The following is a 43,094-nucleotide window of genomic DNA, read 5'->3' as shown; positions in this document are numbered from 1 at the left end:
CACCACCAAGTCCTCGAAGGCCAGGGCCACGACGCCTCCCCCGAAGCCCTCGCCACCGCCATCACCGACTTCTTCACCACCCGCTGACCTGGCGTCGATTTCCTCGCATCCCCCGTCAAGGCCTTTCCCGGCCCTCGGCGGGGGATGTTCTCTTTTTCGGCTTTCTTTTGAATTGCGCAATTGGTCGGGCAATCTCAGAGATGCAGGCCATTCGTCCGGCCGAGACGATATGACCAGAATCCGAATACAGGTCGGCAGACGACAGATCTGCGCACGCCTCATGGACATTCGTCTGGCAAATGGAGGGCATCGGATGACTGGCAACCTTCCCACCGAGCACAGTTTCTCCGCGATTGAGGAGAAAGTCACGGAGATCTGGAAGCACGTACTCGATGTGCCGAACGGGATGGAGGATGCCACGTTCTTCGACCTGGAGGGCGAGTCGATTTCCGCGGTCCGGCTTGTCTCGCGGATCGAGGAGCAGCTCGGCATCTCGGTTGATGTGGGGGACATCTTCGAGGAGGACCCGAACCTGGAGGCCCTCATCCGAAGGGTGGCCGCCAAGGCGGAGATCTCGTCCCTCGCGTAAGCGGCTTCCGCCGTACATGGCTTTCGCCGTATATGGCTTCCGCCGTGAAACCGGCGGCTCTCGCGTAACCGGCCGCGCACGGCGGCCGCGGGTCACTCCCCAGGAGGAAAACGATGTTGACGACCGACGTGGCGACGCGGGAAGAGCTCGTTCGCCGCGCATCCGAGCTCGTGCCGACATTGCGGAAGAACGCGGCCTGGTCAGAAGAGAACCGGCGCATTCACGACGAGTCGATCGAGGCCCTGGCCGACGCCGGGATATTCAAGATGCGGGTGCCCGCCCGCTACGGCGGCTACGAGTCCGACACCCGCACCCTCGTCGATGTGGCCGCCCAGCTCGGGCGGGCCGACGGCTCGACCGCGTGGACGGCGTCCGTCTACTGGATCCCGACCTGGATGACGTGCCTCTTCCCGGACGAGGTCCAGGACGAGGTGTTCTCGACCCCGGACGTGCGGGTGTGCGGGACGCTCAGCCCGACCGCCATGGCCGCCCCGGTCAGCGGCGGCGTCGTGGTGAACGGCAAGTGGGGGTTCGTCAGCGGCGCCTGGCACGCCCACTGGCAGGAGATCGTCGCCATCCAGGTGTCGCCCGAAGGCGAGCCGATGCCGATCATGGCGCTCGTCCCGCGCTCGGAGCTGGAGATCATCGACGACTGGCACACGTCGGGCCTGCGGGGCACCGGCAGCGTCACCACCGTTGCGCAGGACCTGTTCGTCCCGGCCGAGCGGGTGCTCCCGCTGCCCGCGGTCCTCACCGAGCAGTACGCGTCGAAGATCAACGCCGCCTCCCCGATCTACCGGGCGCCGCTGCTCCCCGTGGCCTCCGCGTCCTCGGTCGGGACCGTGATCGGCATGGCGGACGCCGCACAAGAGGCGTTCTTCGAGCGGCTCCCCGGACGCAAGATCACCTACACGAACTACGCGAGCCAGAGCGAGGCCCCCCTCACCCACCTGCAGGTCGCCGACGCCACCATGAAGATCGATGAGGCCCGGTTCCACGCCGAGCGCCTCGCGGGCACGGTCGACACCAAGGGCGAGCAGGGCGAGCCGTGGACGCTTGAGGAGCGGGCCAGGGTTCGCGCCGACATGGGCGCCGTGTGCCGGCTCGGCAAGGAGGCCGTGGACATCTTCGCGCTGGCGAGCGGCGGATCGTCGATCTACACCGACGTGCCGATCCAGCGCATCGCCCGCGACATCCAGAGCGTCAACCTGCACGCTCTCATGCACCCGAACACGAATGCCGAGCTGTACGGCAGGATCCTCTGCGGCCTCGAGCCCAACACGTTCTACATCTAGAAGTCGCCCGCGTTGCCGTACCGATCGCGGACCCTTCGCGGGCGACGCGAAGGTACGGCAACGCGTGGACGACCCCGATGGGCAGAGAGATCCAGGCGACACGACCGAGAACCGAGCCGTTGGGACACGTGCGATGACCGAAGCTCCCCGTTGGAAACTGGTCGTGGACCAGCGGCTCTGCCACTCCTCCGGCATCTGCGTCGCGATGGCGGACGGCCGGTTCGAGCTCACGGCCACCGGGTCCCGCCCGGTCTCGGAAGAGATCGCTCCGGACGAGGACGTGATCGACGCCGCCGAGTGCTGTCCCGTGCAGGCCATCCAGGTCCTGGACGCCGCGACCGGCGTTCCCATTGTCCCCGAACCCTTGTGACGTCCCCGAACCCTGTGACGTCCCCCGAATCCCTGTGACGACGCCCCCATGGCCGCCGAGCGGCGCGGGTCACCCCTGCGCCGCCGGCGGCCGGCCCATGTTCGGCTCCTGGCCCGCCGCATCTCGGCCGCTGACCACCGGCCGCTGGCCGCTGACCGCCGCTGACCGCCGGCCACTGACCGCTGGCCGCCGGCCTACCCCGGCTTTCAGGCCGCGAGTTGCGCGTCGTGGGTCGCCGCGTCCGCCTGGGCCGGCGCGCTCGACTGGTCCGTGTGGAGGATGAGGGCGCGGCCGCGATTGCCTCTGATGAGCAGGTCGGCGAGCACGTCGGAGACGCCGTGGCCAGGACTCCGCAGGGCGGCCGCGGCCGCGGACAGGTCCCGGATCACCGCGTCGAGCACCGCGGCGACCGAATCGGCGTTCTGCCGGAGAATGTCGGACCAGAGGCCGGGGGCGCCGCTCGCAACCCGCGTCACGTCCTGCAGCCCCCGGCCCACCAGCGAGAGCGTGGTCTCGTCCGCGCCCGCGAACCGGGCCGCGACGGCCGCCGACACGAGATGCGGCGCGTGCGAGACCATGGCGACGGCCCGGTCGTGGACGTCGGGCTGGACCAGCGTGTGCCGTGCCCCGCACAGCGCCGCCAGCTCTGCCACCAGCATGACCCGGCCCGGCGGGGTCGCCGGGTGCGGGCACAGCACCCACCGCCGGTCGGCGAACAGATCCGCCTGGGCGGCGCCGGGACCTGAGAGCTCTCGGCCGGCCATCGGATGTCCCGGCACGTAGCTCGTGAAATCACATCCGGCCGACTCGGCGTCGGCGAGGATCCCCGCCTTCGTGCTGGCGACATCGGTGTACACGGTGCCAAGCCCGCGGGCCTGCGCATCGCGCAGCACGCCGACCACCGTGGAGGGCGGAGTGGCGATGACCACCACGTCGGCGGGAGGGTCGTCAGACGTCAACGCGACCCCCGCCTCCATCCGTACGGCTTTCGCCACCGAGTCCGCGTCCCGGTCCGACAGCCGCACATGCACGCCGGCTTTCCGGAGCGCGAGCGCGATCGACGTTCCGATCAGGCCGCAGCCGAGCACCGAGACGTGGCGAATCGTCGTCGCAGTCATCAAACCCTCCCGAGGGGCATTCCTTCAGGTGCGATACTCCGCATTTCACAGTCCGGGAACCAGGGAAATCGGCATCAGTAAGATGCCGATGCGGAACAACTTCCTGCCATCGCCTGCCCACGACGGCTCCAGGCTATTCACGAGGTGGCTCGGCGGATAAAAGGCTGTAGAAAAGATGGGCCCATTTCCCAAGGGCAGTACGATCTGCTCATGCCCTACCGCGACCTGCTGACCCGTCCGTCCAGGTCTCCGGACTCGGTCATCCGCTACGGCGAGCACCCCGACCAGATCATCGATGTGCGGTCCGATGGGGGCGAGCCGGACGCGCCCGTCGTCATCCTGCTGCACGGCGGCTTCTGGCGGGTCCGGGTCGACCGCATGCACACCCGTCCCATGGCGGACGGCCTGGCCGCCGCGGGATACACCGTGTGCTCCGTCGAATACCGGCGGACCGGCGGGGAGGGCGGCGGCTATCCGGGCACGTTCGACGACGTCGCCACGGCGGTCGACGCGATCCTGGCCGCGCCGCCGACCGGGGGAGGGGTCGTCCTCGTCGGGCACTCGGCGGGCGGGCAGCTCGCGCTCTGGTCGGCCCTGCGTCAGCGGCTTCCCGTCACGTCCCCGTGGCACGAGACGCTGAAGATCGACGGAGTGGTGGCGCTCGCCGCCGTGTCCGACCTCGGCGGCTCCTTCGAGACCGGCCTGGGCAAAGGAGCGGTCTCCGACCTGCTGGGCGGCCGCCTTGAGCTGCTCGGTGAGACGGACCCGCTCCGGCTGCTGCCGTACGGTCACGATCGTCTTGTCCTGCTGCACGGAACCGAGGACGATGTCGTTCCCATCGCGCTCAGCCGCCGCTTCGCCGAGCGGGAGAAGTCGGCCATGCTGTTGGAGTTGGAAGGCGTCGAACACTTCGGGTTGATCGACCCGCTCTCGGACGCCTGGCCGTACGTGCTGGAAGCCATCAGGTCGATCGTCGGAGACCCTTTGGCCTGACCGGCCTGATCCCAAGCCCAGGAGGCCCGATCGCGCCGCGTGCGGCGTGCGGCCGGGGAGACGGCTGACCCCGCCAGGGAGGCCGGCCGCCGTGCGGGGGCGGGCCGGCGGGCCTGGAAACGCGAAAGGCTCCGGCGGAGTTCCGCCGGAGCCCTTGAACCGCACGTCCTGGGAGATGCGGGGCCGTTTCGGGTGCGGCCTCGGCCTCCTCATCGCATCAGTCGTCGCAGTCGTCGTTCCGCTCGTCGGCGCAGTCGGCGCGGTCGTCGGCGCAGTCGTCGCCGGAGTCCTTGGCCCAGCTGTCGCACTCCTGGATCCAGTTGTTGTCGTCGCAGTCGCTCCGGCAGTCGTTGTTGTTGCAGGCGTTGTTCCTCTTGAAGGTGATGCCCTTGCCGAGGCCGTTTCCGCCGCCGAAGCCACCCAAGCCGCCGCCGAAACCGCCGCAGTTGGCGCCGATGCCGTTTCCGCAGTTGCCGAAGCCGTTTCCGCCGCCGAAGCAGAAATTCTTGCTGCAGCAGGAGGCCTCGCAGCCGTTGTTGCAGTTGTTACAGTTATTGCAGTTGCTGTTGCAATTGTTCGAGTTGTTGCAATTGTTGTTGCAGTTGTTGTTCGAACCGTTGTTGTTGCAGCCGTTGTTGTTGCCGGGGCTACAGCCCCAGCTCCCGTTGGCCGGAAGCGTGGTGGCACTCGCGGCCGTGGCGCTCATAGCGAGGGCGCCGCCGGCGAGGGCGGTGCTGAGCGCCATCCCGGCGAGAATTTGCTTGAACATGGGCGGTCCTCCTTAATGGATTCGATTGCCCAGAATTCTTCTGGTTCTTTCCCGAGTGGGAAGAAATGCGCCGTCGCCCTCAAATGGGCTGTCTTCCGGCGCTGTCTTGATTTCCAGGCGTGACGTGCCACAAACGAGGACTCGGCGCTTTGAATCTCTTATTATCAATTTATATACTGCTTAAGACTGCTAATGACGGCTTTGTGTCGAAATATCCGATTCGATGGCTACGGGGGCCTGGCGAGCCGTACCGCGCCTCGATGGCGCGGTCTCGGCAGGCGATCAGCGCGGCGACGGCCGTGGACCGTGACCGCGGCGCTCGTGATATGAAGATCTTGCTTTCCGCGGTCCTGATGGTCTTCGAAACGAGCAGCGGGGGAACGGTGGGTGTCATGGAGTTGTTCGCGGCCATGCCGTTGGCCGAGTGGCAGGACACCAAGGCCACGCTGCACCGGTTCGCCCAGGTGGTGGGCAAGATCCGGCTCGCCTCCGGAGTCCGGCGCAACCACTGGTGGCACGCGCCGTTCCATCTCACCGGGCGAGGTCTCACCACCCGGCCGATGGGGCAGGCCGACGGCAACCCGATCTTCACGATCGACTTCGACTTCGTCGGCCACCGGCTGCTCGTCACCACCGTGGACGGCCGGATGGTGTCTTTCGCCCTTTACGGCCAGTCGGTGGCGTCCTTCTACCGCGACACCATGCGGGCGCTGGAGGACCTCGGGGTGCGGGTGCGCATCGACATCCCCCGGCCGTACGACCTGCCCGACTCCGACCGGCCGTTCGCCGACGACACCGAGCACGCCGCGTACGACCCCCTCCTGGTGACCCGTTACTGGCAGGTCCTCAGCCAGGTCAACCTGGTGCTGGAGGAGTTCGCCGCGGGCTACTCCGGCAAGATCAGCCCGGTGCACCACTTCTGGCACACGTTCGACATCGCGTGCACGAGGTTCTCCGACCGGATGGTCGACCAGCCGCCGCAGGTCGATCCGGTGACCCGGGAGGCCTACTCCCGGGAGGTGATCAGCTCGGGCTTCTGGTTCGGCGACGACAACTTCCCCGAGCCGGCGTTCTACTCCTACACCGCCCCTGAGCCCGAGGGTCTCGACGCCGAGGCACTGCTGCCTGAGACCGCGCAATGGATCAGTCAGCGAGGCGGCCATCTGGCCGTGCTGCGCTACGCCGACGCGCGGTCCGCGCCCGACCCGCGCGCCGCCGTACTGGCCTTCTACGAGAGCGCGTATCGGGCCGGAGCCCGGCGCGCGGGCTGGGACATCGTGGGCCTCGCCTGCCCCGGCGGAATCACCGACCCGCAGCTCACCGCCCCGGCGTGATCGCCCCACGCCGCATGGGAAGTACGGCAGCGCGGGGGTTCCGATCTCCGAAGGGGTGGATGTGGGTCGTTCCTACGTAGTCACAGGAGGCGGCCGGGGCATCGGCCGCGCGATCGTCGAGCGACTGCTCCGGAACGCGGACACCGTCGTCGTGATCGAGCTCGATCCGGCGGCGCTCGCCTGGACGGCCGGCCACCCGGCCGGCGCACGCGTGGTCGCGGTGGCCGGCGACGCCGCGGACGAGGCGGTCACCGAGCGAGCCGCCGATCTGGCGGAGGCCGCGGGGCCGCTCACAGGCTGGGTGAACAACGCCGCGGTCTTCCGGGACGCCTCCTTACACGAGGTGCCGGCGCGCGAGGTTGTCGACCTGATCGCGATGAACCTCAGCCTCGCCGTGGTCGGGTGTGCCACCGCCATCCGTCGTTTCCTCGCGGCCGGGGCAGGCGGTGCGATCGTCAACGTCTCCTCGCATCAGGCCCAACGGGCCGTCCGCGGGGCCCTGCCGTATGCGACGGCCAAGGCGGCGGCCGAAGGGCTGACCCGCGCGCTGGCGGTCGACTACGGGCCCCGGGGGGTCCGGGTCAACGCCGTCGCGCTGGGTTCGATCAGCACAGAGCGCTATGCGGCCTTTCTCGATCAGCAGGAGCCCGCCGCGGCCGGCCGGATCGAGAACGAGATGCGGCTACTGCATCCGCTGGGCAGGGTAGGACGCCCCGAAGAGGTGGCGGCCGCCGTGGCGTACCTGCTGTCGGACGAGGCGAGCTTCATCAACGGGGCGATCGTCCCGGTCGACGGCGGCCGCTCGGTGCTCGGACGCGACCCCGAGGAGACATGACGGGGATCGGGCACGGGCCGCGGTCCCGGAGCCGGGTCAAGCCCAGGCCCGAGCTGGGAACCCATGCCGGGAGCCGGGTCGGGACCATGTTGGAGCTCCTTCTAAGCTGGCGGAGGTTTGTCGCCGTCCGAGGCGAACGTACTGAAGGAAAGACAGGTCACGGTGTCCGAAGAACTCCCCGAAGAGCGACTGGCTGCCCTCAAGAGCGAATTCGAAGCGATCGACCGCGACGGCGACGGCTACATCACCGAAGCGGAGCTGATCGAGTATTTCCCACAGCTGCCCGCCGAGGCGATCGGCTCGCTGGACCTGGACGGCGACGTCGACGGGGACGGCCGGTTCTCGCTGGAGGAGTTCATCCGGCTCACGGCCTGGGAATGAGCCTGGGAATGAGCCCCTCGCCAGTCCTCTGACGCTCAGGCTTCTTCCGTACGGTCCACACCGAAAATGGGTGGCGCCGTGCAGCCAGGCCACCTTGTCGTAAAGGTCGGTGGGGGAGTAGGAGGACAGCATGTCGTTCCTCGCCCGCGCCTCGATGCCGGCCGGGTGGTAGAGCCGCCTGCCCATCTCACGTGAGACGAACTGCGTTCTGGCCGTGCGATGGCGGCGCTCGGCGTTGTACTTCTCGAAGCGCTGCGGGAAATCGTCCGCCAGACAGTCGAGCAGGTCGCCAAGGAGCACTGCGTCCTCAAGCTGTAGACCGCGAGGCCGCGTACCTCGTCGCCCACCCCCAGACGGTCGAGGGCGTGGACCGCGTTCGGCGCGAGTTGGATGCCCGCTCCGAGTTCGGTGAAGGCGTCGCGGCGTTCGAGGACGGTCTCGTGGCAATGGACTGCGCGTGAGTGGCCGGCCGCCGACGCCGTCGACGTCGCCGGTCAAGGTGCGAATAGGACCGTTCAGGAACGCGGGCACGTGCTCTTGCGGGGCCAGGGACCAGGGGCCCGGGGCCCGGCGCCCCCGTGAAGCGCCGGGCGAGGGCAGGTCAGGCCGTGACTACTCCGCCGTCAGGCTGTGACTCCGCGTCAGGCTGTGACTCCGCCGTCGGCGACGAGGTCGTGCCCGACGACGAAGGCGGACTCGTCCGAGGCGAGCCAGAGCACGGCCGCGACGACCTCGGCGGTCTGCCCGACCCTCCCGAGGGGAACCGCGGTGGCCAGCCGGGCGGCGCGGTCGGCCTCGGTTTCCCCCGGCCGCAGCGACATGGCGGTGTCGGTGGCGCCGGGGCTCACGGCGTTGATCCGCACGCCGTCCTTGATGTGGTCGAGCGCCGCCACCCGTGTCAGCGCGCTCACGGCGGTCTTCGACGCGGCGTAGGCGGCCATGCCGGGGCGGCGGCCGTGGTAGCCGATGTTGGACGCCATGTTGACGATCACGCCGCCGCCGTGGTCACGCATGTGGCCGATCTCGTACTTCATCGAGAGCAGGATTCCGGTCAGATTGACGGCCAGGGTGGCGTTCCACGCATCCAGATCGAGATCGGCGACCGGGGCGGGCTTGGGGAAGACACCGGCGTTGTTGTGGGCGATGTGCAGGCCGCCGTGACGCTCGACGGCCGTCTCGACGAGCCGGGCGACGTCGTCGGGGCGGGAGACGTCGGCCACCACGGAACTGGCCTTGCCGCCCTCTTCCGCGATCAACCGCACCGTCTCGTCGATCGGTTCCGGCCGGCTCCCCGCCGCGACCACGGTGGCGCCTTCGCGAGCGAACGCCAGTGCGCTGGCGCGGCCGATGCCCGATCCGGCTCCGGTCACCAGGGCGACCTTGCCCTCAAATCGTGCGGTCATTTCCTAACTCCTCGATTTCGTCGTGCTTAGTAGTACTTGGTCGTGCTTGGCCGTGCGACGTGTCCAGGTGGTGCTCCTCCGCCGCATTCTGTTGCCGAACGCCGGCAGCCGGCGGTCCTTTCCTTCCAACGGCCTCTTTCCTACTTACGGGGACCTGGTCGCAGCAGGCGCGCCGCTCCGAACGCGGCGATGGCGAAGACGACGGCAGCGATCACCAGCCCGAAACCGAACCCTCCGGTCAGCGCCGACGCCGGGGCGGCGCCCGCGTCGCTGAGGGCGCTCGTGCGGGCGGAGGCCAGCGTGACCAGTACGGCGAGGCCCAGCGTGGGCCCGGCCTCCAGGGCGGTGTTCACCACCGCGCCGGCCAGCCCGGCCTGCCGCGCCGGCACGTCGATCGTCGCCGAGACGGTTGCCCCGGCGAAGACGCAGCCCACTCCGACAGGGAAGAGCAGCAGGCCGCCCAGGACGACGCCCAGGTATGGCGTGTCCACGCCCATCCGGCTCAGCAGCGCGAGTCCTGCCGCGGCGACCAGCAGGCCACCCGAGGTCACCGCTCGGGCGCCGAAGCGATGGACCAGCCTGGCGACGGACAACCCGGTGGCCACCAGAGCGACCCCGAAAGGAAGAAACGCCGCCGACGCCTCGATCGGCGAGAATCCTCTGACCTGCTGGAGATACAGGGAGAGCATGAAGAAGATGGTGGTGATGCCGGCGGAGCCGAGGAACACCGCGACGAGCGCGACGGCCTTGCGCGGCGAGGCCAGGAACGAGAGCGGCAGCAGCGGCTGTGCCGTACGAGACTCGGTCCGGACGAACAGCAGCAGCAGGAGCGCGCCGATGACCAGAGAGCTCAGCGTGATGGACGACGTCCACCCCCGTTGGGGCGCCTCCACGAGTCCGTAGCCGAGCACGGAGATTCCCGCCGTCGCGAGGACCGCCCCGAGGATGTCCAGTTGCGACCTTTCCGGAGGCGGTCCCGCCGGAACCACGCGCGGGGCCGCCACGACCGCCGCCACGACCGCCACCACGACCGCCGCCACGACAGGCGGCACGAACGCCCAGCGCGGCGCAGGGAGGCGAACACCTGCGAATAGAGCTCGGTTGTCACATCGTCGGACGCGCCGCCGCCGTGCTGTAAGTTCCGCGGACGCGTAGGGCGCTCTCCCATCGACTCCCCCTTGTTGATTGAGACCGCTGCATCTGGCACATACAGACACCTGTAAACCGTGTCTGAGTGCCCTTGGGGACTTCCAGGTGGCCCAGGGCACCCATCTGAGACCTCGCGCGGTACATCGGTTCACCATCAGAGGCCTTAGCTGATCGAGTCGTCACAGGGCCGTACGGCACGGGCGGTGCCCGGGTCACAGATTTCTTCGGTATTGCTCCCAGCGGGCGGGCCACGGCCTGGCCGCGACCTGGCCGGGCGACGCGATGGGAGGCGAGATGCGCGAGCGCTCTACGCGACCCGACGAGACGCCCGGACGAGAGGTGACGGATGAGGCCTCCCGCCGAGGATCCCGCAGGTGTCCGGCCGTTGATCGGCGCGGGATAGTATCGTCACTACCAGGGCATATGCGGGTCGCGTGCCCGTGAGAGCCCTCTGCGGGGCGGGCGGTTCCCGGATCGCCACGCCATCTGAGTGGTGGATCACCATGACTGCCCAGGACGAGCTCACTCGAGATCACCAGCCGGCCGAGGCCTCCAGTTTCATCGGGCGTAAGAAAGAGATGTCCGATGTCAGGCGGCTGCTGCCCAAAACGCGGCTGCTGACCTTGACCGGCGCCGGCGGAGTCGGCAAAACCCGGCTGGCGCGGCGGATCGCCCCATCCGTGCGGGGGTGGTTCCCGGACGGGGTGGAGTTCGTCGAACTGGCCACTTTGGAAGACGGTGAGCTGCTGGAGCCCGCCGTAGCCGCATCCCTGGGGCTCAGCGACACCCGACGGCACGCGGTGCCGGGCCTGACGGCCTATCTGATGGACAAGCGGATGCTCCTCGTCCTGGACAACTGCGAGCATCTGCTGCAGGAGTGCGCCGACCTCGTTGACGGGCTGCTTCGCGCGGCCCCGCGGCTGCGGATCCTCGCCACGAGCAGGCAGGCGCTCGGGGTGGCCGGAGAGCAGATCCTCAAGGTGCCGTCGCTGCCCGTCCCTGACCTGGCCGACACCGTTCGCGGCATCGCCCGGTGCGACGCGGTGCGGCTGTTCGTCGAAAGAGCCGTGCACGTACGGCCCGGCTTCGGGATCGACGCGGCCAACGCCCTGACCGTCGCCCACGTGGCCCAGCGCCTGGACGGGATCCCGCTGGCCATCGAACTGGCGGCGGGACGCCTCCGTGTGGTGCCGGTGGACCAGCTCGTCCGTGAGCTGGACGAGCGCTTCCAGGTGCTGGCCAACGGCGATCACGCCCTGTTGCCGCGCCACCAGACCCTGCGGGCGACCATTGACTGGAGCTTCGCCCTGTGCTCACCGGATGAGCGGCGGCTGTGGGCCCGGCTCTCCATGTTCCCCGCCGGCGTGGACCTGGAGACGATCGAAGCGGTCTGCGCGGGTGACGGGATCGCCCGTGACGACGTGTACGAGCTGGTGGCGGGGCTCGCGGACAAGTCCATCCTGACCGTCGAACACCGGGAGCCGGAGGTCCACTACCGGATGCTGGAGACTCTCCGCGCCTACGGCCATGAGCACATGACCGCTGCGGAGGAGCAGGTGTTGTCCCGGCGCTATCGGGATCACTACTGGCGTCTGACCGAGCGCAACCGGATCGGCCGACTGGTTCCCGACCAGTTCGAACGGTACTGGACCCTACAGCGTGAACTTCCGAACGTGCGCGTCGCACTCGACCTCTGCTTCTGCCGGCCCCGCGATGCGCCGATGGGGTTGGAGATCGCGTCCTCGCTGTGGGATTACTGGATCGTCTCGGGCTCCCTCACCGAGGGCAGGCACTGGCTCGAAAGAGGGCTGGCTCTCGTGCCCGAAGCGAGTACGGCACGGCTGACCGCCTTGGCGTCCGACAGTGAACTCGCCATCCATCAGGGCGATCTCGCCGCGGCGACGCCGCGGCTGGAGGAATACCGCCGCCTCGCACAGCAAATCGGGGACGAGGCGGCCATCGCGCTCGCCGTACAGATCGAGGGCCTTGCCGCGTTGGCCTCCGGGGAATACCGGCGCGGGCTGGCGCTCATGGAGGACGCCCTCGCCCGTCATCGGGCGGCCGGCGACAACAACGCTCTCGGCCGCACTCTCTTCCAGGCCGCCGCGTTCAGCTCAGCCGAGGACTCCGACCTTGCCGAAGCGCTCGGTGAACAGCTTCTCGCACTGTGCGACGCCTATGGCGCGCCCCTTTTCCGGGCGTACGCGCTGCTCGCGATCGGCATCTCCACATGGAGGCAGGGCGACTGGCGCCGTACCGAGGCCATGATGCGGGAAGCGGTTCCCCTCCTGCGGGTCGTGAACGACCAGTGGTGCCTCACCCATTGCCTGGAGGTCCTCGCCTGGACGGCCGGCGCGCGCGGCCTGCACGAACGCGCCGCCCGGCTGCTGGGCGCCGCCGACACGCTCTGGCAGGGCATCGATTCCTCGCCGGACGACTTGCGGTACACGATGAGCTCGCACCAGCACTGTCACGAGGACGCCCAGCAGGCGCTTGCGCCCCAGGCGTTCACCAGGGCCTTCCGCAGCGGGACGAAGATGAGGCTCGACCGCGCGGTCGACTACGCCCTCCAGGACCAGGAGCGCTGACGCGCTGCCTGTCGAGCGCTGCGCCGTCCCCAAGCTCCTTAGCGCCGTTCAGGCGAACCGCATCGGTCTCCGCAGCTTCTTTTCAGATTCGCCGTACCGTCACGATCGGTCGGCACGTTATCGGATGGCGGGGCGATCGGTTCGCGGAAGCTCCGTGCCCGCTCGCCATGCGCCTTCTTCCCGCCGTCGCGCTTTTACGGGTTCCGCGCGACCCCCACGAATGGAAAGAGCCACCGATGATCGAAATTCGTACGGCCGCCATGGGTATGGTCCTCGCCGGGGCGGACGTCGCGGCCTTCACGGGTTCGGCGCTCGCCGACCCGGGCGCCTCCCCGAACCCCCGGCGCCACGACAGCTTCGACCTGCAGGCCCACCGGGGCGGGCTCGGACTGGTGGTGGAGAGCACCCTCGACTCCTTCGCCAACGGTCTTCGGGTTGGCGTGAGCACGCTGGAACTGGACATCTAGATCACCAAGGACGGCAGGGCCGTGGTCACCCACGACCGCAAGGTGGACGGCAGGAAGTGCCAGGACACCGGCCCCGTGACGCCTGGCGACCCCCTCCTACCCCTACGTCGGCAAGTACATCAACACGCTCACTCTCGCTCAGGTCAGGACCCTGGACTGCGGCTCGAAGACGTTGCCGGAGTTTCCGGGGCAACGGCCGGCCCCCGGTGCCCGCATGCCGCTGCTAAGCGAGGTGTTCCAGCTGGTCAAGAGCTATCGCGCGAACGACGTCAAGATCAACCTTGAGACCAAGGTGGAGGCGGGAGCGCCGAGCGAGACCGCGCCTCGGGAGCAGTTCGTCCAGGAGGCCGTCAAGGAGATCCGGGCCGCCCACATTCTGCGCCAGGTGACGATCCAGAGCTTCGACTGGGGGTCGTTGATCCGCATGCGCGAGGTCGAGCCGCGGCTGCCGCTGGTCGCCCTCACCAACTACGACTTCCTCCAGACTGGGCAGTCCGGCGCGTCGCCGTGGCTGGGCGGGATCGACATCGACGACTTCGGAGGCGACCCGCTGAAGGCGATCAAGTCGTTCGGCGCCGCTGCGTTCTCGCCTGTGCACGGTTTCCCGCAGGACGGCAAGGTCACCGACCCGGGCTACCGCCCGTACGTCACCAAGGCGATGGTCGACGAGGCGCACAGCCTCTGCATCAAGGTGATCCCGTGGACCGTCGACGACGAGCCCACCCTGAACAAGCTCATCGACGACGGCGTGGACGGAATCATCACCGACTACCCCGACCGCCTGCGCAAGGTGCTCGCCGAGCGCGGCTACCGCCTCCCCAGACAGTACGACGCCCTCAGCACTGACGCCCCACCACCTCGCGCGGGCGCCTCACGGGACCGCCCGCACGGGGTGGCGCGGATATCCGTAAGGCGAGGCAGGATTTAGGCGCTGTCATTTCAAGCGCTTGCACGAATCTCTAGCGGCAGCCCTGGCCTTGGGTATAGAAACGCAAGTTGTGATCATGCCGTTGAGTGACGACCTGGACAGCCGCTTACGGGCGGCAGCCATGGCATGGCTTCGTCAGCGTTGCACGCCCGAGAATCCTGTCGTTCGGCGTGACGAGTTGCTCGGCTTTCAGTTTGAGGGGCGGACCTTCCCGCTCATAGACCCCCAGCTAGGTATCCGGAAACCACGGGGGATGACCGCCGCGCTGTCGATTCTGACGACCTACACCTCCGACGGTGCCCGCGCGCCGTACGAGGACGCCGTGGGCTCCGATGGGCTGCTGCGGTACAAGTTCCAGGGCAATCCCCAGCACTACACCAACGTTGGGCTGCAGGCGGCCTTCGAGTTGGGGGTTCCGCTGATGTGGTTCTTCGGCATCAAGCAGGGGCTGTACCTACCATTTTCCCCTGTATGGATCGTCGCGGTCGAGACGGAGCAGTCCCAAGTTGCCGTCGCGTTGGATGAGGCGCAACGGCACATCTCGGTCGACGGCCCAGTGAGCGCAATTGAACGCCGTTATTCCGAACGGATCACGAGGCAGCGTCTCCACCAGCCGGTGTTCCGGCAGCGGGTGATCTAGGCCTACGAGACGAGCTGCGCGATGTGCCGCCTGCGATACCGCTCACTACTGGATGCCGCCCACATCATTCCCGATCGTGACGCCCGAGGCGTCCCGGCAGTCTCCAACGGCCTGGCTCTTTGCAAAATTCACCACGCGGCATACGACGAGAACATCCTCGGTGTCCGGCCGGACTACGTCATCGAAGTGCGCGCTGACATCTTGGAGGAGATCGATGGACCGATGCTGAAGCACGGACTCCAAGAGATGCACCACCTCCCGCTTGTGCTCCCCCCGCGACGCGCTGACCGCCCAGACCACGACCTTCTTGAAGAGCGCTACGAACGGTTCCGCACCGAGGCGTGAGTCCCTGCAACCACGTCTGTTCATCGTCGGATGCCGCGACACCGATCTGCGGTTGCCTACGGATGCATCTGACTGCTCTGGTAGTTGGCGCAAGGTCATCTGGCTTTCATGGCATGGCCTGCACGAACGCGTACGTAGCCTGTGCTGCGTACGATTACCTCTCATGTGTCCCAGACCTTCAGCGTCGAGGGAGCACCCTCATACGATGTGCCGCCCCGAGATAAAGAAGGGGCGATACGACCTATATAGCCAGTACGTTCCTTAATGTCCCCTTTCGCCTGTGTGTGTGCGTGATGCCGTTTACCGCACCCATGCATCTCTGGCGTAGGTTTGTCTGGCATGATCGAGGAAGGCAGAAAGGGGAGCTCGGTGCAGATCGATCTTCGGTTTCTTGGGGACGAGACTGATCAGGAACTGAAGTCGCTTTACGACTGGCTGCTTAGTGATCCAGATGTTCGCCACCATGCGGATGTCTCGCTGGTCCCTAAGGCTCCTGACCGCGGTGCCATGGGTGACGCGCTCGATCTCATCTCGCTCGTGATAGCCAGCGGTCTGCAGCTCCCAGGTCTGGCGGCCACCATCGCGGCGTGGCGACAAACTCGCCGGGAGCGCCCGCCGATGACTATTGAGAGCGGCGACATCAGAGTGGTCCTCCCCGAGGGGGATGCGGAAATCGCAGTGAAAATCGTGAAGGCACTGCAAGGTCATGAGTGAGTTATTTGAACTGCAAAACTCATATGCCGTGCTTATTGGCACAAGCGAGTACACGACACTAGCTCAGCTTCCGGCTGTAGAAAACAATCTCTCGCGCCTGCGAGAGCTTTTTCTGGACGACTATTTCTGTGGAATCCCAGCCGCCAATTGCGCCGTAGTGCATAATCCGAGAAGCAATTCTGAGATGCTGGATCCAGTACGAGATGCGGCCGCTAAAGCGACTGACGCTCTTATCGTTTATTTCGCCGGACATGGGCAGATTCACTCCACCGGAAATGACTTCTATCTGACCCTAGTTGGGTCGGATGGGCTAAGTATGTATAAGTCTACTGCCTATAATTACCTCAGGGATGAACTAAAACAGAGTCGGGCGAAGCGGCGTATAGTTATCCTCGATTGCTGCTATAGCGGACGCGCCTTCGGTGAGATGGGCTATGCTGATGAATCTACGATAAGTTTGGTGAATAATGCGGCAGCGGTCGGTACTTTCCTTATAGCATCTACTGCGGAAAATAAGCCGTCTTTAGCGCTGTCGGGAGAGAAGTATACGGTTTTCACAGGAGAATTGATCAACCTTATCCAGGGCGGTATTCCCGGTGAGCCGACCATATTAACAGTGGGAACATTATTTGAACACGTACGGACGGCGCTCCTTGAGAAGAGGATGCCGATTCCTCAGCGACGTGACGGTGGGTTGAGCGAGGAAATTCCACTATTTCGAAACCGTGCTAGTCATGAACCGCCTGGAGGCGCGCGCTACGGTGCGATTCCAGGAATCGACGAAGACGCGCTATTCGAGAGCCGACGCGATCTTCATAACGCTAAGATTCATCGCCCCTTACAGGCGGGCATCTGTGGAACTGCCGAGCGTGGTGGAGCAGAATCGATCGTAGTGTCCGGCGGGTATCGTGACGATAAAGACTACGGCACCTTTATCTTTTACACTGGGCATGGTGGGCGCGATCCTAATACGGGTGTACAGATACGGGACCAGTCGCTTGAGGATTCCGGTAACGCGGCATTGCTCGAAAGTATTATGACAGGCCTACCTGTACGCGTCGTGCGTGGAGCAGGAGGGGATCCGCAATTTTCGCCATCAGCTGGCTATAGCTACGACGGCCTATTCTTAGTGACAGACTACTGGACCCGGCCTAGCGCTGATGGGCCCATTATCTTGCAATTTCGTCTTGAGAAGATTTCGAATACAGGTCGCCGTCCAGGCAAGAGCTACACCTACCAGCCTGGAGGTCGCCGTAGTATGCGTACAGCTATAGGCAGGTATGCGGACACGAAAAGCGCTATCGAAATTAAGAGACTTTATGGCTATATGTGCCAGGTGTGTGATATCACGTTGGATGTGGCTGGCGGGCTTCGGATCGCCTCTATTGTCTATATACGAAAGCTGGAACTTCCGCATGGTGGCCCGGACGTAAAAGCGAACATGCTGTGTCTTTGCCCGAACCATTGCGACCTATTTTCCTATGGCGCAATCATCATTGATGACGACTATAAGATAATTGATCAGAATGGTGAGACTATTGGTGACCTCACTGTAAAACACAAAATCGATTTAGCCTACATTCGGTACCATCGCGAGCACCATAGAATCGGTGCCCAGCAACGCCAGTAAAACCTGTGGCGTTCCGCCTCCGTCGAGGTCTTCGCACGTCGAGCCGTTACCCCAGCATGTCGTCACCACCCAGCCCAGCGGCCAGTGCTGCGGCAACCAGTCCGGGTAAGTGCCCTGCCGCATTCGGGGACGCTGCGCTCCATCACCGCTGGACCATCTCGCGGATCGCCGCCCGCAGTATGTCCGGGCCTCGGCCGGGGTTCTCGTCAGTAAACCGTTGAACTGTTATGAACGGGCAGACACCGTCTATCCACCATGCCTGGTGATGCCGGACGCAAGTACGGTACGGGATCGAGGTCAGACGAGAGGATATTGAGACATGGGCGAGGTGACCGGCGAGCAGGCGGACGGGCAGATGGCCGGGGGTATTGGCCGACTGGTGAAGGTCGAGGTGCTGGACGCCGTCCACGCCATGGCGTTGGCTGATGAGGTCGGCGCCGTCTACCAGGCGGCGTTCGGGGCGCCGCCCAACAGCGAAGGACCCGAGCAGTTCGCTCACCAGCAAGCCACCTATCAGACGCTGCTGGGCCGCCGGGGTTTTCGGCTGGCGATCGCCCGGCGGGCGGAGCGGCTGGTCGGCTTCGGTTACGGTGCGTTCCTTCAGCCGGACACCGCCTGGTGGGACGGGATGCTGGAGCCGCTGGAGCCGGATTTCATCGCCGAGACGGGCGACCGCACGTTTGCGCTCATTGATATGGGAGTTCTCCCCGACGCGCGCCGTCAGGGCATCGGGCGGGCGCTTCATGACGCCGTGCTGTCCGGGTGCGGGGCGCGGCGGGCGACGCTGGCAGTCGAGCCACGCCTCGAAGCCAACCAGAGGCTCTACCGGTCCTGGGGGTGGCAGTGCGCAGGCCGGTTGACCGGTGCACCCGGCGACATCGCGGATGCGTACGACATCTACGTTCGGGATCTGCCGGTCCCCAGGCCATAGCTGCGCAGTTGCTCATCCAGCGCAACCACGGCGCCGGTTCGATTCCATGGCGACAGGGCCTGGCGGGCTCCGGTCACCACGGTGACCACACGCTGAGAGCGGTTGCGTCCGGTCAGTCTGGCGACCTGAACGAGCTCGGCGCAGGCCTCGGCGATCTCGCGTTTTTGGGTGTATGCCCTGCTGAGATACAGGTGCCCAAACGCCCGGTTTCGCGGAAACTGGCCGCCCATCGCGGCCATGGCCGCTCGGGCGTCGGCGATCGCCTGATCGGGTTCGCCCATGTCCAGTTGGCATAGGGCGCTGGTTAGGGTGAGCATATTCGGCTCGAAGAAGTACGCCAGCGCCCGGCCTGGATCGTCGGGACCTGAGGCGGCGAGCCCCGCACGGGCCGCAGTCATCGCGGTCCGGCACCGTACATAGTCTTTGCCTTGAGCGCGGGCACGTTCGCGGCGCAGGACGCCCGCGTATGCGCGGGCGCCCACGTCTTGGGCATAGGCCACCAGGATGTTGCTTCCGCCCCGCTGGGCCCACACAAGCGCGCCCAAGGCGTGCTCGACGCCCTGACGGGGATCGCCGGTCCAGGTGGCCAGGTGGGATCGCTGGGCCAGCACATAGCTGGACATCAGGTCGTCGTCGGCCTCGTGGGCGGCGCGCAATGCCTGCCCGTAGTAGTAGTCGGCACCGGCGAAGTCTCCCGAATTGAACAGCAGCCATCCCATGAACCGGGAGGTGTCGGCGAACAGCGTCATCAGCCGCTGCCGAAGCCCCTCGTTGGCGGTCGCTGGCAGCAGCCGTTGGACCAGACCCTGCTGGGCGAGCACGGTTTCCATGACGGCTTGGGGACCCAGGATGTCTTCTTGTCGAATGACGTGGCGCAAGATCGCCGCCACATGGTCGACCGCTGTCGCGTCGACCCGGGATGGCGCTTTCGCTGTCAGGGCCAATCGCTGTAGCTCCTCTTCGCCCAGGTGAGCCAGCAGCGGAGAGGCATGCGCGGCGGCTGCCGCGGCCGCGATCACCCCGAGCAGGTCCCGACGCTTCATGACGTCGGCCCACTGGGTGAGGGCCGAGACCAGATAGCCGAACTCTTGCTCGCGCAGCCGGGCCGTGGCCGGCGCCCGTAGGTCGTGAGCGTCGGCCACGCCAGCAGCAGCGAGGTCGGTGGGCAGACCGTCCAGGAAAGAGGCGACATCGGATGGGCTGAGTGAGCGACGACCGGCGGGCTGCCGATCGGCGCCCGAAACGGGCGTGTGCTGAGTGGAGCCGTGCTGGTCGGCATGACCGTGGTCGTCACCACCAACCAGGTCTCCGGCTCGGCATTGATAGATGTGGGCCAGTCGTTCGAGACCGGCGAGGGGCGGCTCGTTGCCCGTTATCGATGGCCAGGCTTCCCAGGCTCCAAGCTTGCGTTCGCTGAGCGTGTCTTCGGGCCAGCGCGCGTTCCATAGGCGGACCACCTTGGCTTGGGTATATCGGTGCGCCTCGCGAAAGGCCCGCAACGGGTTGAGCTTGAACCGGACTTGGTAGTCCGCCGCGATTTCTCGCCACGAAAAGCCGCGTCCGCGCAGTTCGGCCGTTAACACGTCCATCTGCTGCTTGAGGCTGCGCGACTTTTGTGGCATCGCACGCACCTTCCCGGTGACCGCCCCGAGGCTTGCTGTCGGAACAACGCTACGACCTCACCGACCACCTCAGGTGTGGTCGGACAGGAATCGGCGATCTGGCCGCCGATTCCTGTCACGTGCAGCTCCTTGATTTCCGCAAATCGCTCGAACGGGTCCCCAAGACTGAGGTCTGGCCGTGGTCTTGAGCCACGCAGGAAGGAGCATGGTGGTGGCAGACCGTTGAGCCGTCAGGAAAGCCGGTCGAATTACACGCGATCCATTGCACGCGATCCACCGCCAGGGCGAGATTCACTGTCCAGGCGTGCCCACCACAGGACGGCCACGATTCAAATGGCCACGATCCGGGAGCATGGATGGACCCCCATGGTGACTCGCAGACGTACGCCGAACCAGCACAGATCGTCGTGGACGACGGCCTGATCCGGGTCATGGCCTGGCCGTTGATGCGGGAGCACGGTCCGCAACAGGTTCGCCGTCTCCTGCGTCCGCAGGTCATCGAGTATTTGCACGGTCAGGCACTCGAAGATGCGGAAGTGGTGGTCAGCGAACTGGCGACCAACGCCTTCGTCCACACCGACGGAGCCTGCGAGATGCGGATCGTCCGCCACGCAGGGTTTCCCATCGCCTGCGAGATCGTTGACGCCGGTGGCCAGGGGGACCTCATCGCCAAACGGCTCGCCGAGGCGGCTACCCCCATCATGCCCACGGCTATGGCGGCCGATCCCGATGGTGTCGCCTATCTGGACGAAGGCGGTTTCGGCCTGACCATCGTTGCGAGCTTGACCAAGGGGCAGTGCGGGGTTCACCCGACCCGGCTCAGTCACAGCGGACAACTGGGGAAGGGCGTCTGGTTCGCCGTCCCTGCGTTGTTCGGCGCCCACCGTGAGACCCCTCGCCCGCTACTGGAACTGATCCGATTTCCGCCAAACATCAAGGGACACCCACATGGATGAGAACGCGAAACACGCCGTGCGACTGCTCGCGGCGCGCCTGCCGTCCTGGATCGTCTGGTACGGCCAGCACACCGGTCATTTCTGGGCTCTGCCAAGGACATGCGACCTCGCCGCCGCGCCGCACATCGAGTCGCGGACACCGGCGCAACTGGAGCGCCAGGCTCAGGAGATCGAGCGGAATTTCAGAGCACGGGGTGTTTCGCCGCCTGCCACGCCCGCTTCGGGGCCATCGCGCAGCCGTGCAGCGGAGGCGCGGTCATGATCCAAGATGAGGCCTTCGCGGATCTGCGGCGGGAGCTGACTGCCCTTGAGGTCCCTGCCGAGGATCGCGACGTTCTGTATTTGAGCGCGGGCGACCCGGCGCTCAGCCTGGCTCCGACGCTCGTCGTCTGGGTGAGTCTCCAGCACGGGTTCCGCTGGGTGGGCCCTGACTGGCGCTGGGAGTCGCACCCGCTCCACGATGCGCCCGGCGCCGCTCGGCTGATCGCCCCGCTCTACCTTCAACGCGTCCGGACCGTCGACGAGGCAGGGCTCCTTCGAGAAGAGGCTCCCTAAACGGGCGCGACGGTGTGACGGAATCACGGAGTCCCGTCGTCCCATCCACCTCGGCAAGAGCAGTGATCGGTTCCGGGATCGATCACAGGGCTCACGCGCACGCGTGACCGGCTTGTCGGGAGCGCACGGCAGGAGCAGAAGGGCTCCTGCCGTGCGCCTCTTCCGCCCGCATTGCGATCCGCGGGTTCAACATCAGCGTGCGATAGTTCAGCCACGTCGCCACCGGTTTCCTCGCACAGCGCGGTGAGCGCCCGTCCGCCCGCTACGGGGTGCCCACGCACAGGATGTGCAGGTCAGCGAAGGCTGCTACCTCGTCGTAAGCGGTGGTGAAGCGAAGCGTTCCCGCCGTGGTGTGATCGGCGATAGCCTCGGCCAGGCCGGGCTCGTCAAGCAGAGCGCAGCCCGCAGACAGGGTGCACACGGTGGTCGGGGCGACGTCCAGACCGAGGCCCTCGTTGCCCGCGATCGCCATTCCGGCAGCGTAGGGGGCGCCGAGACGGCCGCATCCGATGATGCTGAGTTCACTGAGCACCTCCAGGAGAAGGGACGGCCGGAACGTGCGGATGACGATGATCGGGTGTGGCCATCTGGGAGCCACTCACGCGGCCTCGATGGCGGAGATCGGTCATGACGTTCTGGGGGTGGATATCGACGAAGCGAAGATCGCTACCTTGCGGTCTGGACGGGCGTGGTTCCACGAGCCCGAGTTGGACGAGATGCTGGCCCGGCACGTCGCCTCCGGGCGGTTGCGGTTCACCACCGACTTCGCCGATGCCGGCGAGTTCGGCGACGTGCACTTCATCGGCGTGGCCACGCCGGGAGTGCCCGGCCGGGGTGACTACGACCTCAGCCAGCTTTACGCGGCGGTCGAGGCTCTGGCCCCGCACCTGCACCGCGAGTGCCTGATCGTCGGCAAGTCCACGGTGTCGGTCGGGACGACTGCCGCCGTCCAGGAGCTCGTGCGGGATCTGGCCCCGGCAGGCGACCGGGTCGGGGTGGCGTGGAACCCCGAGTTCCTGCGGGAGGGCCACGCCGTAGCCGATACGCTCCGCCCGGATCGGATCGTCGCCGGCGTCTCCTCCATGGAGGCTGAGCGATTGATCCGCGAGGCGTACAAGCCGATCACCGACATCGGGGTGCCGCTGGTGGTGACCGACCCGGCCACGTGTGAGCTGGTCAAGGGCGCCGCGAACGCGTTCCTGGCCATGAAGATCTCTTTCATCAACGCGATTGCCGACGTGTGCGAGGCAGCCGGCGGAGACGTGGCGCATCTGGCCGACGCGATCGGCCTGGACCCGCGGATCGGCCGGGCGATGCTGGACGCCGGGCTTGGTTACGGCGGAGGCTGCCTGCCGAAGGACACCCGGGCGTTCGCCGCTCGGGCCGGGGAACTCGGCGTCGACCAGGCGGTGGAACTTCTGGGGGTCGTCGACCGGATCAACGCCGCCCGCCGCGACCATGCGGTGGCCCTGACCTTGAAGGTGTGCGGCGGCGCGCTGACCGGCCGCCGAGTCACCGTGTGGGGCGCATCGTTCAAGGTCGGCACCGACGACATCCGGGACTCGCCTGCCCTGGACGTCGCCTCCCGCCTGCACCAGCAGGGTGCGCACGTCACCGTGCACGATCCGATGGCCATCCCGACGGCCCGGGCCGCCCACCCCGAACTGACCTACGCCGAAGACCTGGTGCAGGCTGCGGAGGGGGCGGACGTGCTGCTCGTCATGACGGCATGGCCGCAGTTCCGCGCCGTCCACCCCCAGGAGGTGGCCGAAGTGGTCGCGTCCCGTGTGGTCATCGACGCCCGCAGCGCGCTGAACGACGGCTGGTGGGACGAGGCCGGGTGGACGGTCCACCGGATCGGCCGCGGATAGCGAACCAGTTGTCACGGCCGTAGACCGACGATCACGGCGGCCCGCAGACACTCACCGCTTAACCTGCGGAAACGGGATCACGCGGAGATCGACTCATACACCACTCCACTGGAGGTGACCCCCTTGTCAGCTCGCCCGGCGGAGGCGGGTGGCGGCGGCGGTGAGGACTGCTCCGGCGGCTATCGCCGTCACGGCTCTGCGGTGGCGGGAGAGCCAGGATTGCGGGCTCAGGGAGTGCGACCGGGAGTCGAAACGGCCGTGGGCGCCGAAGTCGTGGCCGTCTTTGCCGTCCGCCGGCTCCCACAGGTTCGCCGGGCTGTCCGGCCGGTGGGGCTCGTCGGTCTGCTGAGAGCCGTACCCCGTCCTGCCGAGGTAGCGGTCGATCAGAGCCGGAGCGATCCTGTTTGCCAGCAGCGTGGCGGCGGTAGTGGCGCCGACCCAGAACTCCTTGCGTTCCGGATGGTCTGCGGCGAAGACGATGGCCCGCGCGGCTACCTCTGGCTGGTAGATGGGCGGCACGGGCTGCGGGCGGTTCGGCAGCCGCGACAGCACCCAGTCGAACTGCGGCGTGTTGAGCGCGGGCATCTGCACCATGGTGACCCGCACCCTGCTCTTGTCGTGCAGCAACTCACACCGCAGAGACTCGGTGAAGCCCTTGATCGCATGCTTGGCCCCGCAGTACCCGGACTGCAGCGGGATGGCACGGTACGCCAGAGCCGAGCCGACCTGGACGATCGTGCCGTGATCGCGGGGGAGCATGCGGTTGAGGGCGGCCTTGGTGCCGTGGACGTAGCCGAGATAGGTCACTTCGGTCACCCTGCGGAACTCTTCCGCGGTGATTTGGGTGAAAGGCGCGAACACGGTGGTGAAGGCGACGTTGACCCACACGTCGATCGGTCCCCACTCCTGCTCCACCCGGTTGGCGGCGTCCTCCACCTGCCGGTAGTCGCTGACGTCAGTGGGGATGACGAGTGCCCGGCCCCCGGCGGCCTCGATCTCGTGGGCGGCGGCCGCGAGGCCCGTCTCTCCCCGGGCGAGCAGCGCGACGCTGTCGCCTCGGGCGCCGAACATCCGGGCGGCCGCTCGTCCCACGCCCGCGCTGGAGCCGGTGATCACCACGATCCTGGGTTCGCCTCGCCTCATGTCCATCACCTTCGCCCGCGGCCGACTCGGCTGTTACAAATGACGCTGCTTGTTCCTCCCTCACCGGGGCAATCCCTCGACGACCGTGAACGGCTCAAGAACCCGCCAACCTTCCGGGCATCGAGATTGTCCCGGTCGGTGAGGGTAGGCGGACAGATATGCGTGATGGTCCCTCTTCGCTCAGAAGCCGCGTGCCGATCGCCCTTCTCGCTCTGATCGGCTGCGCCATCTCCACCTATCTGGCGCTGTATCAGTACGGCGTGCTCCACTCCGTGTGGGACCCGATCTTCGGGGACGGCTCGCACAAGGTCCTGACGTCGGCCATCTCCCGCATGCTCCCCGTGTCGGACGCGAGCCTCGGCGCGGCCGCCTATCTGGTCGAGGCCGTGCTGGAGCTGAGCGGAGGGCGGAGCCGCTGGCACGACCGGCCCTGGATCGTCGTCCTGCTCGGGCTCACCGCCGCCGTCCTTGCCGTCACGGGCGTCGTCCTGGTGATCGCTCAGCCGATTCTGACGGGCACCTTCTGCACGCTCTGCCTCACCTCCGCGGCGCTGTCGTGGCTCATCGCGGCGCTCGTGTCGACCGAGGTCCGGGCCGCTCTGAGACGAGTGGCCGAGCTACGACGCGACGGCAGGTCGCTGGCGGCCGCGGTCCGAGGAGAGCGATGAGGGCCTACCGCGGTCAGACGACAAGCGGCGCGGTTAACAAAGCGGTCGACGTCGACAAAAGTGATCGACAAAGCGGTCGACAGAGTCCTGGCGAATCAGGCCAGCATGGTCTCCAGGCGTGCGGCCACCTCCCGGTAGCGGCTTACCGGGATCACGTGAACCCCGTCGAAGGCGCCTGACTCCTTGATTTGCACCACGAGCTCGCAGGTGGCTTCGACCCCGGCGCGGCGGTCGGCGGCGACCTTGCCGACCAGGTTTTGAGGGATGTCTATGTCCGGAATGGTAGCGGCGAGCCGCTGGGCGTGAGCCTCGCTGGCCACGACCATCACCCCGGCGTACACCGGCACGTCCACCTGATTGGCCTCACGCCACCGAAGCAGGGCCTCCAGCGAGAAGCTCGCCTGGACGAACACGAAGTCCGCCGCCCGCTTCCAGGCCGGCAGCGGGCGCAGGCCCGCCGCGGTGCCGACGCGGAAGGGCCGCATCCCCGCGAACACGGCGTCCTCCGCCGCCGTACGGACCTCCTCGATCATCCCGCGCACGTTCAGCTCGCTGGTCCTCCCACCCGCCGTGGGCTTGTCGCCGTACACGAAAAGGAACTGGTCGACGCCGTACGCTGCGGCGGTCAGCAGGTCCCGGCGAAAGCCCAGCAGGTTGCGGTCCCGGGAGTTGAGGCAGGCGATGCTTCGCCCGCCCATCGCCTCGACCTCGTGGGCCACCGCGACGCTGGAGACCGTCGCGCGGCCGATGTGGTTGTCGGGGATCAAGAAGGCGTCGGCGACCTTGCCGAGCGTTCCGATCTGGTGCCGCACGTGCTTCAGGTCGGGCCGAGTCGGCGGCTCGATCTCACAGATGACCTCAAACCGGTGATTAGCCACGAGATCAACATAAGCTTCGCCGTACGGCTCGGCGATCGTTTCCGGCCAACTCCGCACGCAGGGATGGCGCGGTTCATCTCGTGGTGATGTGGACGAGCCAGTAGGTGTCGTCCGTACCCGTGAAGTCGGCGAAGGGCCGGGCAGTCCTGCCTGTGAGGTCGACGATGCGGACCTGCCAGGGCGTCGGGCCCTTGTCGAACACGAGCAGGTGGTCCTCGTTGAACCAGCCCCACAGCCCGCCCTTCGAGGGGAGGGGGAAACGAGCCAGGCGCCTGCCGCTCGCCGTCTCGACCACACAGGCCAGTGCGGCCTTCCCCGGGCACTGGGCGGCGAGCAACCGGCTCGACGGGGACACATCAGCCGGCGCCGTGTCGGTCCACCGCACCCCTTGGATCGTCCGCCGTACGGTGCCGTCGAGGGCATAGACGCCGACCCCGTCCTTGTCCGGGCCGGGACGGCGGATGACGGACGAGCCGTCCGGGCCCCAGAGGTACGGCGAGTCGCCCGCGCCGGGGTCGTCGACCCGGGTGAAGGCCGCCTTCCTGGCCGCCGGGTCCACGACGGCGAAGCCCACGACGAGCCGGGTCTTCCCGTTCAGCGTCGAGACCGTGAGCAGCAGCCGAGGAAGCCGGTGTGGCAGTGGGCTGCTGCCGGGACACGACCGCGTACACCCCGCCCCCGGAGGCGAGCGCGATGGCGAGCCCCGCCAGCGCGTACCCCAGCCAGCCCCACCACGGCACGGCCCGGGGAGTACCAGCCGCCGGCGTGACGGCCGTCGGCCGTCCGGCGGGGGAGGAGGAGGGCTCCCCAGGAGACGCGGACGCGGCGGCTATGCCGGGCGCGGCGGGGGAGGACGGCGCGGCCGGAGATGCGGGATCGGGGGAGGACGGCGCGTCCGGAGAAGCGGGATCGGAGGGAGCGCCGACGGCGGTGGGGCCGGGAGGGGACGGTAGGCCGATCTTTCCGAGGTCGAGACGCGCGGTCAGCAGGGAGTGGCCCACCAGCGTGAGCAGCGCGTCAGAGGAGCCGGGTCGTTCGGCGGGGTCCTTCGCGAGGCACCGCGCGACCAGGCCGCGCAGCGGCTCGTCGAGGGCCGGCAGATCCGGGTTCTCGTTGAGCACCCGGTTCACGGACTCCGCCGCCGAGTCCGCCTCGAAGGGGTGGCGCCCGGTGGCGGCGAAGACCATCGCGGCCGCCCAGGAGAACATGTCGGCGGGCTGCCCGGGCGCATCCCCGATGAGGGTTTCCGGTGTCAGCGGGCTCAGCGCGGTGACCGGTTGCGTGGTGGCGGTGGAGGCGGCTTCCAGGATCGGCGCCAGCCCGGTGCCGGTCACCCGGGGGCCGTCAGGGGAGAGGAGCACGGCGTCCGGGCGTAGGCCGCCGTGCACGGCGCCGGTCTGATGGACGGCGACCAGCGCGGTGACCGTGCCGACCGCCAGCCGGTGCAGCGCCGGTCCAGCGAGTGGCCCGTGCTCGCGCACCTCCTCCACGAGCGTGGGACCGTCCACGTGCTCGGTCACGATGTACGGCCGGCCCGTCACGGTCCCCGCGTCCAGGATGGGCACGAGGCAGAAGGCCGGGAGCCGCTGGAGGGCGTCAATGGTGGTCAGGAAGCGGTCAGGGTCGTCCAGCTCCACGTCGTAGAGCGTGACGACCGTCCGCTCGCCGGAGCCTGACTCCGCGGCATAGGACACGCTCCGGACGGTCTCGGCGATCCGGCCGCGCAGCCGGTAGTCCCCGAGCCGCTCCCGATCGTCCGGTCGTAACGGGCTGATGGCGAGCAACTCGACCCCCGCTTCAGGCGGCTCAACCGATGGGGGTCCATTATCCGCTGACTTTGGCGGTTGCGCCGGAATTCGCGCAGCACTAGATCGCTACTTTCGCCCCTTTCCCCGCCGTTGCCCACACCACGCCGCTGTTTCTCCTGCGCTCGCCCCTAAAGAACGGGCTCGTTTCCGGACAGTGAGGAGTGGAAGGCGTTCAGAGCGATCTCCAGATCAAGCGACCCGCCGGCCTCGTGTCCGTTGTACTCCCATACCGCTATTTCCTTCCTCCCCGCGTACGCGTTGAAGGCGGCGAAGGCGGTCGAGGGCAGGCAGACGTCGTCCATCAGCCCGGTGGAGAACCAGGCGGGGGCGTTGGCCCGTTGCGCGAACGCGATGCCGTCGAAGTAGGCCAAGGTCTCGAAGACGCTCGTGACCGCGCCGCGGTGCGTTGCCAAGAATCCCGAAATTTCGGTATATGGCCCGTTACGAGTTGTCCGGGTGGCCCGCTGGATGTCGCACAGCAGCGGCGCCTGGAAATGGGCCGCGCGCAGGTCCGGGACCAGGCCCGCCACCGCCAGCGCGATCCCGCCGCCCTGGCTCGCGCCGACGACGGCGACCCTTGCCGGATCGACCATGTTCACGGCCCGCACCGCCTGGACCGCCCGCACCGCGTCGGTGAACACCCGCCGATAGAAGTACGTCTCCTTGCCGGCGATCCCCTGAGTCATGAAACCCGGATATGCCGGGCCCGAGCCGACCGGGTCCGGCGTGTGCCCGCCCGCCCACGCGCCGCCCTGGCCGCGAGTGTCCATCAACAGGTGCGCGTAGCCGGCGGAGGGCCACAGCAGGTCCTCCAGTGGGTGGCCACGACCGCTGGAGTAGCCGTGGAACTGCACGACGGCCGGCAGCGGGCCGCTCCGGTGTCGCGGGACGCGCAACCATGCCTTCACCGGATGACCGCCGAACCCGCGGAAGGTCACGTCGAAGACGTCGATGGTCCGCAGCCTCGTGCCGACCGGGGTGAGGGTCACGTCGAGCGGGTGGTCGGCCGCCGAGTCAAGGGTGTTTCGCCAGAACGCGTCGAAGTCCGCCGGCGCGTCGTAGGGGCTGCGGTACGCCCGGAGATCGGCATGGTCCTCGCCGCGAACAATGTGGGCCGTCATCGGCTCGCTGTCCTTTCACGTACGTTCAGCGACGGCCTGAGACGCACCTCTTCGCCCCCGCCGATGGACACCTCGGCCGTCGTCTCGCCATGGCGGACGCGTGCCGTACGGACTCCATCCGGAACATCGTTGCGGATGGTCAGCGATGTGAGCTCACCACCCCGCCACGTGAGATCGACGCTCCACCCGCCGCGACAGCGGACGCCCCACGCCGACCCGTCGGGCCACGCGGACGGGACGGCCGGAAGGACCCGGATGACGCCGCCGTGGCTCTGCACCACCATTTCCAGCAGCGCAGCCGTCAGCCCGTAGTTGCCGTCGATCTGGAACGGCGGATGCGTGCTGAACAGGTTGGGCAGGAGGCCGCCCCATACCGAACCGTCGACGGGCACGTTGACCGCCGGGTCGTCGCTGTACGGCCGGGTCGCTTCCAGGAACAGGTCCCGGGCCGTACGGCTGTCGCCCAGCCGAGCGCGTAGCGCGATCTTCCAGGACCACGACCATCCCATCGCACCCGGACCCCGGGCATCCAGCGTTCGTACGGCGGCCGCCGCGAGGCCGGGCGTCTCATCGGGATCGATCTCACCCAGAGGGTAGACGCTGATCATGTGCGACATGTGACGGTGACGTGGGTCGTGTTCCGGGTGGTCCTCGGCCCATTCCCGCAGGCGGCCATCGGGCGCGATCCCCGGAGGGCGCAGCCGGGGCATCGCCGCGCGGATCCGCTCGCTGATCGGATCGTCCAGCCCCAGCGCCTCGGCCGCGTCGAGACAGTGCGTGAACAGGGCACGGATCAGCGCCATGTCCATGGGGGTGGAGAACGAGAGCGACTCCGGGGTCGATCCGCCCGAGATGAACAGGTTCTCCGGCGACGTGGAGGGAATGGTGTCGAGCCATCCGTCCGGGCCGTCCACCAGCCAGTCCAGGCAGAACTCGGCGCAGCCGCGCAGCAGCGGCCAGCCGCGTTCGCGGAGAAAGCCCAGGTCCTGGCTGAACTCGAAGTGGTCCCAGAGATGCTGGGCCAGCCACACGCCGCCCATCATCCAGATCGCCCACGAGGGGTTCCCGTGGCCCATGCCCACAGGCAGGGCCCATCCCCACATGTCGGTGTTGTGATGCGCGACCCAGCCGCGCGTGCCGTACAGCTCCCGGCTCACTTCACGCCCGGTCCGCGAGAGCCGTTCGATCAGGTCGAGCAGTGGCTCGTGGCATTCGGGCAGACCGGCGGGCTCGGCGCCCCAGTAGTTCATCTGGGTGTTGATGTTGATGGTGTAGTTCGACGACCAGGCGGGGCGCAGGTCCGCGTTCCAGATGCCCTGCAGGTTGGCGGGCGGCCCGGCATGGGGGCGGGAGGCCGACGCGAGCAGATATCTGCCGAGCTGGAACAGCACCGTGGCGACCAGGCGCTCGTCCGCGCCGGTGAGAACGTCTCGCTCGACATCGAACGTGCCCGCCCGCCGGGTCCCGATGACGAGCCCGGTCGCGCGCATCAGGGCGCGGAGGTCCTGCTGGTGCGCGCGGAGCAGCCTGCCGGCGCCCGTCGCGACCGCGGCCTCGGCGCGGCGTACGGCACGCTTCAGATGCACTTCCCGAGTGGCCGAGGTCGTCGCGAACAACGCCGAGGGCGCGGTGTCCGCAGGCCGGGCCCAGAAGTCGGCCGCGCTGGTGGAGCTGGTGAGAACCAGCAGCGCTCGGGTCATGCCGCGGACCGACCAGGCGTCTCCTGAACCCGTGCCGCCGCTTTCCACCGAGACGTGGCCGTCGGTCTCTATCCGTACGGCTACCGCGGCGAACGGGTCGTAGCCGCCGGGGACCGGAGCGCCATAGCGCAACGGCTCGGCGACATCCGGCTCGTGCAGGGGAGCGCCGTCGACGGGAATCTCGATGCCCAGGGCGAGCCCGGACAGATCGGCCGTGCGGTGGGCCACGCGCAGCGGGGAGGACAGCTCCACCCGCATGTCCGCGGTCCCGCCCTCGACGGTGATCTCGACGCAGACGGCCTCTGCCGGACGGCTCGCCCAGGTCAGCCGCCGGACGGTGCGCCCGCCGAGGTCCATGACCTCGGTCACCACACCGTCGTCGAGGTTCAGCGTGCGCCCCTGATAGACGGCGTCGTCGCCGGCCGCCAGGCTCATCCACAGGTCCGTGAAGGGCAGGTACTCCTGGCTGTACCGTCCCTCGAACGACATCAGCAGTGCCTCGGCGCGCCGGTAGTCCCGGTCGCGGACGGCCTGCCGCACCTCGGCGAGCCGTTCCGGGCCCGCACCCGAGGCGAGGACCTCGGCGAGAGCTTTCGCCGGGCCCCCCGGCTCGCCTGACCAGACCGTGGAGTCGTTGACCTGGAGCCGGCTCCGGTGGACTCCGCCGAAGACCATCGCGCCGAGCCGGCCGTTGCCGACGGGCGCCGCCTCGAACCAGCTCGACGCGGGCCGCGGCCAGGCCAGCATGAGATCGCCGCCCGCGATCTGTCCTTCACTCACGTTGATGTCCGTCCGTTGAGTTCGTGGTACCTGATGGTGACTTCACAGTCACATCCGGGTTCCGGTCTCGAGAAACATGGCCGAAACCTAGAATTAATAATTTCCTTCGTCAAGTATTGATTTCCCCGCCAGAGCCGACTTACGCTCAGCCGGCACTCACTGGCCAGCCCGTCGAGACCGAGGACCAGACTTGCCCGCTGTGCTGTACCACCCCGACCACCGCCTGTGGCTGTTGCGCGGCCCGGCCACGGCGTACGCCATCCGGCTCGCCGAGGACGACAGCGTCCGGCACGTCCACTGGGGAGCCGCGATGACGCTCGCCCAGGCGGTCGAGCTGGCCGAGCGGACGTCACCGGCGGCGAGCAGTTTCGAGTCGGTGGCCGGCGCGGACGAGCTGGCGGCTGAGGGCGGCGCCCGCTTCGGGCCGTCCAGCCTGCTGGTGCGCTTCGCCGACGGCACCCGCGGTGTCCAGTGGCGATACGCCGGCCACGACATCGACGGCGGGCACCTGCGCATCCATCTCCACGACCGGCACTACCCGCTGCGCGTGACGCTGAATTACCGGGTGCACGACGACAGCGACGTGATCGAGCGCTGGACGATCGTCGAGAACCACCACGACGAGGCCGGCGACAGGGCCGGCGACGGGGCTCCGGTCACCGTGCTTCGCTGCGACTCCGCCGCCTGGACGGCGCCGCATCGCACGCGCTACCGGATGAGCCACCTCGTCGGCGGCTGGAACAGCGAGTTCCAGTTTCGGCAGGCCGATATTCCCGTGGCCGAGACGGTCCTGACCAGCCGGCGCGGCCTGACCAGCCACCACGCCAACCCGTGGCTGGCCGTTGACGACGGCACCGCCGGCGAGGACCACGGCGAGGTCTGGAGCACCGCGCTCGCGTGGAGCGGCAGCTGGCGGGTCACCCTGCACCGTGACCCGGTCGGCCGGACCACCTGGACGGGCGGCTTCGGCCACGAGGGGCTCAGCTGGTCACTGGCGCCGGGCGAGGCGCTGGAGACCCCGGTGTTCGCCGGCCTCTACACGGCGGACGGGTTCGGGGCCGCCAGCCGCGCCTGGCACGGATATGTCCGCCGGCATGTGCTCGCCCATCCGGACGAGACGCGGCCAGTGCTCTACAACTCGTGGGAGGCGACCGGGTTCGACGTGGACGAGGCCGGCCAGATGGCCCTCGCCGCTCGCGCCGCGAGCCTCGGCGTCGAGCTGTTCGTGATGGACGACGGCTGGTTCGGCGCCCGCACCAGCGACCGGGCCGGTCTGGGCGACTGGGCGCCCAACCCGGCCCGGTTCCCCTCCGGCCTCGGCCCGCTCGTAGCGGAGGTGCACCGGCTGGGCATGCGCTTCGGGCTCTGGGTGGAGCCGGAGATGGTCAACCCCGACAGCGACCTCTACCGGGCCCACCCGGACTGGGTGCTCCACATGGCCAACCGCGACCGGACCGAGATGCGCCATCAGTTGGTGCTCAACCTGGCCCGGCCGGACACCGCCGAGTGGACCCACGCGTGGCTGGACCGGCTGGTGGCCGACCACGGCATCGACTTCCTCAAGTGGGACGCCAACCGCCCGTTCACCGAGGCCGGATGGCCCGGCCACGGTGATCCCGACCGGCTGTGGATCGAGCACACCCGCGCGGTCTACCGGATCATGGACCAGCTCCGGGCCGACCACCCGGGCCTGCGCATCGAGGCGTGCGCGGGCGGCGGCGGGCGGGCCGACCTGGGGATCCTGAGCCGCACCGACCAGGTGTGGATCTCGGACAACACCGACCCGGTCGACCGGATCGGCATCCAGCACGGTTTCAGTCAGCTTTACCCGGCACAGGTGATGAGCGCCTGGGTGACTGACAGCCCGAACGTGGCCACCGCTCGGCGCACTCCGCTGCGCTTCCGGTTCCACGTCGCCATGGCCGGCGTCCCCGGCATCGGTGGCGACCTGACCTCGTGGAGCGAGGAGGAGCTGAAGGAGAGCGCCGAGCTGGTGGCCACCTACAAACGCATCCGGCCGGTCGTCCAGCACGGTGCGCAGCACCGGCTGCGTGGGGACGGCACGCTGACCGCGTTCGAGTACGCCCATGGGGACGACCACGTGGTGCTCGCCTGGTGCCCCACCCGCCCGTTCGGCCACGGGCCGGCGCCGTTGCGCCTGGCCGCGGTACGGCCGGACGCCGTCTACCAGGACCTGGACACCGGGGCGACATATCCGGGCGCCGTGCTGCTGAACTTCGGCCTGCCCCTCGGCCTGCCATCGGGCGACCACGCCAGCGCGCTCGTCCGCTTGCGGCGCCTCACCAGCACACCTGCAGAAATCGACCCTGTAGTGCCCCTGTGACCCTCCCGGGGAGGCGAGGGCCGGCCGAGGGGTGATCAGGATGTGGGAGTCGGGGTGGGGGTGCCCGTGAGCGTGGGCTCAGGGGTGGGAGTCACGGTCTCCGTGGAGGTCACCGTCGATGTGGGGGTCACGCTCGGACTGGGGGTCGTGGTCGGCGGCTCGGCGGGGATGACCGTCGGCGTCGGACAGGGCTTGGGAGCGCGCCAGGAGAGCTTGCCGAAACGCCAGTGCGGGGAGTACGGAGAGCTCTTGCTGAGGTACCACAGCCTCTTGCTCGGCCGCGAGAGGTCGAAGACGTAGGCGGCCGTCGCCGTCTCCCCCTGAGGGGCGGCGGGCGTCGTCTCGATCTGCGGAGGGATGGAGTCCGTCTCGCTCGGGGAAACGGGAGATGTCGGGGTCGCACCCTCCGGAGTGGGGGTCGGCGAGGTCTCGCCCGGAGAAGGAGTGGGGGTGCCTTCAGGAGGCGTGGGCGTGCCCTCAGAGGGGGTGGGCGTCCCTTCGGGAAGCGTCGGCGTGCTGGGCGGAAGCGGAGTCGGGCTCTCCGGGGCGGGGGCCGGCGTGCCGGGCTGGGCTGCCGCGATCACCGAGACCCAGGCGTCCTGCCGGATCTCGCCGCCGCGACGGGCCGTGAACACCCGCGTGGAGTCGCCGATCGCGTACGACCGCTCGAAGCCGTCCTGGCTTCGGAGGGTGATGGAGTCCTCCGCCACGGCGATGGCCTGCCCGGTCTGGGTGAACACCATGATGGTGCCGCACCGGTCCTTGGTCGGCACGACCACCTCTCCGTGCAGCGCGCCGAGGAACGGGCCCATCAGGGGCACCTCAACGGCCGTGGGAGCGGGGATGGGCGTCACTGTAGGGGGTTCGGTGACGGTCTCGGTCGGGATAGCCGTCGGCGTCCCCGTGATCGTCTCAGTGGTCGTCAGCGTGGGCGCGGGAGTCTCGGCCGGCGAGGTGACGGGCGTGGCAGCAGAGGCCGCCGCCACTCCGATGCCGCCCGACGCGGTCAGCACGAACGCGGTTGCGAGGATCATGGGTTGGGAGATGCGCCAGCGCGGCCCGCCCGGTCCGGACGACAGTCCCTTCTTCGGGCGGTGGGGGTTGGTCGGCAACACCGTTCCTCCATATCGTTCGATTCGATGGTCTCCGCCGAACCGGCGGCGGCGTACGAGGGCTTTGCCCCGGTACGCAACTGAAGTGACCGGCATATTTGTTACCAAACCGTGTCACTCCCGAGGGATTGTGGAGACCTTCCCCGCATGTGCCGACTCCATGCGAGCGAATCTGTGGCCATGAGGCGGCCTGGTCGCGTTTCGGGAGTTCACAGGGGCATTAGCCGAATTGAGAAATCTTGCGGTAGTCGGTCCGTCCCAAAAATTTGGACCGATCCGGATCATCTGCTGGTCGTTCCGGGCAGGTCCTCGGCCGAGGGCTTCGCCTGCCCGATCCCGCGGCCCACGAGGTCGCCGCTACCGCCTCGGCTCGCTGCTGGTCTGATGCCTGCTCGCCGGGTTGAGCGGGGCGACCTCCCTGGCGACGGAACCCGAGTTCGATGCGAGCTGGGAGGGCGGCTGCCATTCGGAGGGGTCCCCGCCGCACGCCTCCGCGTAGCGATCGACATCGGGTGCATGCGATCAGGTCATTCGCCGTACTTCTTAGCCCACAGCACTACCTTCGTGTCGACAGGGACCTTTCGCCCAGCCGTCGGTTCCTGCCGAGTCACCACCCAGTTCCGGTCGTAGATCTGGAGGCGGTGCCGACCGGTGTCGTCCTGGTCGTCGAGGAAGTAAAAGCCAGACGCCTGCATCGTGTCCTGGGCCTTCTGCAGATTCATGCCGACGACGTTCGGCAGGGCGACCACCTCCTCGGAGGTGGCCTTAGCCGTCGGCTGTTCGGCCTTGGCCGTCGGCTCCGCCCGGGTGGGCTCCTTCACCGCCTGCGGCGTCTCATTCAGGGAGTTCGCCTGCACGCGGCACACACGGTACGGGCCTTCGATGGTGTCCTCTCGGATGGTCTTCCCGTCCACTTTGATTCGGCATGTCACTGAGCCTTCGGCGTCCCCGTTCTGCACCCACAGGGACAGGGAGGAATCCGTGTCCGCGACCTTGACCGTCTTGCTGTAGGGGAGTGGAACGGCGGCCTGTTGCTTTATCTGGAACGCGATGCTGTAGGTGACGTTCCCCGCTTTGGTGGCGCCGTCGTGGCCTTCCGCCTGGAACACGACGGCGTGAGCAGCCGCCTTGGTCTCTTTCTGCCGCATCGGGGCAGGAGTTAGGTCGGAGATGGCTTTCTGTACCTGGTCGGCACCATTGCCGGCCGCCGAGACCACCACCGCGAAGCAGCCGCCGAGCAGCAGGAGGGGGACGGCGATGACCACGACCCAGAAGATGGGGCTCTTACCCTTCCGCGGTGGAGGCGGGGGCGGGTAGCCGTGCCCGGGAGGCGGTCCGTAAGGCTGCTGGTACTGCGGCTGCCGGCCCGGCTGGGGCTGCCATTGCCGTGGATCCTGGGGGCCTTGCGCCATCGTCGGGACTCCGGGGGGTGGCTGATTGGGGCGTCTGGGTGGACGGACGGTCCTCCCGGACGGGTTATCGTCGACATGGTGCAGATCAGATCGTTAATCGTCCGGATTCGCTTGTGTCCTCATTTCGGGGGTGCGCTTTCGTCATTTCCGGGCTCGGTCGCACTTTCCGCCCGATCTCGTGCGCCAGTTCGGCAGAGAAAGGGAGAAGGAAGCACACCAGAAGCCGCCACTGCGTGACTGTAGCGGATTGGACGGCAGGTTGTTGAGCCGTTTGGCTGCTGCCGTGCATTGTGCTGAATAATCGCGTATTTCGTTGCGCAGATGCTGATGCGGGCGGCCATGTTGGGATGGTCTTCTTCTCGGCCGCTGTGACGGCTTCGCGATACAGGAACGCCCGCTCTCCCGATTCGGGGGATCGGAACGGTGACTTCCGCCCCCGCTGCGCGCTGTCGATGGGGACGACCGGCCCGGGTCCCGCCCGCCACGCCGAGGCTGGGAGCCCGCGGGACGCCCCTGACCGGCAGCACAAGGATATGGACGCTGGCTCGTCAGGTGACGTGGTAGCTCGCACCGGGTCCGTTGCCCCGGTAGGCGCCGTCGAGGGACCAGTAAGTGGTGCTGATCGAGAACGTCTGGCCGGGGAAGTGCGCGTAGAAGCCGGCGTTCGGCACCTTCAGCCTCACCGTGAAGCGGCCCTTGTGGCTCGTGCGCGCCGAGCCCATCTCGGTGGCGTGGAAGACCAGCCGGATCTCGCTGTCAGGCGGGAACCCGGTCCCGGTGAAGGTCAGCGTTCGCCAGACCGAGCCGCTCCTGGGGCTGACCTTGAGCCTCGGCGTCGTCGGCCGGACGTAGGAATCGCCGGACACGGAGGTGCCGCCGCCCGATCCCGAATACGAGCCACCGCCGTCGGTGCCCGATCCCGAGTACCAGGCGGGCGCGCCACTGTGTGGACGCGCGAACGGGCCCGGGTCGGCGGTCAAGATCCAGATGCCGATCGCCGCGAGGACGCCGAGAGTCACGATCCCGCCGACGATGTCCGAGAGGCTTCGTCCTTGCCGTGGCGGCGGCGCCGGCGCCGGGGGCAAAGGTTCCGGCCGTAGCGGCGCGGGGCCGCCCTTCCCCTTCCCGTACGGTCCCTTGAACAGTTTCCCGCCCGTTTGCTGGCCGATGATGGCCTCGCGGATCTTGCCTAGATCGTCGTTCTTCGGCCTCATGCGCCGTCCTCCGTCTCCCGGCCGCGGTTCGGCTGTCCCTGGCGCGTGTCGGCCGCGACCCGGTCGGCCAGGACTCGCGCCTCGCGTTGCGCGGCGGCGGCCCCGCGCCTGTCGTCGGCCCGCGACCGTGTCAGGGCCCTCGCGGTGACGCAGTAGACCCCCGCGTGCAGTTCCTCGAACGTCGGCCGCATGGCAGCTCCCACGAACGCGGCGCCGACGGCGTCCACGGCCAGCCGTGCCTGGTCGCTTTGCGGCACGCCGGCGATCGCTGCCTCGACCTGGGGCAACAGGCGCAGCCAGTGCCGCGCGGCGCACGGGTTCGGGCATGCCGCGCACCAGATCCGCTCCGGGGGCCGCCCGTTCGCCGGTACGACCGGGGCCGGGCGGGAAAGGCGGGCAGGCTCGGGGTCCACCGAGACCCAGACGGGCGCGGGATGACCGCTCGCGTCGACCACGAATGCCTCGCCCCTGCCCAGCATCGGGACCTGCTCGGCCACCTGCCCGATCGCGCCTTCGCCCGGCTCCTCGGCCAGCCGGTGGGTCAGCCGGTTGGGGAACAGCCGGGTCACCGCTTCCGGCAGCTGCCGCGGGCTCTGCGTGACGAGCACAAACCCCTGCCCGTACGAGCGCTGCGTCGAGATCGCCGTGGCCGTCGCCTCCGCCGCCGCCGATCCCGTGCGCTCCTGGTCGTGGGAGACGCCGCCGAGCAGCAGGTGGGCTTCCTCAAGGACGGCCAGGTGGCCGAGCTCCGGCAGCGGATGAGCCCGCCGGTAGGCCACCAGCCCCGCCAGCAGCAGGGCGAACGCCAGCTGCCGTGCGGTCCGGTCGCCGAAGTCGGCCAGCGTGATCACGGCGGGAGCCGCGAGCAGCCGGCCCCAGTCGAGCCCGGCGTGCGGGCCGCCCGCGAGCGCGTCTCCGCCCGCGCCCGCCACCAGGGACTGGACCCGCTGTCCCAGCGAGGCCCGCAGGTTGGCCGCCTGCTCTCCCGCGCCCCCGTACGCGCCCGCGTGGTCGAGCACCGCGCGATAGAGGGTCGCGACCGTGGGCGCCTCGTCGCCCTGGTAGACGTCGGTGACCGCGTTGCGCAGTGTCGCCGCGGCGAAGGGCCAGCTGACCGACAGGCCCGTGGCCGCGTCGAGGCATTCGGCGACGGTGTCCCCGAACGCCGCGCCGCTCACCCCGTCCGGCACCGCCAGCGGGTTGATCTGCGCCCCGTCGTGGCCCAGCCGCAGCGCGCCGTCCGCGAGGCCCAGGTATTCGGTCTTCTCCGGGTCGATGACGAGGTACGGCACGCCGTGGTCGCGCCACAACCGCCGCAGCAGCGTCATGACGGTCGTCGTCTTCCCGAAACCGGTCAGCCCGGTGACCAGAAGATGCTGGCTCAGGTCCGCTACGCGGAGCAGGTAGTCTCGTCCGCCTGCCGACCGGCCGAGCCGGACGCCCGCGCCGATGGCCGCCGGCGCGTACCTGGCCACCACGGCGGGTCGCCGGGCATGCCGGGTGACCGCCTCCATCGGCAGCGCCGCCACCGGGACCAGGGCCGCCGCCGTCTCCGGGGCGACGACCGACCCATCGCGTACACGATCGAGGACGCCTCGACGGGCCGCCGAGTCTTCCGGCACGCAGTGAGCGCCCAACGCGGCGGCGAGTTCGGTGGCGGTGGCCGGGTCGCCGGCGGCCACCGCCACGTCGACATGAAAGGCGACCGGGGCCGCCTCCAGCGCGTCCAGCGCCTTCTCGCCGTCATCGGCTCGCGTCTCCTCGTCCCGTACGCGGGACGCACCCGCGGTGGCCGACCGGCGGACCGCGCGGCGCAGGACGGGCAGGACGGCGCGCGGCGGCTCGGCCGGGGTCAGCGACACCCGGACCCCGCACGGACCGGCCGCCCGTTCCACCGCGTCCAGCAGCGCGGCCCACCGCAGGCCGCCGCCAGGCCAGCAGGCCATCCGCCGCCCTGGCAGCCGCTCGCCGTGCCCCGGGATGACGCGCCACGCCGGCGCCCCGTCCTGCCCCAGGCCGTGCCACGGGAGTGGTCCGCGTTCCGCAGGCGGCCCGGAGGCGGCTACGGCCCTCCCCGTGGCGACGGCGGCGGGGTTCCCGGTGATCGGAGGCGGCGCGAGGGCGGCGAGATCCACGAGCCCGGCGAGCAGGTCGGCGCAGCGGGAGGCGTGCCCGGCGACCGTGGCGGCACGGCCGGACAGGCGGAGCGTGACCCGGGCCCCCACATCCGGGTCACGCCGGACATCGGCCTGCAGCGTGACGGGGTCCGCGTGCCGCATGCCGGAGAGAAACTCGGTCAGCCGGTCCCGCAGTACGTTCTCGACAGTCGTCGGCTCGCCCCCGGGTACCGGCATCTCGGCCTGGGCCGGCAGCCGGGTCACCACCCAGGACACCGCGGCCGTGTCCACCTCGGAGTCGCGGGCCGCCGTCATGTCCGGCCGCCTCTCGCGACGAGTTGGCGCAGGCGACCGGAGGACACGACCTGGCCGGGTCCGGCCAGTGGATCGGTTCGCGCGTCGTCAGGTCCGCACACCGGGCAGCCGGGCTGCCGGTCCACGGCCATCCAGACGCTCTGGAAGGCGTGCTGCCCCGGGGCGTCGCGCAGCACGTGCCCGAACAGCCAGTAGCCCGGCTCGGTGCCGAACGCGACATAGGTCTGCCCGCGTTCTCGTGGCCCGTCCAGGAACCCCGTGATCCGCGCTTCGACGGCCGGGCCGGCGTCCGGCTCGGGCCCGGGACCAACAGGACCGTCGGGCTGCCCATCGGGCCCTCTGGCGGCGTGCAGCAACGCCAGGGCAATCTTGGTGGCGGCGGCGGAGACATACTGGATATCGACGATCAGGCCGGGCGCGGCGACGAGGCGGCCGGTCCCGTAGTCGGTGGGCTGGATGAGGGCCGTGTCGGTGGACAGCCCGCGGATCCCCGCGGTGGCGCAGCCCCAGCAGGCGGCCCCGGGGTAGGTCATGATGACCTCGCCCCCGGCGGCGGCGCGGTAGAGGCCGGGGAAGAGGGCCGGGACGCCGGTCCAGTACGCGAGATGGTCCAGGCGGCGCTGAGCGCGGGCGTCGTCGGTGGCGGCGACGAGCAGGTCGGCGGAGCGCAGCGTTCCGGCCAGGGCGTGTGGATCGAGCTCGTGCACGGTCGCCCGCGCCCGCCGCACCACTATTTCCGGATTTATGGCGGCAAGCCGACTGGCAAGCGCGGTCACCTTCGGTCGCCCCACATCTCTGGCCGTGTAGGGGCTGCGCCCGAGGTTCTCCGGGGCCACGAGCTCCGGATCGAGCAAGGTGAGCCCGCCGACCCCCGATCTGGCCAGGCACTCGGCGACGTACCCGCCCACGGAACCCGCCCCGGCCACGACCACGTGCCGATCGGCCAGGTCGGGGGCCAGCAGACCCGCGCTGCGCGCGAACAGCCCCGTCGCCACGCCGCGCGTGGGTCCCCGCCGGGTCAGGACGCCGACGGCCGCGCCGGGCGCCGCGCGCAGCCGCGCGCCCACCGAGGAGGGGCGGTGGGCCGCCCGCGCCGCTGTGGCGACCGCGCGGGCCAGCCGGTCCTCTGGCGGCGTCGCCGGGTCCCAGGTGAGCGCGACGGGCGAGCCATGCGACACCAGAACCGGCGGGACCGCCGGGAAGTCCACGCCGAACAGCACCGCGCGCACCGACGGCAGCCCCTCGAACGCCGCCCGTACGGCGAGCAGCGGCACGCCGTCCACGGTCAGAACCTCGGGCTCACCCAGATCTCTGGCTCCGGCGCGTTCCAGCGACGCGGCGACCGGCAGCACGATCGGGTGCATCGGCAGCACCTCGACCCGGTCGGCGGCGGCCACCGCGCAGAACCACGACACGCGTACGCCGTCCACGGACAGTTCGTGCGCGGCGGGCGGCGGGGTTCCGGGGAGCTCGTGGGTCACGATCGGCGCGACGAACCTGCCCAGGTGCGGGTTGATGCCGAGGGACCTGGCGTACTCGTGGCGGTCCTGCGCCGAGGGCTCGGGCAGCGTGCTCGGGTGGGAGTGCACGATGCCCTTGAACCGGACCGTTCCTTCGCGCTGGATCGCCTCCATGCGGTCGATGAGCCAGCCGCTGGTGCGGTAGCGCACGCCGGTGACGGCCGCCTCCTGGTCCAGGACCAGCCCGGTGACCAGGTCGCTTCCCGGCGGGCCGAGCAGCGCGCCGCCCGCCTCGGGGACGACACCGCCGATCTGCCCGACGATCGCGGCGAGCGCCTGGTCGGTGACCCTGACCCGCATCACGGCAGGCTCACCGCCCCTCGGCCGAGAACGGGAACGGATAGCCGTTGCGCACGAACCCCATCCCGAGCGCCCACAGCACCGACTTGGCGTACGCCTCCTCGAGGGACGGCTGCCCGGCCCCCGGCGTGTCGGAGAGGCAGATCGTCCCGTCCGGGTACAGGTGCCCGTCGTGCGCGCTGATCACGTTCTCGCGGACGAGTTGCTCCAACGCGGGCTCGACCAGCTTGACGCGGTACTCGCGGCCGTCGAAGAACGCGAACAGCGTGTAGCGCTCGTTGAGCTCCGTGGTGATCGAGTACGCCCAGCCGCGCACGTCGGGCTCGTCGATGTAGACGGTGCCCTCCGGCATCCTCGCCCGCGCGAACCGACGGTCGGCCAGGAGCCGGTGATCGGCCGCGAACGTTCCATGATGGACGCGGGAGACTGGCTCGTCGCCCGCCTGGTCGCCACGGTAGATGGTGCCATCCCGCCCGACCGTGATCCGGCGCGCCGGATGGTCCGGGTACGGAGTGTTGTCCGTCTGGGCCTGGCGGATGATGTCGCGCAGCTCGTTCAGGTCCCCGGATTTGCCGCTCATCGGTGCCCTCCGGAATCCGAGCCCGGCTTGTGGTCCGACGCCGGCGACTTGTCCGCCGACCCGCTGAGCGAGGAGCTGAAGTCCGTACGAGAGGGGGAGTGTGTGTCGCCGTGGGACCGGTGACCCTGCTGTCCCGACCCCGCCAGCTCCTTGTGAAAGTCCGTTCTGGACTGCTCGGCCGTCGTCTTCTGCGCCCCGTTTTCGTGGTTCTGCTGCCGCTCGATCCGCTCGTACGGATTGGGCACGGGATCCCCGTTGGCGTCGTCCAGGCTCCGCAGCTGCGACGGAGGTCGCGCCCCGGTCGTGCCGCCTTCCCTGCCGTGGGAGGTCGTCCCGCTGTCACGGCCGCGCCCCGCGTCGGGGGTCACGCCCGCGTCGCGCGGTGGGATGCCCCAGTCGGTAACGGGGTGCCGGACGTGTCCATGGCCGTCGGTCTGGCGGGGCTGGTGCCTCTCGCCTGGGTGGTCGTGCGGCGGCGTGCTCGTTCCGCTGTCACGGCCGCGTCCCGCGTCGGGGGTCACGCCCGCGTCGCGCGGTGGGATGCCCCAGTCGGTAACGGGGTGCCGGACGTGTCCATGGCCGTCGGTCTGGCGGGGCTG

General features: G+C 68.7%; 40 protein-coding genes. 21 read left to right on the top strand and 19 right to left on the bottom strand.

Going from position 1 to position 43,094, the window contains the following annotated elements; translation table 11 throughout:
* The first annotated feature begins 313 nt into the window (after nt 1–313).
* The 3 genes from ABH927_RS33130 (at nt 314) to ABH927_RS33120 (ending at nt 2,254) form a co-directional block, all read left to right on the top strand.
* Nucleotides 314–589 carry an acyl carrier protein gene (locus ABH927_RS33130; RefSeq protein WP_370028278.1) on the top strand — a complete coding sequence of 92 codons (276 nt, stop codon included), beginning with the start codon at nt 314–316 and terminating at the stop codon, nt 587–589.
* A gap of 113 nt (nt 590–702) precedes the next feature.
* Nucleotides 703–1,884: an acyl-CoA dehydrogenase family protein gene (locus ABH927_RS33125; protein ID WP_370028275.1), complete on the top strand. Its 1,182-nt coding sequence runs from the start codon at nt 703–705 to the stop codon at nt 1,882–1,884.
* A 133-nt stretch (nt 1,885–2,017) separates the two neighbouring features.
* Nucleotides 2,018–2,254 (top strand): ferredoxin, encoded by a 237-nt coding sequence (locus ABH927_RS33120; protein WP_370028273.1) that lies wholly within the window; start codon nt 2,018–2,020, stop codon nt 2,252–2,254.
* 206 nt (nt 2,255–2,460) lie between these two features.
* On the opposite strand, the gene ABH927_RS33115 is transcribed toward ABH927_RS33120, so the two are convergent.
* Nucleotides 2,461–3,372 carry a prephenate dehydrogenase gene (locus tag ABH927_RS33115; protein ID WP_370028270.1) on the bottom strand — a complete coding sequence of 304 codons (912 nt, stop codon included), beginning with the start codon at nt 3,370–3,372 and terminating at the stop codon, nt 2,461–2,463.
* Between the two features lie 210 nt (nt 3,373–3,582).
* On the opposite strand from ABH927_RS33115, the gene ABH927_RS33110 reads away from it, so the two are divergent.
* Nucleotides 3,583–4,365: an alpha/beta hydrolase gene (locus ABH927_RS33110; protein ID WP_370028267.1), complete on the top strand. Its 783-nt coding sequence runs from the start codon at nt 3,583–3,585 to the stop codon at nt 4,363–4,365.
* 217 nt (nt 4,366–4,582) lie between these two features.
* Here the strand turns inward: ABH927_RS33110 and ABH927_RS33105 are convergent, their stop codons facing one another.
* Complete coding sequence (locus ABH927_RS33105; RefSeq protein ID WP_370028264.1) at nt 4,583–5,134, bottom strand: hypothetical protein; 552 nt, start codon at nt 5,132–5,134, stop codon at nt 4,583–4,585.
* A gap of 392 nt (nt 5,135–5,526) precedes the next feature.
* Between ABH927_RS33105 and ABH927_RS33100 the strand changes: the two genes are divergently transcribed.
* The 3 genes from ABH927_RS33100 to ABH927_RS33090 all read left to right on the top strand — a co-directional run bounded on the left by ABH927_RS33100 (nt 5,527) and on the right by ABH927_RS33090 (nt 7,684).
* The gene (locus ABH927_RS33100; RefSeq protein WP_370028284.1) at nt 5,527–6,468 is read left to right on the top strand and encodes a DUF5996 family protein; all 942 of its coding nucleotides are present in this window, start codon (nt 5,527–5,529) and stop codon (nt 6,466–6,468) included.
* A 61-nt stretch (nt 6,469–6,529) separates the two neighbouring features.
* Nucleotides 6,530–7,303, top strand: a complete 774-nt coding sequence (locus ABH927_RS33095; RefSeq protein ID WP_370028261.1) for an SDR family NAD(P)-dependent oxidoreductase — start codon at nt 6,530–6,532, stop codon at nt 7,301–7,303.
* Nucleotides 7,304–7,420: 117 nt separating this feature from the next.
* Nucleotides 7,421–7,684 (top strand): EF-hand domain-containing protein, encoded by a 264-nt coding sequence (locus ABH927_RS33090; RefSeq protein WP_370028258.1) that lies wholly within the window; start codon nt 7,421–7,423, stop codon nt 7,682–7,684.
* Between the two features lie 641 nt (nt 7,685–8,325).
* On the opposite strand, the gene ABH927_RS33085 is transcribed toward ABH927_RS33090, so the two are convergent.
* A complete protein-coding gene (locus ABH927_RS33085) occupies nt 8,326–9,087 on the bottom strand; it encodes an SDR family NAD(P)-dependent oxidoreductase (protein WP_370028255.1) in 762 nt (253 codons plus the stop codon).
* Between the two features lie 140 nt (nt 9,088–9,227).
* Entirely contained in the window at nt 9,228–10,139 is a 912-nt protein-coding gene (locus tag ABH927_RS33080) for an MFS transporter (RefSeq protein WP_370028252.1), read from the bottom strand.
* 600 nt (nt 10,140–10,739) lie between these two features.
* Here ABH927_RS33080 and ABH927_RS33075 point away from each other — a divergent pair.
* From ABH927_RS33075 to ABH927_RS33040, 8 genes are all read left to right on the top strand, one after another.
* The gene (locus tag ABH927_RS33075; protein WP_370028249.1) at nt 10,740–12,824 is read left to right on the top strand and encodes an NB-ARC domain-containing protein; all 2,085 of its coding nucleotides are present in this window, start codon (nt 10,740–10,742) and stop codon (nt 12,822–12,824) included.
* Nucleotides 12,825–13,060: 236 nt separating this feature from the next.
* Nucleotides 13,061–13,291, top strand: coding sequence for a hypothetical protein (locus ABH927_RS33070; RefSeq protein ID WP_370028246.1), 231 nt, complete (start codon nt 13,061–13,063; stop codon nt 13,289–13,291).
* Nucleotides 13,292–13,463: 172 nt separating this feature from the next.
* Nucleotides 13,464–14,219: a glycerophosphodiester phosphodiesterase family protein gene (locus ABH927_RS33065; protein WP_370028243.1), complete on the top strand. Its 756-nt coding sequence runs from the start codon at nt 13,464–13,466 to the stop codon at nt 14,217–14,219.
* Nucleotides 14,220–14,295: 76 nt separating this feature from the next.
* Nucleotides 14,296–14,859 carry a hypothetical protein gene (locus ABH927_RS33060; protein WP_370028240.1) on the top strand — a complete coding sequence of 188 codons (564 nt, stop codon included), beginning with the start codon at nt 14,296–14,298 and terminating at the stop codon, nt 14,857–14,859.
* Nucleotides 14,860–14,880: 21 nt separating this feature from the next.
* Nucleotides 14,881–15,204 (top strand): HNH endonuclease, encoded by a 324-nt coding sequence (locus ABH927_RS33055; protein ID WP_370028237.1) that lies wholly within the window; start codon nt 14,881–14,883, stop codon nt 15,202–15,204.
* A 339-nt stretch (nt 15,205–15,543) separates the two neighbouring features.
* Complete coding sequence (locus ABH927_RS33050) at nt 15,544–15,918, top strand: effector-associated constant component EACC1 (RefSeq protein ID WP_370028234.1); 375 nt, start codon at nt 15,544–15,546, stop codon at nt 15,916–15,918.
* The gene (locus tag ABH927_RS33045; RefSeq protein WP_370028232.1) at nt 15,911–17,548 is read left to right on the top strand and encodes a caspase, EACC1-associated type; all 1,638 of its coding nucleotides are present in this window, start codon (nt 15,911–15,913) and stop codon (nt 17,546–17,548) included. Before ABH927_RS33050 ends, ABH927_RS33045 begins: the two co-directional genes overlap by 8 nt.
* A gap of 319 nt (nt 17,549–17,867) precedes the next feature.
* Nucleotides 17,868–18,479, top strand: coding sequence for a GNAT family N-acetyltransferase (locus ABH927_RS33040; protein WP_370028229.1), 612 nt, complete (start codon nt 17,868–17,870; stop codon nt 18,477–18,479).
* Here the strand turns inward: ABH927_RS33040 and ABH927_RS33035 are convergent.
* Nucleotides 18,446–20,101 carry a hypothetical protein gene (locus ABH927_RS33035; RefSeq protein WP_370028226.1) on the bottom strand — a complete coding sequence of 552 codons (1,656 nt, stop codon included), beginning with the start codon at nt 20,099–20,101 and terminating at the stop codon, nt 18,446–18,448. The genes ABH927_RS33040 and ABH927_RS33035 overlap by 34 nt on opposite strands.
* Before the next feature lie 356 nt (nt 20,102–20,457).
* Here ABH927_RS33035 and ABH927_RS33030 point away from each other — a divergent pair, with 356 nt between their 5' ends.
* Genes ABH927_RS33030 through ABH927_RS33020 form a run of 3 tightly spaced genes read left to right on the top strand, consistent with a single transcriptional unit; the run spans nt 20,458 to nt 21,612 of the window.
* Nucleotides 20,458–21,057, top strand: coding sequence for an ATP-binding protein (locus ABH927_RS33030; RefSeq protein WP_370028223.1), 600 nt, complete (start codon nt 20,458–20,460; stop codon nt 21,055–21,057).
* On the top strand, nt 21,050–21,319 hold the full coding sequence (locus ABH927_RS33025; RefSeq protein WP_370028221.1) for a hypothetical protein: 270 nt from the start codon (nt 21,050–21,052) through the stop codon (nt 21,317–21,319). Before ABH927_RS33030 ends, ABH927_RS33025 begins: the two co-directional genes overlap by 8 nt.
* Nucleotides 21,316–21,612: a hypothetical protein gene (locus ABH927_RS33020; RefSeq protein WP_370028218.1), complete on the top strand. Its 297-nt coding sequence runs from the start codon at nt 21,316–21,318 to the stop codon at nt 21,610–21,612. Before ABH927_RS33025 ends, ABH927_RS33020 begins: the two co-directional genes overlap by 4 nt.
* A 262-nt stretch (nt 21,613–21,874) precedes the next feature.
* Here the strand turns inward: ABH927_RS33020 and ABH927_RS33015 are convergent, their stop codons facing one another.
* The gene (locus ABH927_RS33015) at nt 21,875–22,210 is read right to left on the bottom strand and encodes a hypothetical protein (RefSeq protein ID WP_370028215.1); all 336 of its coding nucleotides are present in this window, start codon (nt 22,208–22,210) and stop codon (nt 21,875–21,877) included.
* On the opposite strand from ABH927_RS33015, the gene ABH927_RS33010 reads away from it, so the two are divergent.
* The gene (locus ABH927_RS33010; RefSeq protein WP_370028214.1) at nt 22,125–23,483 is read left to right on the top strand and encodes a UDP-glucose/GDP-mannose dehydrogenase family protein; all 1,359 of its coding nucleotides are present in this window, start codon (nt 22,125–22,127) and stop codon (nt 23,481–23,483) included. The genes ABH927_RS33015 and ABH927_RS33010 overlap by 86 nt on opposite strands.
* 126 nt (nt 23,484–23,609) lie before the next feature.
* On the opposite strand, the gene ABH927_RS33005 is transcribed toward ABH927_RS33010, so the two are convergent.
* Nucleotides 23,610–24,632, bottom strand: a complete 1,023-nt coding sequence (locus ABH927_RS33005; protein WP_370028211.1) for an SDR family oxidoreductase — start codon at nt 24,630–24,632, stop codon at nt 23,610–23,612.
* A gap of 185 nt (nt 24,633–24,817) precedes the next feature.
* Here ABH927_RS33005 and ABH927_RS33000 point away from each other — a divergent pair, with 185 nt between their 5' ends.
* Nucleotides 24,818–25,294, top strand: a complete 477-nt coding sequence (locus ABH927_RS33000) for a vitamin K epoxide reductase family protein (protein WP_370028208.1) — start codon at nt 24,818–24,820, stop codon at nt 25,292–25,294.
* Nucleotides 25,295–25,389: 95 nt separating this feature from the next.
* On the opposite strand, the gene ABH927_RS32995 is transcribed toward ABH927_RS33000, so the two are convergent.
* From ABH927_RS32995 to ABH927_RS32975, 5 genes are all read right to left on the bottom strand, one after another.
* Nucleotides 25,390–26,172 (bottom strand): methylenetetrahydrofolate reductase, encoded by a 783-nt coding sequence (locus tag ABH927_RS32995; RefSeq protein ID WP_370028206.1) that lies wholly within the window; start codon nt 26,170–26,172, stop codon nt 25,390–25,392.
* A gap of 73 nt (nt 26,173–26,245) precedes the next feature.
* Nucleotides 26,246–26,557 carry a hypothetical protein gene (locus ABH927_RS32990; RefSeq protein ID WP_370028203.1) on the bottom strand — a complete coding sequence of 104 codons (312 nt, stop codon included), beginning with the start codon at nt 26,555–26,557 and terminating at the stop codon, nt 26,246–26,248.
* Nucleotides 26,529–27,956: a serine/threonine protein kinase gene (locus tag ABH927_RS32985; RefSeq protein WP_370028201.1), complete on the bottom strand. Its 1,428-nt coding sequence runs from the start codon at nt 27,954–27,956 to the stop codon at nt 26,529–26,531. The genes ABH927_RS32990 and ABH927_RS32985 overlap by 29 nt, the downstream gene beginning before the upstream one ends.
* Before the next feature lie 152 nt (nt 27,957–28,108).
* Complete coding sequence (locus tag ABH927_RS32980; RefSeq protein ID WP_370028198.1) at nt 28,109–29,101, bottom strand: acetylxylan esterase; 993 nt, start codon at nt 29,099–29,101, stop codon at nt 28,109–28,111.
* Nucleotides 29,098–31,581, bottom strand: a complete 2,484-nt coding sequence (locus ABH927_RS32975; protein WP_370028195.1) for a glycosyl hydrolase family 95 catalytic domain-containing protein — start codon at nt 31,579–31,581, stop codon at nt 29,098–29,100. Before ABH927_RS32975 ends, ABH927_RS32980 begins: the two co-directional genes overlap by 4 nt.
* A 199-nt stretch (nt 31,582–31,780) precedes the next feature.
* Here ABH927_RS32975 and ABH927_RS32970 point away from each other — a divergent pair, with 199 nt between their 5' ends.
* The gene (locus ABH927_RS32970; RefSeq protein WP_370028281.1) at nt 31,781–33,925 is read left to right on the top strand and encodes an alpha-galactosidase; all 2,145 of its coding nucleotides are present in this window, start codon (nt 31,781–31,783) and stop codon (nt 33,923–33,925) included.
* 35 nt (nt 33,926–33,960) lie between these two features.
* Here the strand turns inward: ABH927_RS32970 and ABH927_RS32965 are convergent, their stop codons facing one another.
* The 7 genes from ABH927_RS32965 to ABH927_RS32935 form a co-directional block, all read right to left on the bottom strand.
* On the bottom strand, nt 33,961–35,040 hold the full coding sequence (locus tag ABH927_RS32965) for a hypothetical protein (protein ID WP_370028192.1): 1,080 nt from the start codon (nt 35,038–35,040) through the stop codon (nt 33,961–33,963).
* Between the two features lie 524 nt (nt 35,041–35,564).
* Complete coding sequence (locus ABH927_RS32960; protein WP_370028189.1) at nt 35,565–36,302, bottom strand: PASTA domain-containing protein; 738 nt, start codon at nt 36,300–36,302, stop codon at nt 35,565–35,567.
* A 695-nt stretch (nt 36,303–36,997) separates the two neighbouring features.
* Nucleotides 36,998–37,663, bottom strand: a complete 666-nt coding sequence (locus ABH927_RS32955) for a hypothetical protein (RefSeq protein WP_370028186.1) — start codon at nt 37,661–37,663, stop codon at nt 36,998–37,000.
* Nucleotides 37,660–40,095, bottom strand: a complete 2,436-nt coding sequence (locus ABH927_RS32950) for a helicase HerA domain-containing protein (protein ID WP_370028183.1) — start codon at nt 40,093–40,095, stop codon at nt 37,660–37,662. Before ABH927_RS32950 ends, ABH927_RS32955 begins: the two co-directional genes overlap by 4 nt.
* Nucleotides 40,092–41,915 (bottom strand): ThiF family adenylyltransferase, encoded by a 1,824-nt coding sequence (locus ABH927_RS32945; protein WP_370028181.1) that lies wholly within the window; start codon nt 41,913–41,915, stop codon nt 40,092–40,094. Before ABH927_RS32945 ends, ABH927_RS32950 begins: the two co-directional genes overlap by 4 nt.
* Nucleotides 41,916–41,925: 10 nt before the next feature.
* A complete protein-coding gene (locus ABH927_RS32940) occupies nt 41,926–42,495 on the bottom strand; it encodes a hypothetical protein (protein ID WP_370028178.1) in 570 nt (189 codons plus the stop codon).
* On the bottom strand, nt 42,492–43,094 hold a 603-nt coding region (locus ABH927_RS32935), incomplete at its 5' end, for a hypothetical protein (protein WP_370028176.1). The genes ABH927_RS32940 and ABH927_RS32935, both read right to left, overlap by 4 nt.

Origin of the sequence: Planotetraspora sp. GP83, from assembly GCF_041262585.1 — a bacterium.
Taxonomy (GTDB): domain Bacteria; phylum Actinomycetota; class Actinomycetes; order Streptosporangiales; family Streptosporangiaceae; genus JAOEGB01.
The sequence above is the reverse complement of the archived record's forward strand: the minus strand, read 5'-3'. Positions and strand labels throughout refer to the sequence as shown.

Excerpts from the sequence above, each read along its gene's own strand:
- ABH927_RS33105 (WP_370028264.1), bottom strand. The coding sequence starts at position 5,134 with ATGTTCAAGCAAATTCTCGCCGGGATGGCGCTCAGCACCGCCCTCGCC.
- ABH927_RS33060 (WP_370028240.1), top strand. The coding sequence starts at position 14,296 with ATGCCGTTGAGTGACGACCTGGACAGCCGCTTACGGGCGGCAGCCATG.
- ABH927_RS33085 (WP_370028255.1), bottom strand. The coding sequence starts at position 9,087 with ATGACCGCACGATTTGAGGGCAAGGTCGCCCTGGTGACCGGAGCCGGA.
- ABH927_RS32950 (WP_370028183.1), bottom strand. The coding sequence starts at position 40,095 with ATGACGGCGGCCCGCGACTCCGAGGTGGACACGGCCGCGGTGTCCTGG.
- ABH927_RS33045 (WP_370028232.1), top strand. The coding sequence starts at position 15,911 with ATGAGTGAGTTATTTGAACTGCAAAACTCATATGCCGTGCTTATTGGC.
- ABH927_RS33125 (WP_370028275.1), top strand. The coding sequence starts at position 703 with ATGTTGACGACCGACGTGGCGACGCGGGAAGAGCTCGTTCGCCGCGCA.
- ABH927_RS33055 (WP_370028237.1), top strand. The coding sequence starts at position 14,881 with ATGTGCCGCCTGCGATACCGCTCACTACTGGATGCCGCCCACATCATT.
- ABH927_RS33100 (WP_370028284.1), top strand. The coding sequence starts at position 5,527 with ATGGAGTTGTTCGCGGCCATGCCGTTGGCCGAGTGGCAGGACACCAAG.
- ABH927_RS32945 (WP_370028181.1), bottom strand. The coding sequence starts at position 41,915 with ATGCGGGTCAGGGTCACCGACCAGGCGCTCGCCGCGATCGTCGGGCAG.
- ABH927_RS32980 (WP_370028198.1), bottom strand. The coding sequence starts at position 29,101 with ATGACGGCCCACATTGTTCGCGGCGAGGACCATGCCGATCTCCGGGCG.
- ABH927_RS32940 (WP_370028178.1), bottom strand. The coding sequence starts at position 42,495 with ATGAGCGGCAAATCCGGGGACCTGAACGAGCTGCGCGACATCATCCGC.
- ABH927_RS32955 (WP_370028186.1), bottom strand. The coding sequence starts at position 37,663 with ATGAGGCCGAAGAACGACGATCTAGGCAAGATCCGCGAGGCCATCATC.
- ABH927_RS33035 (WP_370028226.1), bottom strand. The coding sequence starts at position 20,101 with ATGCCACAAAAGTCGCGCAGCCTCAAGCAGCAGATGGACGTGTTAACG.
- ABH927_RS33110 (WP_370028267.1), top strand. The coding sequence starts at position 3,583 with ATGCCCTACCGCGACCTGCTGACCCGTCCGTCCAGGTCTCCGGACTCG.
- ABH927_RS33040 (WP_370028229.1), top strand. The coding sequence starts at position 17,868 with ATGGGCGAGGTGACCGGCGAGCAGGCGGACGGGCAGATGGCCGGGGGT.
- ABH927_RS33005 (WP_370028211.1), bottom strand. The coding sequence starts at position 24,632 with ATGGACATGAGGCGAGGCGAACCCAGGATCGTGGTGATCACCGGCTCC.
- ABH927_RS33070 (WP_370028246.1), top strand. The coding sequence starts at position 13,061 with ATGATCGAAATTCGTACGGCCGCCATGGGTATGGTCCTCGCCGGGGCG.
- ABH927_RS33010 (WP_370028214.1), top strand. The coding sequence starts at position 22,125 with ATGCTGAGTTCACTGAGCACCTCCAGGAGAAGGGACGGCCGGAACGTG.
- ABH927_RS33030 (WP_370028223.1), top strand. The coding sequence starts at position 20,458 with ATGGACCCCCATGGTGACTCGCAGACGTACGCCGAACCAGCACAGATC.
- ABH927_RS33115 (WP_370028270.1), bottom strand. The coding sequence starts at position 3,372 with ATGACTGCGACGACGATTCGCCACGTCTCGGTGCTCGGCTGCGGCCTG.
- ABH927_RS33075 (WP_370028249.1), top strand. The coding sequence starts at position 10,740 with ATGACTGCCCAGGACGAGCTCACTCGAGATCACCAGCCGGCCGAGGCC.
- ABH927_RS33025 (WP_370028221.1), top strand. The coding sequence starts at position 21,050 with ATGGATGAGAACGCGAAACACGCCGTGCGACTGCTCGCGGCGCGCCTG.
- ABH927_RS33020 (WP_370028218.1), top strand. The coding sequence starts at position 21,316 with ATGATCCAAGATGAGGCCTTCGCGGATCTGCGGCGGGAGCTGACTGCC.
- ABH927_RS33120 (WP_370028273.1), top strand. The coding sequence starts at position 2,018 with ATGACCGAAGCTCCCCGTTGGAAACTGGTCGTGGACCAGCGGCTCTGC.
- ABH927_RS33050 (WP_370028234.1), top strand. The coding sequence starts at position 15,544 with ATGATCGAGGAAGGCAGAAAGGGGAGCTCGGTGCAGATCGATCTTCGG.
- ABH927_RS33130 (WP_370028278.1), top strand. The coding sequence starts at position 314 with ATGACTGGCAACCTTCCCACCGAGCACAGTTTCTCCGCGATTGAGGAG.